At 60.2% G+C, this 54,199-nt stretch carries 51 protein-coding genes; 22 read left to right on the top strand and 29 right to left on the bottom strand.

Features of this window, described 5'->3' with window-relative positions; all coding sequences use genetic code 11:
• Positions 1 to 121 precede the first annotated feature (121 nt).
• The 4 genes from KGB29_RS19445 to KGB29_RS19430 form a co-directional block, all read right to left on the bottom strand.
• Positions 122 to 1,075 carry a D-2-hydroxyacid dehydrogenase family protein gene (locus KGB29_RS19445; RefSeq protein WP_150814037.1) on the bottom strand — a complete coding sequence of 318 codons (954 nt, stop codon included), beginning with the start codon at positions 1,073 to 1,075 and terminating at the stop codon, positions 122 to 124.
• Positions 1,076 to 1,088: 13 nt separating this feature from the next.
• Positions 1,089 to 2,114 (bottom strand): alpha/beta fold hydrolase, encoded by a 1,026-nt coding sequence (locus KGB29_RS19440; protein WP_150814036.1) that lies wholly within the window; start codon positions 2,112 to 2,114, stop codon positions 1,089 to 1,091.
• A gap of 84 nt (positions 2,115 to 2,198) precedes the next feature.
• Positions 2,199 to 2,633: a YqaA family protein gene (locus tag KGB29_RS19435; protein ID WP_057714700.1), complete on the bottom strand. Its 435-nt coding sequence runs from the start codon at positions 2,631 to 2,633 to the stop codon at positions 2,199 to 2,201.
• Positions 2,633 to 3,079 carry a DUF411 domain-containing protein gene (locus KGB29_RS19430; protein ID WP_150814035.1) on the bottom strand — a complete coding sequence of 149 codons (447 nt, stop codon included), beginning with the start codon at positions 3,077 to 3,079 and terminating at the stop codon, positions 2,633 to 2,635. The genes KGB29_RS19435 and KGB29_RS19430 overlap by 1 nt, the downstream gene beginning before the upstream one ends.
• Positions 3,080 to 3,897: 818 nt before the next feature.
• Here KGB29_RS19430 and KGB29_RS19425 point away from each other — a divergent pair.
• The gene (locus KGB29_RS19425) at positions 3,898 to 4,086 is read left to right on the top strand and encodes a hypothetical protein (protein ID WP_057714704.1); all 189 of its coding nucleotides are present in this window, start codon (positions 3,898 to 3,900) and stop codon (positions 4,084 to 4,086) included.
• 8 nt (positions 4,087 to 4,094) lie between these two features.
• Here the strand turns inward: KGB29_RS19425 and KGB29_RS19420 are convergent, their stop codons facing one another.
• Positions 4,095 to 4,466 (bottom strand): hypothetical protein, encoded by a 372-nt coding sequence (locus KGB29_RS19420; RefSeq protein WP_057714705.1) that lies wholly within the window; start codon positions 4,464 to 4,466, stop codon positions 4,095 to 4,097.
• A 248-nt stretch (positions 4,467 to 4,714) separates the two neighbouring features.
• Between KGB29_RS19420 and KGB29_RS19415 the strand changes: the two genes are divergently transcribed.
• The gene (locus KGB29_RS19415; RefSeq protein WP_223616473.1) at positions 4,715 to 7,063 is read left to right on the top strand and encodes an acylase; all 2,349 of its coding nucleotides are present in this window, start codon (positions 4,715 to 4,717) and stop codon (positions 7,061 to 7,063) included.
• Positions 7,064 to 7,119: 56 nt separating this feature from the next.
• Here KGB29_RS19415 and KGB29_RS19410 read toward each other — a convergent pair whose 3' ends face one another.
• Together KGB29_RS19410 and KGB29_RS19405 are read right to left on the bottom strand one after the other, a co-directional pair.
• Positions 7,120 to 8,121, bottom strand: a complete 1,002-nt coding sequence (locus KGB29_RS19410) for a FecR family protein (protein ID WP_150814032.1) — start codon at positions 8,119 to 8,121, stop codon at positions 7,120 to 7,122.
• 216 nt (positions 8,122 to 8,337) lie between these two features.
• Entirely contained in the window at positions 8,338 to 13,170 is a 4,833-nt protein-coding gene (locus KGB29_RS19405; RefSeq protein WP_150814031.1) for a dermonecrotic toxin domain-containing protein, read from the bottom strand.
• A gap of 234 nt (positions 13,171 to 13,404) precedes the next feature.
• On the opposite strand from KGB29_RS19405, the gene KGB29_RS19400 reads away from it, so the two are divergent.
• Positions 13,405 to 14,445, top strand: coding sequence for an Ldh family oxidoreductase (locus KGB29_RS19400; protein ID WP_150814030.1), 1,041 nt, complete (start codon positions 13,405 to 13,407; stop codon positions 14,443 to 14,445).
• 134 nt (positions 14,446 to 14,579) lie between these two features.
• Here KGB29_RS19400 and KGB29_RS19395 read toward each other — a convergent pair whose 3' ends face one another.
• A complete protein-coding gene (locus tag KGB29_RS19395; RefSeq protein WP_150814029.1) occupies positions 14,580 to 14,897 on the bottom strand; it encodes a YqjD family protein in 318 nt (105 codons plus the stop codon).
• A 164-nt stretch (positions 14,898 to 15,061) separates the two neighbouring features.
• Between KGB29_RS19395 and KGB29_RS19390 the strand changes: the two genes are divergently transcribed.
• On the top strand, positions 15,062 to 15,316 hold the full coding sequence (locus KGB29_RS19390) for a hypothetical protein (RefSeq protein ID WP_007970091.1): 255 nt from the start codon (positions 15,062 to 15,064) through the stop codon (positions 15,314 to 15,316).
• An 8-nt stretch (positions 15,317 to 15,324) separates the two neighbouring features.
• Here the strand turns inward: KGB29_RS19390 and KGB29_RS19385 are convergent, their stop codons facing one another.
• Positions 15,325 to 16,233, bottom strand: coding sequence for a LysR family transcriptional regulator (locus KGB29_RS19385; RefSeq protein ID WP_150814028.1), 909 nt, complete (start codon positions 16,231 to 16,233; stop codon positions 15,325 to 15,327).
• 84 nt (positions 16,234 to 16,317) lie between these two features.
• Between KGB29_RS19385 and KGB29_RS19380 the strand changes: the two genes are divergently transcribed.
• The 6 genes from KGB29_RS19380 (at position 16,318) to KGB29_RS19355 (ending at position 23,082) form a co-directional block, all read left to right on the top strand.
• The gene (locus KGB29_RS19380) at positions 16,318 to 17,241 is read left to right on the top strand and encodes a carbon-nitrogen hydrolase family protein (protein ID WP_150814027.1); all 924 of its coding nucleotides are present in this window, start codon (positions 16,318 to 16,320) and stop codon (positions 17,239 to 17,241) included.
• A 136-nt stretch (positions 17,242 to 17,377) separates the two neighbouring features.
• Positions 17,378 to 19,042, top strand: a complete 1,665-nt coding sequence (locus KGB29_RS19375) for an AMP-binding protein (RefSeq protein WP_150814026.1) — start codon at positions 17,378 to 17,380, stop codon at positions 19,040 to 19,042.
• A 16-nt stretch (positions 19,043 to 19,058) separates the two neighbouring features.
• Positions 19,059 to 19,820, top strand: a complete 762-nt coding sequence (locus KGB29_RS19370; RefSeq protein ID WP_150814025.1) for an SDR family NAD(P)-dependent oxidoreductase — start codon at positions 19,059 to 19,061, stop codon at positions 19,818 to 19,820.
• Positions 19,821 to 19,832: 12 nt separating this feature from the next.
• The gene (locus KGB29_RS19365) at positions 19,833 to 21,026 is read left to right on the top strand and encodes an acetyl-CoA C-acyltransferase (RefSeq protein WP_102670378.1); all 1,194 of its coding nucleotides are present in this window, start codon (positions 19,833 to 19,835) and stop codon (positions 21,024 to 21,026) included.
• Positions 21,027 to 21,167: 141 nt separating this feature from the next.
• Positions 21,168 to 22,295, top strand: a complete 1,128-nt coding sequence (locus tag KGB29_RS19360) for an acyl-CoA dehydrogenase (RefSeq protein ID WP_150814024.1) — start codon at positions 21,168 to 21,170, stop codon at positions 22,293 to 22,295.
• Between the two features lie 13 nt (positions 22,296 to 22,308).
• Positions 22,309 to 23,082, top strand: coding sequence for an enoyl-CoA hydratase (locus KGB29_RS19355; RefSeq protein WP_057714717.1), 774 nt, complete (start codon positions 22,309 to 22,311; stop codon positions 23,080 to 23,082).
• Positions 23,083 to 23,266: 184 nt separating this feature from the next.
• Here KGB29_RS19355 and KGB29_RS19345 read toward each other — a convergent pair whose 3' ends face one another.
• The 3 genes from KGB29_RS19345 to KGB29_RS19335 all read right to left on the bottom strand — a co-directional run bounded on the left by KGB29_RS19345 (position 23,267) and on the right by KGB29_RS19335 (position 26,586).
• Positions 23,267 to 24,418, bottom strand: coding sequence for an acyl-CoA dehydrogenase family protein (locus KGB29_RS19345; protein ID WP_090455384.1), 1,152 nt, complete (start codon positions 24,416 to 24,418; stop codon positions 23,267 to 23,269).
• A gap of 3 nt (positions 24,419 to 24,421) precedes the next feature.
• Entirely contained in the window at positions 24,422 to 25,528 is a 1,107-nt protein-coding gene (locus tag KGB29_RS19340) for an enoyl-CoA hydratase/isomerase family protein (RefSeq protein ID WP_150814023.1), read from the bottom strand.
• Between the two features lie 164 nt (positions 25,529 to 25,692).
• Positions 25,693 to 26,586: a LysR family transcriptional regulator gene (locus KGB29_RS19335; protein ID WP_090455380.1), complete on the bottom strand. Its 894-nt coding sequence runs from the start codon at positions 26,584 to 26,586 to the stop codon at positions 25,693 to 25,695.
• Positions 26,587 to 26,687: 101 nt separating this feature from the next.
• On the opposite strand from KGB29_RS19335, the gene KGB29_RS19330 reads away from it, so the two are divergent.
• Entirely contained in the window at positions 26,688 to 27,779 is a 1,092-nt protein-coding gene (locus tag KGB29_RS19330; protein WP_057714721.1) for a polyamine ABC transporter substrate-binding protein, read from the top strand.
• A gap of 21 nt (positions 27,780 to 27,800) precedes the next feature.
• Positions 27,801 to 28,760, top strand: coding sequence for an agmatinase (gene speB / locus KGB29_RS19325; protein WP_150814022.1), 960 nt, complete (start codon positions 27,801 to 27,803; stop codon positions 28,758 to 28,760).
• Between the two features lie 116 nt (positions 28,761 to 28,876).
• On the opposite strand, the gene KGB29_RS19315 is transcribed toward speB, so the two are convergent.
• Positions 28,877 to 29,929, bottom strand: coding sequence for an aldo/keto reductase (locus KGB29_RS19315; protein WP_223616472.1), 1,053 nt, complete (start codon positions 29,927 to 29,929; stop codon positions 28,877 to 28,879).
• A gap of 159 nt (positions 29,930 to 30,088) precedes the next feature.
• On the opposite strand from KGB29_RS19315, the gene zapE reads away from it, so the two are divergent.
• The 3 genes from zapE (at position 30,089) to KGB29_RS19300 (ending at position 32,422) form a co-directional block, all read left to right on the top strand.
• A complete protein-coding gene (zapE, locus tag KGB29_RS19310) occupies positions 30,089 to 31,207 on the top strand; it encodes a cell division protein ZapE (RefSeq protein ID WP_150814020.1) in 1,119 nt (372 codons plus the stop codon).
• 26 nt (positions 31,208 to 31,233) lie between these two features.
• Complete coding sequence (locus KGB29_RS19305; RefSeq protein ID WP_057714727.1) at positions 31,234 to 31,815, top strand: DinB family protein; 582 nt, start codon at positions 31,234 to 31,236, stop codon at positions 31,813 to 31,815.
• Between the two features lie 115 nt (positions 31,816 to 31,930).
• On the top strand, positions 31,931 to 32,422 hold the full coding sequence (locus tag KGB29_RS19300) for a GNAT family N-acetyltransferase (RefSeq protein WP_150814019.1): 492 nt from the start codon (positions 31,931 to 31,933) through the stop codon (positions 32,420 to 32,422).
• Positions 32,423 to 32,499: 77 nt separating this feature from the next.
• Here the strand turns inward: KGB29_RS19300 and KGB29_RS19295 are convergent, their stop codons facing one another.
• From KGB29_RS19295 to KGB29_RS19285, 3 genes are all read right to left on the bottom strand, one after another.
• On the bottom strand, positions 32,500 to 32,709 hold the full coding sequence (locus KGB29_RS19295; protein ID WP_057714728.1) for a hypothetical protein: 210 nt from the start codon (positions 32,707 to 32,709) through the stop codon (positions 32,500 to 32,502).
• A gap of 168 nt (positions 32,710 to 32,877) precedes the next feature.
• Positions 32,878 to 34,614, bottom strand: coding sequence for a phosphoethanolamine transferase CptA (locus KGB29_RS19290; protein WP_150814018.1), 1,737 nt, complete (start codon positions 34,612 to 34,614; stop codon positions 32,878 to 32,880).
• 199 nt (positions 34,615 to 34,813) lie between these two features.
• Positions 34,814 to 34,996 (bottom strand): DUF6026 family protein, encoded by a 183-nt coding sequence (locus KGB29_RS19285; RefSeq protein WP_090455368.1) that lies wholly within the window; start codon positions 34,994 to 34,996, stop codon positions 34,814 to 34,816.
• Positions 34,997 to 35,267: 271 nt separating this feature from the next.
• Here KGB29_RS19285 and gnd point away from each other — a divergent pair, with 271 nt between their 5' ends.
• A complete protein-coding gene (gene gnd / locus KGB29_RS19280; protein ID WP_150814017.1) occupies positions 35,268 to 36,248 on the top strand; it encodes a phosphogluconate dehydrogenase (NAD(+)-dependent, decarboxylating) in 981 nt (326 codons plus the stop codon).
• Positions 36,245 to 37,768, top strand: coding sequence for a glucose-6-phosphate dehydrogenase (gene zwf / locus KGB29_RS19275; RefSeq protein WP_150814016.1), 1,524 nt, complete (start codon positions 36,245 to 36,247; stop codon positions 37,766 to 37,768). The genes gnd and zwf overlap by 4 nt, the downstream gene beginning before the upstream one ends.
• A 170-nt stretch (positions 37,769 to 37,938) precedes the next feature.
• On the opposite strand, the gene nhaB is transcribed toward zwf, so the two are convergent.
• The 3 genes from nhaB to KGB29_RS19260 all read right to left on the bottom strand — a co-directional run bounded on the left by nhaB (position 37,939) and on the right by KGB29_RS19260 (position 41,363).
• On the bottom strand, positions 37,939 to 39,441 hold the full coding sequence (gene nhaB, locus KGB29_RS19270) for a sodium/proton antiporter NhaB (protein WP_150815210.1): 1,503 nt from the start codon (positions 39,439 to 39,441) through the stop codon (positions 37,939 to 37,941).
• Positions 39,442 to 39,519: 78 nt separating this feature from the next.
• The gene (locus KGB29_RS19265; protein WP_218544059.1) at positions 39,520 to 40,809 is read right to left on the bottom strand and encodes a hypothetical protein; all 1,290 of its coding nucleotides are present in this window, start codon (positions 40,807 to 40,809) and stop codon (positions 39,520 to 39,522) included.
• Between the two features lie 287 nt (positions 40,810 to 41,096).
• On the bottom strand, positions 41,097 to 41,363 hold the full coding sequence (locus tag KGB29_RS19260; RefSeq protein ID WP_150815212.1) for a hypothetical protein: 267 nt from the start codon (positions 41,361 to 41,363) through the stop codon (positions 41,097 to 41,099).
• Between the two features lie 342 nt (positions 41,364 to 41,705).
• On the opposite strand from KGB29_RS19260, the gene KGB29_RS19255 reads away from it, so the two are divergent.
• Positions 41,706 to 43,031 carry a sigma-54 dependent transcriptional regulator gene (locus tag KGB29_RS19255; protein ID WP_150815213.1) on the top strand — a complete coding sequence of 442 codons (1,326 nt, stop codon included), beginning with the start codon at positions 41,706 to 41,708 and terminating at the stop codon, positions 43,029 to 43,031.
• A gap of 60 nt (positions 43,032 to 43,091) precedes the next feature.
• On the opposite strand, the gene KGB29_RS19250 is transcribed toward KGB29_RS19255, so the two are convergent.
• The 8 genes from KGB29_RS19250 to pnuC form a co-directional block, all read right to left on the bottom strand.
• Entirely contained in the window at positions 43,092 to 44,381 is a 1,290-nt protein-coding gene (locus tag KGB29_RS19250; RefSeq protein WP_150815214.1) for a transporter, read from the bottom strand.
• Positions 44,382 to 44,427: 46 nt separating this feature from the next.
• Complete coding sequence (locus KGB29_RS19245) at positions 44,428 to 45,189, bottom strand: hypothetical protein (protein WP_150815215.1); 762 nt, start codon at positions 45,187 to 45,189, stop codon at positions 44,428 to 44,430.
• Between the two features lie 26 nt (positions 45,190 to 45,215).
• Positions 45,216 to 45,896: a C39 family peptidase gene (locus tag KGB29_RS19240; protein WP_150815216.1), complete on the bottom strand. Its 681-nt coding sequence runs from the start codon at positions 45,894 to 45,896 to the stop codon at positions 45,216 to 45,218.
• A 61-nt stretch (positions 45,897 to 45,957) separates the two neighbouring features.
• A complete protein-coding gene (locus KGB29_RS19235; protein WP_150815217.1) occupies positions 45,958 to 46,824 on the bottom strand; it encodes a heme utilization protein in 867 nt (288 codons plus the stop codon).
• A 63-nt stretch (positions 46,825 to 46,887) separates the two neighbouring features.
• A complete protein-coding gene (locus tag KGB29_RS19230) occupies positions 46,888 to 47,466 on the bottom strand; it encodes an adhesin (RefSeq protein ID WP_150815218.1) in 579 nt (192 codons plus the stop codon).
• Position 47,467: 1 nt separating this feature from the next.
• On the bottom strand, positions 47,468 to 47,905 hold the full coding sequence (locus KGB29_RS19225) for a hypothetical protein (protein WP_150815219.1): 438 nt from the start codon (positions 47,903 to 47,905) through the stop codon (positions 47,468 to 47,470).
• Positions 47,906 to 48,262: 357 nt separating this feature from the next.
• Positions 48,263 to 48,787 (bottom strand): AAA family ATPase, encoded by a 525-nt coding sequence (locus KGB29_RS19220; protein ID WP_150815220.1) that lies wholly within the window; start codon positions 48,785 to 48,787, stop codon positions 48,263 to 48,265.
• Positions 48,784 to 49,347: a nicotinamide riboside transporter PnuC gene (gene pnuC, locus KGB29_RS19215; protein ID WP_150815221.1), complete on the bottom strand. Its 564-nt coding sequence runs from the start codon at positions 49,345 to 49,347 to the stop codon at positions 48,784 to 48,786. The genes KGB29_RS19220 and pnuC overlap by 4 nt, the downstream gene beginning before the upstream one ends.
• 296 nt (positions 49,348 to 49,643) lie before the next feature.
• Between pnuC and KGB29_RS19210 the strand changes: the two genes are divergently transcribed.
• Positions 49,644 to 50,474: an undecaprenyl-diphosphate phosphatase gene (locus tag KGB29_RS19210; RefSeq protein WP_150815222.1), complete on the top strand. Its 831-nt coding sequence runs from the start codon at positions 49,644 to 49,646 to the stop codon at positions 50,472 to 50,474.
• On the top strand, positions 50,471 to 50,899 hold the full coding sequence (locus tag KGB29_RS19205; RefSeq protein WP_150815223.1) for a DUF1294 domain-containing protein: 429 nt from the start codon (positions 50,471 to 50,473) through the stop codon (positions 50,897 to 50,899). The genes KGB29_RS19210 and KGB29_RS19205 overlap by 4 nt, the downstream gene beginning before the upstream one ends.
• A gap of 11 nt (positions 50,900 to 50,910) precedes the next feature.
• Here KGB29_RS19205 and KGB29_RS19200 read toward each other — a convergent pair whose 3' ends face one another.
• Positions 50,911 to 51,270, bottom strand: a complete 360-nt coding sequence (locus KGB29_RS19200; protein WP_057714747.1) for an MmcQ/YjbR family DNA-binding protein — start codon at positions 51,268 to 51,270, stop codon at positions 50,911 to 50,913.
• Entirely contained in the window at positions 51,267 to 52,175 is a 909-nt protein-coding gene (locus tag KGB29_RS19195) for a LysR substrate-binding domain-containing protein (protein ID WP_090455344.1), read from the bottom strand. The genes KGB29_RS19200 and KGB29_RS19195 overlap by 4 nt, the downstream gene beginning before the upstream one ends.
• A 131-nt stretch (positions 52,176 to 52,306) precedes the next feature.
• On the opposite strand from KGB29_RS19195, the gene KGB29_RS19190 reads away from it, so the two are divergent.
• Both KGB29_RS19190 and KGB29_RS19185 read left to right on the top strand, forming a co-directional pair.
• Entirely contained in the window at positions 52,307 to 52,918 is a 612-nt protein-coding gene (locus KGB29_RS19190; protein ID WP_150815224.1) for an FMN-dependent NADH-azoreductase, read from the top strand.
• 167 nt (positions 52,919 to 53,085) lie between these two features.
• Positions 53,086 to 54,123 carry an alpha/beta hydrolase family protein gene (locus tag KGB29_RS19185; RefSeq protein WP_102671535.1) on the top strand — a complete coding sequence of 346 codons (1,038 nt, stop codon included), beginning with the start codon at positions 53,086 to 53,088 and terminating at the stop codon, positions 54,121 to 54,123.
• Positions 54,124 to 54,199: the final 76 nt, after the last annotated feature.

The raw sequence follows: 54,199 nt of genomic DNA, 5'->3' as shown, positions 1-54,199 counted from the left end.
AAGGCGGAGTGTCAGGCAGCATTAATGTTGATTGACCCACCGCCTTCGCGAGCAAGCCCGCTCCCACATGGGATTTTCGTCGAGCACAACATCCTGGCAGCATTCCGACGATGACGAGGTATCAACCCAGCAAACGAATGGCTGAGCCCGCCGCCCAGGCTTGAATATCCTCGATCATTTGCGAGAAAAACAGCCGGTAGTTCTGTTGGCTCACGTACCCGACATGGGGCGTCGCCAGTACATTGTCCAGGGTCCGGAACGGATGGTGGGCGGGCAGCGGTTCCTGCTCGAAGACGTCCAGGGCGACACCGGCCAGCCGTTGTTTCTGCAGCGCCTTGATCAGCGCCGCTTCATCGACAATGGGGCCACGAGCGGTGTTCACCAGCAGCGCCGAGGGCTTCATCCAGCCAAGGGCTTGTGCGTCCACCAGACCGCGACTGCGCTCGCTGAGCACCAGGTGCACCGACAGCACGTCGGCCTGTTCGAACAGTTCCTGTTTGCTGACACGGGTCACACCGACCTGCGCCGCGCGTTCGGCGGTGAGGTTTTCGCTCCAGGCGATGACGCGCATGCCGAACACCTGACCGAACTGCGCGACTCGCTGGCCGATGCTGCCCAGACCGAGGATGGCCAGTGTCTTGCCATGCAAGTCGCCACCCAGGCCTTGCTGCCATTGCCCGGCACGCAGGGCATTGGCCTCGACCACCAGGTTGCGGGTCGCGGCCATGATCAGCGCCCAGGTCAGTTCCGGCGCGGCGTGTTTGTAGCTGTCGGTACCGCTGACCTGAATGCCCAGCGCGGCAGCGGTTTTCAGGTCCAGGGCCGCGTTGCGCATACCGCCTGTCACCAGCAGCTTGAGTTTGGGCAGGCGCCTCAGCAGGTCTTCATCGAAGCGGGTGCGCTCGCGCATCACGCAGATCACCTCGAACCCGGCCAGGCGCTCGGCCAGGGATGAGGTATCGGTGGGGTAGTCATGGAGAAAACTTACCTCACCGACGCTGTCCAGTGCCGACCAGTCCACTGCATTGCGCGCCACATCCTGCCAATCATCGATCACTGCAATCTGCACAGGCATCAGCCTTTCCTCTTCAATGCACGGGGTTGGTCTTGTTCAGCCAGGCGAGCAGGGCCTGGTGGAATCGGGCCGGTTCTTCCATCTGTGGCGCGTGGCCCATGCCAGGGAATTCGACCAGCGTGGACTGGGGAATCATCCCGGCTACCTGTTTGCCGAGGTCGTCGTAGTGCCCGATCTTCGCCTTGACCTCGGGTGGGGCGATGTCACTGCCGATGGCGGTGGTATCGGACGTTCCGATCAACAGCAGGGTCGGCATCTTCAGGTTCTGGAATTCGTAATACACCGGTTGAGTGAAGATCATGTCGTAGATCAGTGCCGAGTTCCACGCGACTTGCGTATGTCCCGGGCCTTTGTTCAGGCCGGCAAGCATATCGACCCAACGATCGAACTCCGGCTTCCAGCGACCGCCGTAATAGGTGGTGCGTTCGTAGTTGCGGATACCCTCGGCACTGAGTTTGAGTTCGCGCTCGTACCATTGATCAACCGTGCGATAGGGCACACCGAGGGCTTTCCAGTCTTCCAGGCCGATGGGGTTGACCAGCGCCAGTTGCTCGACCTGTTCGGGGTATTGCAAGGCATAGCGAGTGGCGAGCATGCCGCCGGTGGAATGCCCCAGCAGGGTGGCTTTCTGGATGCCCAGTGCCTTGAGCAATTGCTGGGTGTTCGTCGCCAGTTGCTGGAAGCTGTACTGATAGTGCGCCGGTTTGCTGGAGGTGCAGAAGCCGATCTGGTCCGGGGCGATGACCCGATAGCCGGCGTCGCTGAGGGCTTTGATCGAACTGTCCCAGGTGGCGCCGCAGAAATTCTTGCCGTGCATCAGCACCACGCTGCGGCCATTGGCCTTGCCGTTGGCGGCGACGTCCATGTAACCCATTTGCAGGGATTGGCCCTGGGAATCAAAGGCGAAGTGCTTGAGCGTGTAGGGGTAGTCGAAACCTTGCAACTCGGGGCCGTATTGCGGCCCTTCGGCGTGGGCGATGACGGGCAGGATGGCAGTCAGCAACAGACTGGGTAACCAGCGGGAGAAGGGGCGCGACATCGGAGAGCTCCATGGAAATCCGCCTATGTTGGATCGACACGATTAGGGCGGCATTAATCACAGGCAATCGCCGCCCTTGATGGTTCAACCCATCCAGCCCAAAGTCGCCAACGCCAGCACGCTGTAGCGGGCACCTTTGGCCAGGGTGACGATCAGCAGGAAGCGCCCCAGCGGCTCGCGCATGACCCCGGCGACCAGCGTCAGCGGATCGCCGATCACCGGCAGCCAACTGAGCAGCAATGACCAATGGCCGTAGCGTTGATAATGAAGCCGGGCCTTTTCCAGATGCCGGGGGCTCACCGGAAACCAGCGCCGGTCGCGGAACCGCTCGATCCCGCGCCCCAGCCACCAGTTGATTAGCGAGCCCAGAACGTTGCCGAACGTTGCCACCGCCAGCAGTGCCCAGAGCCAATAGCGATCGCTGAGCAGCAGTCCGACCAGCACGGCTTCGGATTGCAACGGCAGCAGCGTGGCGGCACCGAATGCCGCGAAAAACAACCCGAAGTACGCACCGGACATCAATGGGCTGGGTAGTCCGCAACCACCACGTCGGTGCCGTCCTTTTTCAGGCCGATGACCTGATAGGCATCGCTCATGCCGTCCATTTCCATGCCGGGCGAACCCATGGGCATGCCGGGGGCCGCGACGCCCAGCAGATCGTCGCGTTTGCTCAAGGCCAGGACCTGGTCGGCCGGGACATGGCCTTCAACGAATTTGCCATTGATCAATGCGGTGTGGCACGACGCCAGCCGTGGCGGCACGCCGTGCTGTTGCTTGAATTCGCTCATGCTGGCCTCTACGTGGTCTTCGACCTTGAAGCCATTGGCCTCCAGGTGGGTGATCCATTTTTTGCAGCAACCACAATTGGCGTCGCGATGAACCTCGATCGGAATGAGGTCGGCGGCCTGGACCAGGGAAGACATGAACAGGGCGCTCAGGGCGATCAGGCGCAGAGGGTTTCGCATGGAGTTCGTCTCGGCTAACGGGCAAAAAAACGCATTCTGACCATTTTTTACGGTCAGGCGTTCAAGGAGTGTTTCGAAGTACTACAAAGATCCGCCGTTCGATGATGGTAGATCAACGCTGTCAGGCAGATGAGGGGCACATTACAAAATCGTCAGGTTGAAACGCCGAAGGTGCGTGTCTATGTGATCCCCGGGTCCAAAAAAGGTTCTTCACGCAATCCCGCGGAACACCGAAACCTGTAGGAGCGAGCTTGCTCGCGATGGACTGGAGAGCGCCGCGGGGTGCCTGCCAACCAGCGTTATCGTTGACGACCATCGCGAGCAAGCTCGCTCCTACAGGGTTACTTTGAAAAGCGCAAAGTAACCAAACGCTCTTGCCCCTGACGCTCGGCCTCGTTGTTTGGTGGTGCACGCGTTCCCCTGCAGGAGCTGCCAAAGGCTACGATCTTTTGATCTTGCTTTTGCGATCTGGAGTTGCCCGGCCCGCTCAATTCATCGAACGGGCCGGCGACCCTTACCGGTCGAGCAGTTTCATGACTGCTTCCGGATAACGCAGGCCAGCGGTGGCATTCGTCGCAAAGACCGCTTGCAGCGCCCGGCCGGGCAATGACTTTTACCGAAAGGATTCAGGCCGTTGAACCGCTGTTAACGATGTGGGTAGTAACCTGGTCCGCCATGGTTATCGCCGCAATGAAGCCAAAACTCTTCATCGGCTGTAACATGAGACCCCGCTTGTAGCCGCTTATCCCGAAACAGGGTAAGCGCTTGGCATGCGCGTCGATACAAACCGGATACATTTTCAGATTCAGGAACCCGCAATGACTCAGTCGCAACGTTTGAAATACTCGATTCTGATCTCTCTGGTGGTGCTGGGGATCATGTTTGGCCTTTCCTGGTTGCAGAACACCGGCGTCATCAGCGAAAAACTGTTCCAGTACATCGCCATTGGCGTGGCGGTGGTCGTGGTGGTCATCAATGGCGTGATGCGCCGCAAGGTCAAAGTCTGATCATTCGATCATCGGTTACGCAAAATGGCAGCAGCCTGGGGATGCAGGCTGTAGCTCTTGTCGGGGTTGAGGACAATCACCCCTTCGCTGCACAAACGCTTCAGCACTTCACGCACGCTGAGAAAGGACAGGGGAATATCCAGGTCCAGCAATTGGCTGTGCACGCCACGCACGCCAAGGCTGCGGTCGTTTTCGGCGGCCGTCAGCAGGGCATCGATGACTTTCAGGCGGATCAGACTGGTTCGAAGGCCAAAGCTTTTGAGCAGGACCCTGATCCGCTCGTTGCCGTGGCGATCGGTACGCGGCTCGAATACGCCGACTCCCATGGAAGTACCCTTTGGCGCGTTGCTACCGTCCGTTGGCAGTTGCGAGTTGTACATTGCAAAACTCCTTTCAGAGCCTGATCAGGAAAAAATGGGCGCTCTTACAGCATTAGACGTATGAGCAGCCCGAATCATGAAGGCTCGAATGTAGAAATTTTGTCGCCATCGCGTGATCAACCTGTCAGACCATGGGGCGTTGCGCAGTAATCTCCTAAATTTTTGTGGTGAGCTTCGTCCCTACAGGGAGGCCCGGTGCGCGTGGGTATGCGTAGCCGTGACCATCGTTTTTTCGATCAGGAGCGAGCGTGATTATTTCCAGCCAGTTAACCAGGTTGAGCCTGGCGGGTGTGACTCTGGGATTGAGCCTGGGGCTGAGCCTTGCGGCGAGCGCGAGCGATACGCCTGCGCAAACGAGCGCGGACATCCGCCGCACCGGTTTCGGCGTGCCGCACATCCGCGCCGACAACGAGCGCGGGCTCGGCTACGGTATCGGCTATGCCTACGCCCAGGACAACCTGTGCCTGTTGGCCAACGAAATCACTACGGTCAACGGTGAACGTTCGCGGTACTTCGGGCCGGATCAGTTCACCGTCGAAGAGCGCGAGAACCTGGCCAGCGATGTATTTTTCACCTGGCTGAACACTCCGCAAGCCGTCGCCGGTTTCTGGCAGGCCCAGACCCCGCCAGTACGTGAGTTGGTCGAAGGCTATGTGGCGGGGTACAACCGCTCCTTGAGCGAGCGTCGCGTCCAGGGATTGCCGCCGCAGTGCCAGGGAGATTGGGTGCGCGACATTACCACGTCGGATCTGGTCAAGCTGACCCGGCGCCTGTTGGTCGAAGGTGGCGTCGGCCAGTTTGCCGAAGCCCTGGCCGGTGCCACGCCACCCCAGGCCGTGGCCCGGGCGTCGAGCGCACAGGCGGCGTTCCAGGTGGTTGCTACGCGGATGCAGCGTTTTGCCCTGGACCGTGGCAGCAACGCCGTCGCGGTCGGCAGCGAGCGTTCCTTCAACGGACGCGGCATGTTGCTGGCCAATCCGCACTTTCCGTGGGTGGGCGGCATGCGTTTCTATCAGATGCACCTGACCATTCCCGGCAAACTGGACGTGATGGGCGCGGCGTTGCCCGGCCTGCCGGTGATCAACATCGGTTTCAATCAACATCTGGCCTGGACCCACACCGTGGATTCGTCCAGGCATTTCACGCTGTATCGCCTGCAGCTCGATCCCATGGATTCGACCCGTTACCTGCTCGACGGCCAGTCCTTGCCGATGGACAAGCAGACCGTGACCGTCAACGTCAGGCAGGCGGACGGGCAGGTCCGGGCAATTTCCCACGAGGTCTACAGCTCGAAATTCGGTCCGGTGGTGCAATGGCCGGGAAAACTGGACTGGGATCATCAATACGCCTACAGCCTGCGCGACGCCAATCTGGATAACGACCGGGTTCTGCAGCAGTGGTACGCGATGAACCGCGCTGAAAACCTCGAGGATTTCCAGGCTTCGGTGCACGAGATCCAGGGCATTCCGTGGGTCAATACGCTGGCAGCGGACGATCAGGGGCAGACGCTGTACATGAACCTCTCGGTGGTGCCCAACGTCAGTGTCGACAAGCTGGCGCAATGCAGTGATCCGCGCGTTGGCTTGCAGATGATCATTCTCGACGGCTCCAACAGCGCCTGTGCCTGGGACATCGACCCGCAGGCTGCACAGCAGGGTATCTATGCAGCGGACAAGTTGCCGCAATTGCTACGCAAGGACTTTGTCCAGCACTCCAACGACTCGGCATGGATGGCCAACCCGGCACAACCGCTGACCGGCTATTCGCCGTTGATCAGCCAGGACAGTCAGCCACTGGGGCTGCGCTCGCGCTTTGCCCTGGACCGTTTGAGCGCGCTGGCCCAGGCCGGCAAGGTCGAGGCAGCGGACTTGCAACACATGGTCATGGACGATCGGGTTTATCAAGCCAGTCTAGTGATGCCGGACCTGCTGCAATTCTGCGCGGCGGATCTCGGTACCGATGCCAAAACGCTCGCGCCACTGTGCGCCAGCCTCAAGGCCTGGGACCGCAACGCCAACCTGGGCAGCGGTCTGGGCTTTGTGCACTTCCAGAATGTCATGGAGGCGTTGGAGCCGGTGCCGGACGTATGGCGTGTGGCATTCGATCCGCGGGATCCGCAACATACCCCACGGGGTCTGGCAGTCGATCACCCGCAGGTGGCGAAGGCGCTACGGGCAGCGATGCTGGCTTCGGCTGAACAGGTCAAGGCGGCAGGACTCAAACCGGACAGTCGCTGGGGCGATATCCAGGTGGTCAGCAGCGGCGGACAACAGACACCGATCCACGGCGGGCCGGGAACGTTGGGGGTCTATAACGCGATCCAGAGCGTACCGCGCAGCGATGGCAAGCGCGAAGTGGTCAGCGGCACGAGCTACCTGCAAGTGGTGACCTTTGACCAAAACGGACCGCAGGCCAAAGGGCTGCTGGCATTCTCGTTGTCCAGCGACCCGGCCTCGAAGTATTCACGGGACCAGACGCAGGCCTTTTCCAGGAAGCAATGGAGCGTGCTGCCGTTCACCGAGCAACAGATCCTGTCCGATCCGGACTATCAGGTGCAGACGATCCGCCAGCAGGATGCAAAAGTGGCCGCGCAGTAAGGTAGTGGGGTTTTGCATGAACGCTGAAGGCCGCATCCGCAAGGGTGGCGGCCTTTTCAGCTTTTCGGGGAGATTTGCGGAATCGCGTTGACCACCAGATTGCCGTTCTGGTTACGGGTCAGGTAGACCGGCAGGACCCGCGGCAAGGACTTTACCAGGCCGTTGATCTCTTTGATGTTGTAGATGCCGCCGATATGGATCGAGCCGGTGCTGAGGTCAGCCACCATCAACGGTTTGTCCAGGTAGCGATTGATCAAGGGCAGCGCATCGCTCAAGGCCAGATCGTCGAGCACCAGCTTGCCCTGGCGCCAGGCCAGCGAGCTGTCATTGTCATAGGTCTGGCTGATGCGGGGAATGAAGTCGCCGCGGCGATAACTGGCCTGCATCGCCGGGCCAAGGCGCAAACCGTCGCCTTGCAGGTCGGCGTTGCTGCTGACCAGTACCGATCCTTCGATCAGGTTGACTTTGACCTGGTCTTCATACATCCAGACGTTGAATTGGGTGCCGGTCACACGAATCCGGCCTTCGGCGGCCTTGACCACGAAGGGGTGGCGGGTGTCATGGCTGACCCTGAAGAAGGCTTCGCCTTTATCCAGCGTGACTTGCCGCTGATCCTTGTAGTTGCTGTACGTCAGCTCGCTGCCCAGGTTCAGCTCAACCTGGCTGCCGTCTTTCAAGGTGACGGTACGAACATTGTCGGTCGCTTCGAAATGCTGGTACGCGTTCGGTACCCAGCCCAGGTGCCAGCCGCCATAACCGGCCAAAGGCAGTGCCAGGGCACATACCGCCGCGGCAATGGCCAGGCGGCGCCACGGGGTTTCGGGGTGGCGGCGAACCAGCGGCAGGACGGGTTCGGGACGAGGCAAGTCGCCGGCGACATCCCAGATCTCCAGCATCGCTTCGTACTCGAAGGCATGGAGCGGATGTGCATCACGCCATTGCTCGAACGCCTGGCGCTCTTGCTCGGTGCAGTCACTGGCGTGCAGACGCATGCACCAATGCGCGGCAGCATCGGTGATGGCGTCGAATTCGGCTTCCGAAAGTGTGTGGTCGGTCATTGGCCCTTCCTGATTTCCCGCATTCTAACCTTGGGGGAAGTCTGCGAGAACATCAGTCATGGCATTTAACCATCAATGTGTTGTTTTTTTTCAACGCATCGCCTTTGGAACATCGGTTGTCGAATAAACAGTATCCATAGGGTGCGTGAAAAAAACATCAAGTCAAACACCGTTGTGCTGCGCAGACCCGGGGATCTGCGCGTTGTTACGCCGCGGTCAGGTTCCAGCGGTCGGAGTGACCGGCACCGGGTCCAGTTGCCGGCCCATTTCGCAGATCAAAAAGGCGATCGAGTCGGCATTGTGCAAGATGACATCGGTTCGGAACTTCGATTCCTGCCTGTTTAAAAAAGCTTCCCGTGCCTTATCCATGGTCTGGCTGCCCGTCAGCGTCAGGATGGCCATGCCGATGTGGCGAGAACCCGGAATCGAATCCAGGTCGATCCACGATTGCAGCCCACTGTTCCAGCGCGCGAACAATTCCTCCTCTGGGGTATCCATCGACAAGGCATTTCGCTGGAAGTCCAACTGAGATTGTTTTCTTGCCGCGCCAAAGCCGGTGACCGACGCTACCAGATCGCTGAACGGCAGCCTGGCCTCAAGGTATGCAATGTCAACGGCCCCGGAAAACAAATGAGCGAATTCGTGTATCAGGGTCGCGGCCTGGCTGTGGCCGTCGACATCGAAGGGCTGTGTCAGGCCGGATTTGTACCAGTCGAGTTGTTGATTGAAGAATTTTTCCGTGAAATGCACATTGCGCTGTAGATCCTTGTCCACGACAAACGCGATGAGGTTGTCCCTCGGGTCCCGGCTTGAACCCACGATAAAACGTTGCGAGTTCATCCAGTCTTCATCGGGATCGACCAGCGCGTTGCAGACGGGGACGATGGCCTGTTTGATTTTTTCCAGTAGTGCTTTGTCGACCTGACCAACATCAAAGAACTGTTTGAGGAAGGTATCGAGCCGTGTGCCCGGGAGGAGTTTCCTGAGTTGCACCAGATTGTGCAGGCTGTTGAACGCATAATAACGAGCCATGTCGATGGCCTGCACGATCATGCGGGCTTTAGCGGGATGCTTTGCCCGGATTTCGTCCATCCCCCGGGCCTCGATATTCAGGACCGCCCGGGCAACATAGGCGTTGGCAAGCTGGTTGTGCATTTTCGAGACGACTTTGCCGAAGTGAACGGTGTGCAGATCCGGGTCGATGACCAATTGTTTGTCAGGAGTAATCGTTAACACGGGGCCTTCTTCCCCGCCTTTGATCGTTCTCCAGACCGCTCCGGTCTTGTTCACGCCGTACACCTTTCCGGCAATGGCGGCGAAGGTTTTCTTGCTGCCCGCGTCCAGATAGGTGCCGTCAGTGCTGTTTTTCGCCAGGTCCTTGAGTTCAACCGTGGTTTCGAACGGTTGCAGCCGGGTGCGCATTGCTGCTGTCGACCGAATCTTCGACCAGGGTTGCGCGATCACGGGGGTGACAAGCGGTGGAGCAACGGCTTCGCCGGTTTCCTGGGCGCTTTCGCCCCATCCTTCAAGTGACAGCCGGCCCAATGACAGGATTTGCGCCGCCCCGGCAATAAACTCGCGCAATGCGGTCATCCAATGATGGTCCTGCAAGGCTTCGGCCGAATTGAGGGCATCCTTGTAGGCCTTCCAAAGAAACTGCACGTACGCGAGTTTGCCCGGCAGCAGGCTTGAAATGCGCTCGATGCCGGCACCGAACAGGTGTTTAACGGCCTCCCAGTCCGACTGACCGCTAGCGTGTGACTGGCTGGCGAGCATCTTCACCAACAGTTGGGTGTTGTCATGGAACAAATGGGTGAGCAGGTTGCCGCCGATGGGGTTGGACGCAAGGGTGATTTCGCTCGACTGGCCGACGGTGGACTCCAACAGGTTGCGAAACACCGTTTGCTCACTGTCCGGCAGGCGACGTATCAACATGTCCTGCAATGGCCCCGGTGTGTTGAGTGCCGAAACAACGCTGGCCTCATTGTCGAACTCAACGAAGGGTGAACCACTCGGGTGGTAAGGGGCATAGAGGATTTGTTGGCCTGCCTTGCCCGCGCCTGGGCCAATCAGGTACAGGCCCAGCGCCTTGACGGCGGCGGCACCGGTTGTCTTGATCAGTTCCAATGGTCGGGCAATGGCGTGGGCACCTTCTACGGTCGCCCGGGCGATGGCGTCCGGCATGTCGAATACTTGCCGAAGCAAATCGAAAGCGCTGTCGGAAAGCCGTTGCTGCAGTTTCAGTTCGTGTGCGTGTTGCAGCAGTTGCCAGGGCAGTTGCTTGATGAAGCGCAACATCCTGCTTTCCACGTCGGTCGCTTGATTCGACAAACTGTCCGTGACCTGTTTGGCGTAGTTCTGCGCAATGTCCAGTGATCGCAATAGTTGGCGGACAGCCGCCTGATCCAGATTCCGGGGCAGCGTTTGAGTGGTTGCCGACCCGACCTTGAACCCTGTGCCTTGCGCAATGTCGACGTGCTGCAAGGCGAACTCGGTGAGGCTCCGGGCGGGGCCGACCAGGGCCAGGTCCGGGGTGATTTCGATATTGTCAGGGTCCAGCGCTGTTGCGGGGAAGCGGCTGGCGAGCAACGATTTCAGTGTTTCATGCACATACGACTTGAGGGGTTTGATCCCGTGTAAATAGTCTTTGTCCTCAACAACGCTGTGGCGGTATTGCTCCAGCAGTTCAAGGTGCAGTCGCTGCTCTTGCAGAGGAGCCATTCCCAGCCAGGCGGGCAGGGACTGCTGCTGGCTGATCGCCCGGGCAATCGACGTGGCTCTTCCCAGGTTGGTGTTGAGGACCGTTGTGGTCAGGTCTTCAAGGGCTTTTTTCTGCTTCGTGTCGCTCAGGTCGAAAGTACGTACGTGTGCGCAGCGAGCCAAAAAGTGCTCGATGGACGATTGCGCGACCCGTTCCAATACAGACCCTTCAATCAGCCGCAACGGTCCCAGTGAGTAGCGTTGGTGAAAGACGCGCTGGGCCGGGGTCAGGTTTTCCAGCAGCGCCAGGCGTTGCTGCGGCTCGAGCAGGCGGCGGTTCAGTTCCAGCCGTGCACGACTGATGGTGTCAAAGACTTCCAGGCCCTCGGCGGGCGTCCACAGGATCGTCCGGCCGGAATGCGAGGGATCGAGTCCGCCACGCTCGGTCACGAGCAGACAATGGGCCAGGGGCAGGACATCCTGCTGGCCGGAGCGCTCCAGAGTCAACGAGTAGGCATCGGGGCGGAAACCCTTGAGTGACAGGCGGTTTTGTCGGTCGGGCTGGTCCGGGTTGAAGACTGTTTCGACAATGGCCCGATCCGCATCCCGCAGTGTTGCGCCAAGCACCCGCAGGCTGGCCTCGCCACGCAGGCCAACGGCAAGTGCATGGGCCAGGCGGGGTTTCATGTTTTCCAGATAGACCCGTTGCAAGGCCAGAGACGCAACCGGTTGTGCTGCAAAATCCGCGTTGATCAGTGTTTCGATGTCGCGGAAGGTTTTGACGAAAGCTGCCGCCGTATCGGCCAGCACTGTGGAGGGATGCTGATTGCCGGATAACACGGGACGTGTGCTCCAGCGTCCGCCGGCATCCAGCGTCAGCAGTCGCTCGCTGATCATCGAGCGGATATCCAGCGCCTTGTCTAACAGAGCGTGGATGTCCACGCTGCCGTCACTGTGACGGAACACCTGCAGGGCATATTCCATGTTCTGCCGTTGCTTGCTGATGATCCGGTCGAAGAGCTTGGGGAAGATCGCGCCGCCAATCACTTCCCCGGTCACATTCGGCCGGTCAAAACCAATGAAACGCTGGCGTTCATCCAGGCTCAGCAGACCATAGAGTTCATCCTCATGACCGGCCGCACTGAGTTTGCTCAGCACCGTATCGCACAAGTCCTGATAGTTCTCGAGCACCTGCAGGCCTGCGGTGGGCGTGTAGAGAAACGCATTGCCGGCGCTGACCATCAGTGAGCCGGCCAACTCTGCATAGTTGGCCTGGTACTCCCACAGACGCACGGTTTCGACCGTCATAGCCTTGTTCGTCCGGCTGGCCGTCGAGATCAACGCGTGCAAGTCCTGGCTTTGCTCAGGGGTGATGATCCCGGCTTCGCGCTTGAGCAGCAGTTGTACCCGCGCCTGGTCGGCGATGGCCTGGCCGAAGAACTGGCGACGCGATGCGCCTTCGGTGCTCGCCGCAGCCCAGAAACCTTCGAGCTGCCCGATCAGCAGGCTAGTCAGTTGGCGCGAGATTGTCGTGACGGCTGCTTCCCAGAGTGGCTGGTCGGCTTTTGCCGGGGACTTTCCCGGATGGGAAAATTCATGGGACTGCCCGGATGGCCAACGCTGATGGCGATAGTGCAGGAGTACCGCGTCACTCAGGGAAAGGGAGTTGACCCAGCGTCGCGCCGGATGGCTTTCGCCCGCTTTTTCTGGCGTTGTAGCCAGGTAGAAGTTCACTTGGGTCCGGCTCTGATCCAGGTCGGGGAAAGACGCCGCCAGCCGTTGACTCAGCAATGTGTCGAGCAGCGAGGTCAGGGACGGCAGCGCTTTCAATTCGTCGAGCAGGGCCTGGTCGTTAAGTTGCTGCTGGCTGGAGAGGGTGTTGCGCTGGTCTTCGAACACGTCGCCGTCGATGGTTTGAAAGTCCAGCTCGATGTCGGCGGCGCCCACCACGACCTTGCGTTGAGACAGGGCCATGAAGGCCAGCAGGTCGTTGTCTTCACCGGCCGCTTTGAGTTGCGTCACCAGCTGTTCGGTCAGGGCCCTGCGGTCGGCGAACTTTTTTATTCCCGCGTACGGGGTGTAGAGAATCACGCCATTGTCATCGGGCGTCGCGGTCAGCAAAAAACTGCCGGCCAGCGGCACGGGTTCCAGTCCAGGGATTTTCAACAGGATTTTCTTCGCCAGCATGGGCGGCGTCTGCTCATCGCGCAGTGCCTGGGTGGCCAGTTCGATATGGCTGAACCATTCGAAGTCCCTTCGTGTCAGCCCGTGGGTTTGGCCAAGTTCTCTCCAGAGACCGCGCGACATCAGCGCCTCGGGGAAAAACAGCGGAGTTACTGATGTAGACATCGTCGAGTCTCGTTCTAGGTGCCACTCAAAGGCGCCTGTGGATTGAGCATCGAGACTAAAAGCCGGTGCGTTGACGCGGGTGGTAAATAGATAACGCACGGGTCGCGGGCGTTTGTGACAGGGATAGACCTCATCGACCCTGATCGAATGGTTGACAGTTCGCACGCCGCGCGTTGTTAATCGGCGGGTCTTTGTACGCTGTTGTTCCCTCCAATAATCAGTCTGGAGCTTCAGATGTCTGCGCCACACGATCACGCCTCTACCGCGGTCCCGTCACACCTGTCACTCGAAGCGCTGAGCGCTTTGCTGGAGAAGATTTTTCTGCGTCACGGCACGTCGGCCGAAGTTGCCCGGGTGCTGGCGCAAAACTGCGCCGGTGCCGAGCGCGACGGCGCGCACAGTCACGGGGTATTCCGCATTCCTGGTTATGTTTCGACGCTGCAAAGCGGCTGGGTCAATGGTCAGGCCGTTCCGCTGGTCGAAGATGTGGCTTCAGGGTTTGTGCGGGTCGACGCCAATAACGGTTTTGCGCAGCCGGCCCTGGCGGCGGCACGCGAGTTACTGGTGCAGAAGGCCCGAAGTGCCGGCATCGCGGTGCTGGCGATCCGTAATTCGCACCATTTCGCGGCCTTGTGGCCGGATGTCGAACCCTTCGCTGAAGAGGGCCTTGTGGCATTGAGCGTGGTCAACAGCATGACCTGCGTGGTGCCCCACGGTGCCGACCGGCCGCTGTTCGGCACCAACCCGATTGCCTTCGCTGCACCGCGGGCCGAGGGCGGGCCGATTGTCTTCGATCTGGCCACCAGCGCCATTGCCCATGGCGATGTGCAAATTGCCGCCCGCGAGGGTGAACGCTTGCCGGAAGGGATGGGCGTAGACAGCCTCGGCCAGCCGACCACGGACCCGAAGGCGATTCTCGAGGGCGGCGCGTTGCTGCCTTTCGGCGGGCACAAGGGCTCGGCGTTGTCGATGATGGTCGAGTTGCTCGCGGCGGCACTGACCGGTGGCAATTTTTCCTTCGAGTTCGACTGGAAGAACCACCCTGGCGCCAAGACCCCCTGGACTGGCCAGTTGCTTATCGTGATCGATCCGGACAAGGCGGCGGGGCAAAGCTTTGCCGAGCGCAGCCAGGAACTGGTGCGGCAAATGCACGGTGTCGGCCTGAAGCGTTTGCCGGGTGACCGGCGTCATCATCAACGCGCTAAGTCGCAGGTCAATGGCATTGAGCTGGATGCCAAGACACTGGCGAACTTGCGGGAGCTGGCGGGGGAGTGATCCGTTAGATACGCCGCAACCCCCTGTGGGAGCGGGCTTGCTCGCGAAGGCGGTGTGTCAGCCAATATCCAGGTTGCTGACACACCGCTTTCGCGAGCAAGCCCGCTCCCACAGGGTTCAGTGTTAGCCAGTGCTTAGCGACGACCCAGCAACAACCCCACCACCAGGCCAAACCCGGCGGAAATCGCCACGGTTTGCCATGGATGCCCGCCGATATAGGTTTCAGTGGCCTCGACCGCGGGCCGGGTGCGGTCGCGTACGCTGCTCACCGAATCCCCTGCCTGCCGGAGTTTCAGGGCGATTTGTCCACGAAGGGTCTCTGCTTCTTCCCCGACCATCGAGGCGCTGCTTTTCAGCAGTTTTTCCGATTCTTCGATCAGCGTTTGAAGTTCGCTGAAGGCTTGATCCTTGATTTGATCTTCGGCGGCTTGCGCGGCGGTTTTGCGGGCCATTGAAGTACTCCTTGCAGGTAAGTGGACAGTGAACAATGGAGTCTGCCGTCGTCGGAAAAGTTGCAGCTATTTTGCCCGTGGAGGCCATCTTGCTGAAAAACCGGCGCAGGACCTTTCGTCCTACAGTGTAAGATGTCGCCTATTTTACGCAGCAGGAAATTCCCATGAGCTTCAATCTGGCCGACAAACCCCTCGCCGAGCGCGCAGCGCTTGAAGACGAGAAATCCCGTCTGTTCGAACTCTGGCAAAACAACCTGGGCAAGGCCAAGGGTGAGGCTGCGCGGTTGTTCGGCGAACGGGCCAAGCGCAAAGGCAAATGGGCCGAATGGGTGCGCGCCGAACTGGACGGCATGTCGCCGCCGGAATACGCCAACATGGTGCGCAGTGAAGTCAATCGCCTGATGGCGGCCAACAAGTAACAACGCTGTCAGGCGAAACTCGCGACGATTGCCTCGCGCACTTTCAAGAGCACCGGGTCGAACTGGGTGCTGGTCCGCCAGCCCAGTTCGATCGGGTAGCGCGGCAACGCCAGGGGGCAGGGCAGCAGCGCCAGCCCGCTGAGTGTTGCGATGCTTTGGGCGGCATGGGCCGGAATGGTCGCCACCGCCCGACTGCCTTTTAGCAAGTGCGGCAACGCGGCAAAATGCGTGGTCGAAGCGCACACCCTCCGGCTCAGCCCCAGCGCCGCCAATCCCTCATCGGTAATCCCGATAAAACCGCCGGACGACACCAGAATGTGTTCGCGGGCCACAAACTCCTCGAGACCGATGCTCTGCTGGCCCTCGACCAGGCTCGACGGGTCCACCAGGCACAGATAGCCACCTTCCCCCAGCACCTGACGGCTGAGCAGCCGCTCGGCAAACCCGCCCGCGGCAATCGCCAGGTCGATACTGCGCTCCATCAACGCCTGGGCGACGATCTGGCTGTGGGTCTGGCGGAAAATCAGCCGCAGTTTCGGCGCGCAACGGGCGATCTCTTCGATCAGCCGCCGGCCGTAGGCAATCTCGAAATCATCCGACATGCCGACCGTGACTGAGCGACCTTCGTACTGTTGCGCAGCCGGATCGACCATCGCCAGGCTCTGCCGGCATTTGTTCAGGGCATCGCTGACCACCGGTTTGAGCTGATTGGCCTTGAGCGAGGGGGCCAGGCCGCGTCCGGTGCGCACGAACAGCTGATCGCCATACAGCTCGCGCAAGCGACGCAAGGCCGCGCTGACGGCCGATTGCGTCACGCCCAGACGCAGCGCGGCACGGCTGGCGCTGGACTCTTCGTGCAGCGCTTCGAAGACTTTGAGCAGGTTGAGGTCGACGTCGGTGATATTCATTTGGTTCATATCATTCAGCAGTGAATCGGTCTTTATTGATGATTGCCTGACGCCGGAGAATGAGCAACACCTGATGCGAATGGAGTTTCCAAGATGCCCAAATCAATTGTCGCGGCCCTGCAGATCGGCGCCTTGCCCGGCGGCAAGGCTGAAACCCTGGAACAGATCCTGTCCTATGAAAACGCAATCATCGAATCCGGCGCCGGGTTGGTGGTGATGCCGGAAGCGCTGCTGGGCGGTTATCCCAAAGGCGAAGGCTTTGGTACGCAATTGGGCTATCGCCTGCCGCAAGGGCGCGAAGCCTTTGCCCGCTATTTTGCCAATGCCATCGACGTACCCGGCGCGGAAACCGAGGCGCTGGCGGCACTCTGCGCTCGCACCGCAGCCAATCTGGTGATCGGCGTGATCGAGCGCGCCGGCAGCACCTTGTACTGCACCGCGCTGTACTTCGATCCGCAGGCCGGGCTGGTGGCCAAACATCGCAAACTGATGCCCACCGGCACCGAGCGGCTGATCTGGGGCAAGGGCGATGGCTCGACCTTGCCGGTGATCGACAGCCAGGTCGGGCGTGTCGGTGCGCTGGTGTGCTGGGAAAACATGATGCCGCTGCTGCGCACGGCGATGTACGCCAAAGGCGTGGAGGTATGGTGCGCACCGACCGTGGACGAACGGGAGATGTGGCAAGTCAGCATGCGCCACATTGCCCATGAGGGGCGCTGTTTCGTGGTCAGCGCCTGCCAGGTCCAGGCATCGCCCCAGGCCCTGGGCCTGGACATCGCCAACTGGCCGGCGGATCGACCGTTGATTGCTGGTGGCAGTGTGATCGTAGACCCCATGGGCGACATCCTCGCCGGGCCGTTGCGCGACAGTGCCGGGTTGCTCACTGCGCAAATCGACACCGACGACCTGGTGCGCGCCCGCTACGACTATGACGTGGTCGGCCACTACGCGCGGCCGGATGTGTTCGAACTGACCGTGGACGAACGCGCCAAGCCCGGGGTGCGCTTCACCTCCTGATGCCCAGCGGGCTTTGGCCAAAGCAGTCAGACAACTTGATAGCTTTGACCATTGCCCGGTAACCCGCGCAGAGCGAGTATTTCCCTGTTGATTACGGTTCCCCCCAACCTAATAAAAACACAGTGGGATTCTGGCAATGCGCGATTACTTGTCTGCTACTTCTCAGTTCAATTATCAGCACACCGTCGATGCCGCGCTCGCGGGCGATTTGGCGGCCCTCAACGCCTGTGTCGAATGCTGTGACCGGCATGCCTTGCCGGGTCGCATCGCGCTGTTCTGGGAAGGACGCGATGGCACTGGTGCTTCGTACACCTTCACCGACTTGCAGGACAAGGCCGCGCGTTTCGCCAACTACCTGCTGGCCCAGGGCGTGAAGAAAGGCGACAAGGTCGCCGGCCTGTTGCCCCGCAATATCGAACTGTTGATCACCGTGTTCGCCACCTGGCGCATCGGCGCGGTGTATCAACCGCTGTTTACCGCATTCGGCCCCAAGGCCATCGAGCACCGCCTGGGCTGCTCTGGCGCCAAAGTGGTGGTGACCGATGCAGTGAACCGGCCGAAACTCGCCGAAGTCGCCGATTGCCCGTCCATCGTGACCGTCACCGGTGCCAAAGGGCAGGGCCTGGTGCATGGCGATTTCAGTTTCTGGGCCGAACTGGCCAACTATTCCGCCGACTGTGAACCGGTGCTGCTGACCGGCGAAGATCCGTTCCTGCTGATGTTCACCTCGGGCACCACCGGCCCGTCGAAAGCGCTGTCGGTGCCACTCAAGGCCATCGTAGCGTTCCAGAGCTACACCCGCGATGCGGTGGATCTGCGCCCGGAAGACGCCTTCTGGAACGTCGCCGACCCGGGCTGGGCCTACGGCATTTATTTCGGTGTCACGGGGCCAATGTCCATGGGCCATCCGATTACCTTTTACGATGGCCCGTTCACCCTCGAAAGCACCTGCCGGGTGATCAACAAGTACGGGATCACCAACCTCACCGGTTCGCCCACGGCCTACCGCTTGCTGATTGCCGGCGGCGATGAATTCGCCAAGTCGATCAAGGGCAAGCTGCGTATCGTCAGCAGCGCCGGCGAGCCGCTGAACCCGGAAGTGATCCGCTGGTTCGCCGATAACCTCGACGTGGTCATCCACGACCACTACGGCCAGACCGAACTGGGCATGGTGCTGTGCAACCACCACGGCCTGGAGCACCCGATTCACATGGGCGCCGCCGGTTTTGCCTCGCCGGGCCACCGCATTGTGGTACTGGACGACGACTACAAGGAACTCGGCGTTGGGCAGCCGGGCATCCTGGCTATCGACCGCAGCCAGTCGCCGATGTGCTGGTTCGCCGGCTACGAAGGCGGGCCGACCAAGGCCTTTGTCGGCAACTACTACCTGAGTGGCGACACCGTTGAGTGGAACCCGGACGGCAGCATCAGCTTCGTCGGTCGCAGTGATGACGTGATCACCACCTCCGGCTACCGGGTAGGTCCCTTCGACGTGGAAAGTGCGCTGATCGAACACCCGGCCGTGGTCGAGGCCGCTGTGGTCGGCAAGCCCGATCCGGAGCGCACCGAACTGGTCAAGGCGTTCGTCGTGCTCAGCCCGCAATACCGCGCCGCCTCCGAGTTGGCCGAAGAGCTGCGCCAGCACGTGCGCAAGCGTCTGGCGGCGCACTCGTATCCCCGTGAAATCGAATTTGTCAGCGAATTGCCGAAAACCCCCAGCGGCAAATTGCAGCGCTTTATCTTGCGCAACCAGGAAATCGCCAAGGCTCAAGAGGCCGCGGCGAAGAACCTTCCAGCTTGAATCCAGGGAATTAATGATGCAGATCCAGAACAAGATTTTTATCGTCACCGGTGGCGCTTCCGGCCTCGGTGCCGCCACCGCCGAGGTGCTGGTCGCCGCCGGCGCCAAAGTGATGCTGGTGGACATGAACGCCGAAGCCGTTGCAGCCCAGGCCCAGCGCCTTGGTGCACAAAGCGTGGTGGCGGACATCAGCAACGAAGCGGCGGCCGAAGCTGCCGTGCAGGCGACGGTCAAGGCCTTTGGTGGCCTCAACGGCCTGGTCAATTGCGCCGGCATCGTGCGTGGCGAGAAGATTCTCGGCAAGACAGGTCCGCATGCACTGGCCAGTTTCAGCCAGGTGATCAACGTCAACCTGATCGGCAGCTTCAACATGCTGCGCCTTGCGGCCGCGGCGATTGCCGAGACCGAAGCGGATGCCGATGGCGAGCGCGGCGTGATCATCAACACCGCGTCTGCCGCGGCTTACGACGGCCAGATCGGTCAGGCGGCTTACTCGGCGTCCAAGGGCGCGATTGTCAGCCTGACCTTGCCGGCGGCCCGTGAGCTGGCGCGCTTCGGCATCCGTGTCATGACGATCGCCCCCGGCATCTTCGAGACGCCGATGATGGCCGGCATGACCCAGGAAGTCCGCGATTCCCTGGCCGCTGGCGTGCCATTCCCGCCGCGTTTGGGCAAACCGGGCGAGTATGCCGGGCTGGTCAAGCATATTATTGAAAACAGCATGCTCAATGGCGAGGTGATCCGTCTCGACGGTGCCTTGCGTATGGCCGCCAAGTAAGGAGGATTTGTCATGACAATGTCCAACGATCCAATTGTTATCGTCAGCGCCGTCCGCACCCCGATGGGCGGTTTCCAGGGCGAACTGAAAAGCCTGACCGCACCGCAACTCGGTGCGGCCGCCATCAAGGCCGCCGTCGAACGTGCCGGTGTTGCCAGTGATAGCGTCGACGAAGTGCTGTTCGGCTGCGTGCTGCCGGCAGGCCTTGGCCAGGCCCCTGCGCGTCAGGCGGCGCTGGGCGCGGGGCTGGATAAATCGACCCGCTGCACCACCCTGAACAAGATGTGTGGCTCCGGCATGGAAGCGGCGATTCTGGCCCATGACATGCTGGTGGCGGGCAGTGCCGACGTGGTGGTTGCCGGTGGCATGGAAAGCATGTCCAACGCGCCTTACCTGCTGGATCGCGCCCGTGCCGGATACCGCATGGGCCATGGTCGGGTGCAGGACTCGATGTTCCTGGACGGCCTCGAAGATGCCTACGACAAGGGCCGCCTGATGGGCACCTTCGCCGAAGACTGCGCCGAAACCAACGGCTTCAGCCGTGAAGCCCAGGACGCGTTTGCCATTGCCTCGACCACTCGTGCGCAACAGGCGATCAAGGACGGCAGCTTCAAGGCCGAAATTGTGCCGCTGACCGTAACTGTTGGCAAAGAACAGGTGGTGATCAGCAACGACGAGCAGCCGCCAAAAGCCAGGCTGGACAAGATTGCTTCGCTGAAGCCGGCATTCCGCGAAGGCGGTACGGTGACGGCGGCCAACTCCAGTTCGATCTCCGACGGTGCCGCCGCGCTGGTGCTGATGCGCCAGTCCCAGGCACAGAAACAAGGCCTGAAACCCTTGGCGGTGATTCATGGCCACGCTGCGTTCGCCGACACCCCGGGCCTGTTCCCGGTGGCACCGATTGGTGCAATCAAGAAGTTGATGAAGAAAACCGGCTGGTCGCTCAATGATGTGGATCTGGTGGAAGTCAACGAAGCCTTCGCCGTGGTCGGCATGGCCGCGATGACTCATCTGGAAATCCCTCACGAGAAACTCAACGTGCACGGCGGCGCGTGCGCCCTCGGGCACCCGATCGGAGCGTCCGGTGCGCGGATTCTGGTGACCCTGCTTTCGGCCCTGCGCCAGAAAGGCCTGAAGCGTGGTGTCGCGGCGATTTGTATCGGCGGCGGTGAAGCGACGGCGATGGCCGTGGAATGCCTCTACTGAAACTGACGCTATCCCATGTGGGAGCGGGCTTGCTCGCGAAAGCGGTGTGTCATCCGACGATGATGTCGACTGACACGGCCACTTCGCGAGCAAGCCCGCTCCCACAGGGTTCTGCGTCGTAACCAGATTTAAGGATTCACCATGATCCCCAATGACGACCAACAACAAATCCGCGACATGGCCCGGGACTTTGCCCAGGAACGGCTGAAGCCCTTCGCTGCCGAGTGGGACCGCGAGCACCGTTTTCCCAAGGAGGCCATCGGCGAAATGGCCGGGCTGGGCTTCTTCGGCATGCTGGTGCCGGAGCAGTGGGGCGGATGCGACACCGGTTACCTGGCCTACGCCATGGCGCTGGAAGAAATCGCCGCCGGCGATGGCGCCTGCTCGACCATCATGAGCGTGCACAACTCCGTGGGTTGCGTACCGATCCTCAACTACGGCACCGATGAGCAGAAAGAGCGCTTCCTCAAACCATTGGCCAGCGGTGCGATGCTCGGTGCCTTTGCGCTGACCGAGCCCCAGGCCGGTTCCGACGCCAGCGGCCTGAAAACCCGTGCACGCCTGGAAGGCGATCATTATGTGCTCAACGGCTGCAAGCAGTTCATCACCTCCGGGCAGAATGCCGGGGTGGTGATCGTGTTTGCGGTGACCGATCCGAGTGCCGGCAAACGTGGCATCAGCGCCTTTATAGTGCCGACCGATTCGCCGGGCTACAAAGTCGCGCGGGTCGAAGACAAGCTCGGCCAGCATGCGTCCGACACCTGCCAGATCCTTTTCGAAGGCGTGAAGGTGCCGCTGGCCAATCGTTTGGGCGAGGAGGGCGAAGGCTACAGGATTGCCCTGGCCAACCTTGAAGGCGGCCGCGTCGGCATCGCTTCGCAATCGGTGGGCATGGCCCGTGCCGCGTTCGAAGCGGCGCGCGATTACGCCCGTGAGCGCGAGAGCTTCGGCAAGCCGATCATCGAGCACCAGGCCGTGGCCTTCCGCCTGGCGGACATGGCGACCCAGATCGCCGTGGCGCGGCAAATGGTGCACTACGCCGCCGCTCTGCGTGACAGTGGCAAACCGGCCCTGGTCGAAGCGTCGATGGCCAAGTTGTTCGCCTCGGAAATGGCCGAGAAGGTATGCTCCTCGGCGCTGCAAACCCTGGGCGGTTACGGTTACCTCAACGATTTCCCGCTGGAGCGGATCTACCGCGACGTGCGGGTCTGCCAGATCTACGAAGGCACCAGCGATATTCAGCGCATGGTCATTTCGCGCAATTTATAAGAAGGAGTCCCCTGTGAGCTACGAAACGATTTTGCTGGAAACCCACGGCCGCGTTGGCCTGATCACCCTCAACCGTCCACAAGCGCTGAATGCGTTGAACGCGCAGATCGTCAGCGAACTGAACCAGGCCCTCGACGGCTTCGAGGCTGACTCGAACATCGGCTGCATCGTCCTGACCGGTTCGAAAAAAGCCTTTGCCGCCGGTGCCGACATCAAGGAAATGGCGGAGCTGACCTACCCGCAGATCTACATCGACGACCTGTTCAGCGACAGCGATCGTGTGGCCAACCGCCGCAAGCCGATCATCGCGGCGGTCAACGGTTTCGCCCTGGGTGGCGGCTGTGAGCTGGCGTTGATGTGCGATTTCATTCTGGCCGGTGACAACGCCAGATTCGGCCAGCCGGAAATCAATCTCGGCGTGTTGCCGGGCATGGGCGGCACCCAACGACTGACCCGCGCCGTGGGCAAGGCCAAGGCCATGGAAATGTGCCTGAGCGGCCGCTTGATCGATGCCGTGGAAGCCGAGCGTTGCGGCATCGTGGCGCGTATCGTGCCGAGCGATGAGCTGTTGGATGAAGCGCTGAAAGTCGCCGCGTTGATCGCTAAAAAGTCGTTGCCGATTGCGATGATGGTCAAGGAAAGCGTCAATCGTGCCTTTGAAGTGAGCCTGGCCGAAGGCGTGCGCTTTGAGCGTCGGGTGTTCCATGCGGCGTTTGCGACGCAGGATCAGAAGGAAGGGATGGCGGCGTTCATTGCCAAGCGTGAGGCTGAGTTCCAAGGCAAGTGATGTAGTCACCTTTCGGACGCTTTCGCGAGCAAGCCCGCTCCCACATTGGATCTCAGCGTTTATGAGATCCCCTTGTAGGAGCGAGCCTGCTCGCGAAAAACCTGAGGGCACCGGGTTGATTCAGGTACCCCGCGTTATCGTTGGCCACCATCGCGAGCGAGCTCGCTCCTACAGGTACAGGGCATCAAATCAGGTAGTTCTTCAGCTCGCGGGCAATCACCATCCGCTGAATTTCGCTCGACCCTTCGTAGATCTGCGTGATCCGCGCATCCCGGTAGTACTTCTCCACCGGATAGTCTTCCAGATACCCGTATCCGCCATGAATCTGAATCGCGGAGGAGCAGACCTTTTCCGCCATTTCCGACGCAAACAGCTTGGCTTGTGACGCCTCCGACAGACAGGGTTTGCCGGCCGTGCGCAGGCGTGCGGCATGCAGGATCATCAATCGCGCGGCGTTCAACTGCATGTGCATGTCGGCCAGCAGGTTGGCGATGCTCTGGTGTTCATTGATCGTTTTGCCAAACTGCACACGATCACGGGAATAAGCCAGTGCCGCCTCAAACGCTGCGCGGGCGATGCCCAGTGCCTGGGCGGCGATGCCGATGCGGCCGCCTTCGAGGTTGGACAAGGCGATGGCCAGGCCCTTGCCGCGTTCGCCCAGCAAATTGGCTTCGGGGATGGTGCAGTTGTTCAGGGTCACCGCGCAGGTGTCGGAAGCACGGATGCCCATCTTGTGTTCGGTGCGGTCGACGATAAAACCGGCGGTGTCGGTCGGTACCAGGAACGCCGAGATGCCACGTTTGCCCAGGTCCGGATCGGTCACGGCAAACACAATCGCCAGTTTGGCGCGCTTGCCGTTGCTGACAAATTGTTTGGCGCCATTGATCACCCACTGGCCGTCGCGCAGTTCGGCGCGGGTGCGCAGGTTGTGCGCCTCGGAACCGGCCTGGGGTTCGGTCAGGCAGAAACAGCCGATGACCTGGCCGCTGGCAAGGTCCGCCAGCCAGGTCTGCTTCTGTTCTTCGCTGCCGTAGTTGAGCACCGGCCCGCAGCCCACGGAGTTGTGGATGCTCATGAAGGCGCCGGTAGCACCGTCGCCGGCGGAAATTTCTTCTACCGCCAGTGCATAGGCCACATAGTCGACATAGGTGCCGCCCCATTCCTCTGGGACCACCATGCCCAGCAAGCCCAGTTCGCCCATTTTCGCCACCAGACCGTCATCGATCCAGCCGGCCTTTTCCCAGGCCTGGGCATGGGGCGCGATTTCGCCGCGGGCAAAATCCCGGGCCATGTCGCGGATCATGACTTGCTCTTCGCTCAATTCGATATCGTGCATGGCTCAGCTCTCGCTCCGGTCAAACTCGCTGAAGAAGCTCGCCACGTGTTCGGCGTCCAGTGCCTGGAGGGTGGGCGGGTTCCAGCGTGGTGTCTTGTCTTTGTCGATCAGCAAGGCGCGCACGCCTTCGATCAGGTCGCCGCGCTCGAACCACTGACGGTCCAGGTGCAGCTCAAGGGCGAAACATTGTTCAAGGGGCAGCTCGCGTCCGCGACGGAGCATTTCCAGGGTCACGGCCATGGCCAGCGGCGAGCGGGTTTCCAGCAGGTCGGCGGTGGTGACGGCCCACTCATGGCTGTCGGCGACCGTTACCTGGCGTAGTTGCTCCACAATACTCGGCACATCGGGCTGGGCGAAGAAGTGGTCGATGGCCGGGCGCAAAGTCGCCAGTGGCGCATCGGGCAGTTGCTGCACGGCGAGTTTCGCCAGCAGGCCTTGCAGATCCTTGAGCGGCGTATCGTGCCATTCGAGCTGGTCGAGTTTTTCGTCCAGGACGCCAAGCTTGTCGCTTTCCAGGTACCAGTCGGCCAGGCCGCAATACAGCGCATCGGCGGCGCGAATCTGCACGCCGCTGACGCCGAGGTAAATCCCCAGTTCACCGGGGATGCGCGGCAGGAAGTAACTGCCGCCGACGTCCGGGAAATAGCCGATGCCGACTTCCGGCATCGCCAGGCGGCTTTTCTCTGTGACCACGCGCAGGTCTGCGCCTTGCACCAGGCCCATGCCGCCGCCGAGGACAAAACCGTCCATCAGGGCCAGCACCGGTTTGCGGTAGTGGTGGATCGCGAGGTCGAGGGCGTATTCCTCGACAAAGAAATCTTCGTGCAGGGTGTCGCCGCTTTTGAAACTGTCATGCAGCGAGCGAATGTCGCCGCCGGCGCAGAAGGCTTTTTCCCCGGCACCGCGCAAGACCACGGCATGGACTTGCGAATCCTGGGCCCAGGCGTCGAGCTGGCGGTGCAGGTTGCGCACCATGTCCAGGGTGAGGGCATTGAGGCCGGCGGGGCGGTTGAGGGTCAGGTGACCAATGTGGTTGCGAACCTCGGCCAGCACTTCGTTTTGCATGGCATCCATGGACTGAGTCCCGGGAGAAAAAACCTGAGCAGTCATCACTAACTCCCTGCTTTTATTGTTCTTTATCAAGATGCTCGCGCGCGAGCGATGGCGGATCGTATCAGTGCAAATTTGCCTTGTACAACCCGGATAAGTGCAGGTTATCTGTGCATTTTTGCATGACAGTGTCCGGCATTGTTACAGCGTAGACCACGACGTAGTCAGGCAAACGCCGCGAGCAGATCCTCTTCGAATGCCTTTTGTGCATCGCCGGCCACTTGCGCCCGGTGCCGGGCCAGATGAAACGCGACATCGAAACTCATGTCGCCTCGACGCACGGCCCTGAGCAAACCCTTGTTTTCCCAGGCATGGGCGAAGTGGCTGGGCAAATAACCGACATGCTTGCCGGAAAGGATAAAGGCGAGGGTGCCTTCGACTTGTTCCGAGCGCGCCGAACACAGCTTGCCCTGGAAGGGTTCGTCACTGCGCAGAAAACGGTAGGGGTGATCGACCCGGTCGCTGGCCTGCAGATCCTGATCGCAGGGGGCCGGGTTGGTGAACAGCGGATGGCCGGGGGCGCAATACAGATGCTGGGTTTCAATGAACAATTGGCGGTAGTCAAACGCGCTTTGCACTTGCGAGAAATAGCCGATGGCCAGGTCCAGCCGCTGTTGCAGTAGCAAACGCTCCATTTCGCCGGGCATGGCGCTGATCAGTTCGATGCGCACGGACTCGTCCCGCTCACGGAAGCGCCGGATCGCCTCGGCCACCCGTTGCAGCACCGATTGATCCAGGGCTTCGGACAGACCCAGGCGCACTTCACCGATCAAGCGCCCGGCCACGCCGTTGGATTGATGACGGAAGGCTTCGATGGATTCGAACAGGGTGCGTGTGGCGCTGAGGAGTTGTTCGCCCTTGGCGGTGACCTTGAATCCGCCCTTGCCGCGGCTGCACAGGCGATAGCCAAGGCGGGTTTCCAGCTTGGCCATTTGCTGGCTGATGCTCGACTGGCTCAAGCCCAGCTCACCCTGGGCGGCACTGAAACCGCCGCACTCCACCACGCTGACAAACAGACGCAACAATTGCAGGTCCAGATCATGGAGTTGGCCGAGCATCAAACATTACTCCGTCATAAAGTCAGGTTAATTAACTTGATATTTCACCAATGTATCCGACGACGCATCCTGCAACCACTTCCTCTGGTCAGGTGTTCGTCATGGCTCCCATGTTCAAGCTGTGTTTACCCGCGCTGTTGCTCGCCGTGGCTGTTTCGGCCCAGGCCGAAGACAAGGTGGTCAATCTGTACAGTTGGGCCGATTACGTGGCCCCCGAAACCCTGCAGCGGTTCGAGCAGGAAACCGGCATCCATGTGCGCTACGACACCTTCGATTCTTCGGAAGTACTGGAGACCAAGCTGCTCACCGGCGGCAGCGGTTATGACGTGGTGGTACCGTCCTCCAGTGTGCTGGCCCGGGGGCTTGCAGCCGGGGCGTTGAAACCGATTCCCCACGAAGGACTCAAGGGTTACGCCAACCTAGATCCGGACTTGCTGGAAAAACTCGCCGCTGTCGATCCCGGCAACCGCTATGGCGTGCCTTATACCTGGGGCACGCTGGGATTGGGCATGAACGTCGAGGCGATCAAGCAGCGCTTGCCGGACGTGCCGCTCAATAGCCTGGACCTGCTGTTCAAACCCGAGTACGCAAGCAAGTTGAAAGACTGCGGCATCGCCATTCTCGACTCGCCCCAGGAGGTGATCGGACTGGCGCTGCATTACCTGGGTAAAGATCCCTACAGCACGGACAAGAATGATCTGTCAGCCGCCGAGGCGTTGCTGCATCAGCTACAGCCGAACGTGCTGTACGTCGCCACCGGGCGGCAGATCAGCGACCTGGCCAATGGCAGCGTGTGCCTGGCGTTGACCTACAACGGTGACGCCAGCATGGCCGCCGACCAGGCACGCAAGGCCAACAAACCCTATGAAATTGCCTACCGGATTCCCAGGGAAGGCACCCTCGTGTGGCAGGACAACCTGGCGATTCCCAAGGACGCGCCGCACCCAGAAGCCGCCCGCGCCTTTATCGAATTCATGTTGCGCCCCGAGTCCGTTGCGGCACTGACCAACACCTTGTTCTTCGCCACGGCGAACCAGGCCGCCACGCCGCTGGTGGATGAAGCGGTGCGCACCGATCCGGACATCTACCCGCTGGCCGACGTGCGCGAACGGCTGTACGCCGACCGCAGCATGAACCTCAAGGACATGCGCCAGCGCACGCGCTTGTGGACCACTTTCCGTAGCCGCCAATAACTATAAAAGAAGGAGCCTTCAATGGACGTCCCGATGCAGAACGATCAAGCCCTTACCCGTGACAGCCTTTATGGCACGGCCGCTGAAAGTACCTACGCCGGTATCACCAGTTTCATGCGTCGCCGTTACAGTCGTGACCTGCGCGGCGTTGATGTGGCCGTCAGTGGCGTGCCGTTCGACACGGCCACCAGCAACCGCCCCGGCGCACGCTTCGGGCCACGGGGCATTCGCGCCGCCTCGGCCGGGATCGCCTGGGAACGGCATTGGCCGTGGACGTTTGATCCGTTCGATCACCTGGCGGTCATCGACTACGGCGATTGCGATTTCGACTACGGTTCGCCGCAATCGACGCCCGAAATGATCGAAGCCCACGCCGAGCACATCCTCAATGCCGGCACGGCGATGCTGACGTTTGGCGGCGACCATTTCATTACCTATCCACTGCTCAAGGCCCATGCCCGCAAGCACGGGGCATTGTCGCTGATCCACTTCGACGCCCACAGCGATACCTGGCCGGACGAAGAGGGCAAGCGGATCGACCATGGCACCATGTTCTGGCACGCGGCCAGGGAAGGGCTGGTGGACCCGTCGCGTTCGGTACAAATCGGCTTGCGCACCACCAACGATGATCATCAGGGCTTTCAGGTGCTCGACGCACGGCAGGTGCACCGCCGTGGCTGCGAGGCGATCGTCGAGGCGATTCGCGCGCGGGTCGGCGACAACCCTGTGTACCTGACCTTCGACATCGACTGCCTCGATCCGGCATTCGCGCCGGGCACCGGAACACCTGTATGCGGCGGCTTGAGCACGGTGCAGGCGCTGGAGATTCTCGGCGGTTTGCGCGGGATCAACCTGGTGGGCATGGACGTGGTGGAAGTGGCTCCGGCCTATGACAGCGCGGAGATCACCTCACTGGCGGCGGCGACGCTGGCGATGGAGATGTTGTGCCTGTATGCGGCAAAACATAAGCTCGATAAGTAAAACGCAATCCCTCTGTGGGAGCGGGCTTGCTCGCGAAAGCGGTGTGTCATTCAATACCAATGTCGACTGACACGACGCCTTCGCGAGCAAGCCCGCTCCCACAGTTTTGATTTGTGTCAGGCCACTGGAACGATTGGCAGGTCGAGGATCTGACCACCGCTGGACCGCGCGAACGAACCGGAAATGGATTCGTGCGGCACGCCTTTGTCCACGTCACTGACGCCGTCCAGTCGTGCCAGTTGTTCGCTGCTCAACTGCACATTCAGCGCGCCCAACGTGGCATCCAGCTGCTCACGGGTCCGGGAACCGAGGATCGGAATCAGCGCCGTGGTCGAGCGCCTGGCTTTTTCCCGCAGCCAGGCTATGGCCACGTGGGTCGGGCTGGCGTCCAGTTCTGCGGCGACATCGATCAAGGTGTCGAGCAGGGCGGTTTCGCGGGCGCTTTTTTCGGCGTGGATCAGCACGCCGAGTTTGTTCGCGCGATTGTCGCCCTCACTGTTGCGATATTTGCCAGTCAGGAAGCCGCCACCCAGCGGCGACCACAAGGTCGCGGCCAGGCCCAGGGCTTCGGCCATCGGCAGTTGTTCACGCTCGGCGGTGCGTTCGGCGAGGCTGTACTCGACCTGGATCGCGGCAATCGGGGCAAAACCGCGTACCTCGGCCAGCAGGTCGGCGCGGGCGATGCGCCAGGCGGGGAAGTTCGAAAGCCCGGCGTAATGAATCTTGCCGGCACTGACCAGATCGTCGAAGCCGCGCAGGATCTCTTCCATGGGCGTGACGCCGTCGCTCATGTGCGCCCAGAACAGGTCGATATGCTCGGTCTTCAGCCGTTTCAGGCTTTCTTCGACGGCGCGCACCATGTTCTTGCGGCTGTTGCCAGTGTGGGAAATGCCGGCTGCCGGTGTAGTCCCGAGGGTGTATTTGGTGGCGATGACCAGGCGATCCCGTTCTGCGGCGATGAATTCGCTGAGCATGACCTCGGACTGCCCGCCCTGATAGCCATTGGCGGTATCGATGAAATTGCCACCGGCTTCCAGATAACCATCAAAAATCCGTCTGGCTTCGTCACGCTCGGCGCCATGGCCCCAACCGGTACCGAAATTACCCGCGCCCAGCGCCAGTTCGGAAACACGCAAGCCGGTTTTACGACCGAAAGCTTTGTAATGCATGGGATGACTCCAGAGGGATGGCGACAAGGTTTAATAGATTATCCAAAGCATCTATTTAATATGATGCTGGTAATCTAAAGCGTCAAGGTGCTTTTCCTGTCTGCACAAAACTGCCGATCACCGGTCGCGTTATCCATGGGCAATGGCATACTGCCGCCCATGACTATCGATTCCCCCTTAAGCGCCTGGCAGCATGCCATCGAACAAAAGGGCTTTGTCCAGGACGAGGCCCAGGAACATGCGGTGTGGGCGCTGCAAAAATGCCACGAAGCGTTGCACGCAGGCAGCGCGCCCATTTCCGGCGTGTACCTGTGGGGGCCGGTGGGGCGGGGCAAGACCTGGTTGATGGACCAGTTCTACCAAAGCCTGCGAGTACCGGCTCGGCGCCAGCACTTTCACCACTTCATGGGCTGGGTGCACCAACGCTCGTTTAAACTGACCGGCACTGCCGATCCGCTCAAGGCGTTGGCCCGTGAATTGGCTGAAGAGGTTCGTGTGCTGTGTTTCGACGAACTGTTCGTCAATGACATCGGCGACGCGATCATTCTCGGGCGCCTGTTCCAGGTGATGTTCGAACAGGGCGTGGTAGTGGTCTGCACGTCCAATCTGCCGCCGGAACAGTTGTACGCCGACGGCTTCAATCGCGACCGTTTCATGCCCGCCATCGCGGCGATCAAGCTGCACATGCAGGTGATTGCGGTGGATGGCGGGGAAGACCATCGCCTGCATCCGGGGGCCGGTTTGCAACGTTATTGGGTGGCCGAGCCCGGTAACCCCGGCGCTTTGGGTGAAGTATTCCAGTTGTTGAGCGTCGGCCAGTCAATATCGAGCGAGCCAGTCAAGGTCGGTCACCGTTCCCTTGAGGTGATCAAGACCAGCCCGACGGTGCTCTGGACCCGTTACGCCGCGCTGTGCGAGCAACCCTTCGCGGCCATGGATTTCATCGCCCTGTGCGATACCTACGGCGCTATCCTGTTGAGTGACGTGCCCAACCTCAGCGCACAGAAACGCGCAGGGCGCATTGCCCGCGGCACCGAGGACGGTGTCGAGCGGGTGGAGGCGGGAGATCGCGAGTTGCCGCAGTTATCGGTGCATGACGATGGTGTGCGACGGTTCATTGCCCTGGTGGACGAGTGCTACGACCGCAAGGTGCCGCTGTACCTTGAAGCGCAAGTGCCAATGGCATCGCTTTACACCGAGGGTTATCTGGAATTTCCGTTCCGCCGCACCCTCAGTCGATTGCAGGAAATGCAACTGCAGCGGTTTGCCGAAGTTTGATCGGGTTTTGATCGGGAGCAGCGAACATGAATCAGCCCCTGTCACACCATTTGCTGACCATGGCCTACCAGAACGCCTGGGCCAATCACCGACTGGCCAAGGCCTGGCGTCAGTTGAGCCCGCAGGAACTGAGCGCATCCCGGGTCAGCTTCTTCCCCTCGATCCGCGCCACCCTCAACCACATCCTCACCTGTGACTGGTTTTATGTGGACGCCCTGGAGCGCGAACTGCGCGGCGACGACCCGCATCCCGATTGCCGGGTGTTTTTCAAGGAGGACGAACCCTGCCTCGTGGCAACGGACCTGGTCGGCGAACAGGCCCACGTCGACCGCCGGCTGATCGCCTACTGCGAGCAGATGCGCGACGCCGACCTGGGCAAAATCGTGACCATCGCCCGCGACACCCCGCAACACGACAGTCGCTTGCGCCTGCTGTCCCATTTGTTTGAACACCAGATCCATCACCGCGGCCAGATTCACGCCATGCTCAGCGGCACCTCGGTCCAGCCACCGCAACTCGACGAGTTTTTCTGCGTCGGTGAGTCGCACTTGCGGGCTGAGGATTTTGCCGAACTGGGGTGGACGGAAGCCTTGATCTGGGGCGCTTGAGGCCAAAGATTTTCTCGGTTGCGATTGTCGTTGGCACGTTGCTCGCGCTATGGTCTGCGGGCACTTCAGCGTGAGTACATGCTGGGGGCTACTTCATGTGTGATCGAGGATGGAAATGGACTCCGCAGAAATTCTTGTGCTTCAGGCCAGTTACACCAATCCGGTGCATGCCGAGGCTATTTGCCTGGTGCTGAACCACTACGCCGAGGACCCGATGGGGGGCGGCCAGCCGTTGCCGGCCAATGTACTGGAGCAGCTCCCGGGCGAACTTGCCCGGCGCCCCCACGCCTTCAGTGTGCTGGCTTTTGTCGGTGGCGAGCCGGCCGGGCTGGTCAATTGCTTCGAGGGGTTCTCGACGTTTGCCTGCCGGCCGCTGGTCAATGTGCATGATGTGTCGGTGGTGAAAAAGTTTCGCGGCCTGGGCTTGAGCCAGAAGATGCTGCAAAAGGTCGAAGACATCGCCCGTCAGCGTGGCTGCTGCAAGCTCACCCTGGAGGTGCTGGAAGGCAATGCCGTGGCCCAGGGTTCCTATGAAAAAGCCGGTTTCGCCGCCGGTATGTTCGACCCGGCCCATGGACGGATGCTGTTCTGGACCAAGAACCTCTGATTCAGCAGGCAAAAAAAGGGCGTCCATCAGGACGCCCGACAGTCTTCTACCTAGAACTGCAATCAGACGTCCGTGGATCATTTCGGTCTGTAGGTTTCAGTCATTTGTGCGGTTTGATCGTCCGGAACCCGCAGTTCAATGCTTTGGATGGGGTGGCCCAGGGCTTCTTGCTGGGCCAGTCGCAGGCTTTCGTAGTAATAGCGCATGCGTTCGGCCCCACCTTCGGCAAAAGCACTGGTTGAGCCCAAGGCCATCAGGCCGGCGAGAATCATTGCGGTGCGTTTCATGGTTTGCCTCCCACTACAGATGTCGGATGCCTTTCGTCCATGAATCAATGAAGCAGTGTCGAAATGGCATTATCCGCCGATTCGGTCAATTGGGAATCAACTTCACCAACGACCTGCATGGCTGCAACGGGAGCATGAAAAAGGGGCCGGAACCGGCCCCTGAAAGGATTACTGCTGAACGACAGTCGGTGGCGTTTTGGGCTTCATCAGGCTGAAGTCGATCAGCGCACGCTGCTGACGCTCATACGGGTTGCCGATCATCAATGGCCGGGCCTTGAAGCTGTCGCTGACCAGGCTTTTGCTGCGATCGAGTTCGTCGAAGCTCAGGCCCGCCAGGTCGGCCCAGGTGTGAATCAGGTGCGAGCTGCTGTAAGGGCGCGAGAGATCACCCGCGAGGTTCCAGTCATGGGTTGCGCGCCATTTTGGCGATGCCCAGGCCATGAACGGAATGGTGTACATCGGTGCTGTCGGCTTGTTCTCGTTGCGCCCCAAGGTGCTGTGGCCCACGGAATCGAACACGTCTTCGCCATGGTCGGACAGGTACAGCAGGAAGCCGTTCGGATCGGTCCTGGCGTAGTCCTTGATCAGGCTGGACACCACGAAGTCGTTGTACAGCACGGCATTGTCGTAGCTGTTGTACGTCGGCAACTGGTCATCGCGAATGCCGGCAGGCACGCCCTCACGGTCCTGGAACTTGTCGAAGGTCGACGGGTAACGGTACTGGTAGCTCATGTGCGTGCCGAGCAAATGCACGACGATGAGTTTGCGTGGTGCCCCGTCGGCCAGGGCCTTGTTGAAGGGCTCGATCACGTCGCCATCGTACTGGGCGGCGTTCTGGTTGCGGTTGTTGTTCAGGTACACCTGTTCATCGGCCTGTTCGGAAAAGGTCGTGAGCATGGTGTTGCGCTTGGTCATGGTCTGCTGGTTGGTGATCCAGAAGGTCTTGTAACCTGCCTGTTTCATCATGCTGACCAGCGATGGCGTCGACAGGTACAGGTCGGGGTTTTCTTCGTCGGCGAAGGTCAGGACCTGCTGCAGCGCCTCAATGGTGTAGGGGCGCGGCGTAATGACGTTGTCGAAAACGTCCAGTTGATCCTTGAGCTTGTCCAGTTCCGGCGTGGTTGCCCGGGGGTAGCCGTACAGGCTCATGCGCTGACGGTTGGTGGACTCACCGATCACCAGCACCAGGGTCGCAGGCGTGTTGGCCATTGCGTCCTTCAGGTTGTGCAGCGGTGGAATCTTGCTGGCGTTATTGAGCATGTCCTGCATGCCGGCCAGGGTTTCCAGGTAGCGGTGATAGGCCACGGCCATTTGCCATGGCACCGCCGGCTCGATGCGGGTTTCGAACTTGTCGAAGCCTTCGGCGAAACTGCCGGTGCGTGAGGTTTGCTTGATCAGCGGATAACCGACGACCGCCACGACAATGGCCACCGCGGCCACGATTGCCTTGCCACGGGGCAGGTACACCGGGCGCAGGCGTGTCCACAGGAACCAGGAAAAAGCGGTGTGTGCCAGGAACGCCGGCACCATCCACCAGGCAAAGTACTGGGTCATGTACTCGCCGGCTTCAGCCACGTTCGACTCAAACATGATGAAGATGACGCTCTGGGAAAACTCCTGCTGATAAATGAAGAAGTAACCCAGGCTCGCCATGGAGCACGCCCACAGTACGACGCCGATCACGGCAGCCATGACGCGGGTTTGCCGGGGGAACAGCAACATCGGCGCCAGCCAGAAGGCGCTCATGACGAAGGCCTGGCGGAATCCGCTAAAGCCGGAGGTGCCAGTCAACTGGATGAGTAGTTGGGTGATGCCGGAAAAGTACCAGAAGAATACAAACAGCCAGACAAATCCGGCCCAATCAAAACCTGCCGCAGTCGTGTTGCTGCGTTTAAACAAAGACATTCAGCGCTCCAGCCGAGAGTTCACTACCACCGCCGGGACTTGGATATCACGGACGACGAACGAGGGCCGCGCGGAATCGGGCGACCTAAACGAGTAATTGTCGTGTAACAATTGTGAAAATTTTGTGAGTTGCCAGGGGCGGCAGGGCGTGAGCCGGTGCGGAAGCAGTGCAGACCGCTCCCGCTTCAAAGAGGGGGGGTCAGGCGAGTGGGGCGTGTTGCACCACAGCCAGGGGCTGCACTTGATTGGTTTGCAGCAGCAGCCGCAATTGTGCCAGTTCCTGCTTCAACTGATCGCGTTCGTCTTTCAACTGGCGCAATTCATCGCGACGGATTGTGACGTAAAGGGTTTGTGCTGGCAGTGCGGTATGTACTGTGCCCATTGCTCACCTCGCAAATGGCGTGTCTCAACTGTAGGTACGCCTCGAAATCCGGGGCTGACCTACTATCGGCGCCAATTTTGATTTCTTTTGCCCCAGAAGGGAACTTTTTTATTTTTCATGGTCGTTGTGTCTTCGGTTTGATTCCCGACGTTATCCATCAGGATCGGGCACAATGCCCGGAAACTTCGTGCCAACGCTCTGGACTAACCTCATGAGTCGCGTTGGGCTATAACCTTTGACACACTTAATTTGTAGTAGGGAGCATCAGCACATGCAACTCGGGATTATTGGACTGGGCCGCATGGGCGGCAATATTGCGCGGCGCCTGATGCTCAACGGGCACACCACCGTTGTTTACGATCGCAATACCGCCTTTGTCGAAGCCTTGGCTACAGAGGGCTCCACGGGCGTCACCGATCTGCCGGCGCTGGTCGCCGGCCTGGCCAGGCCGCGTGCGGTCTGGGTCATGCTGCCAGCTGGCGCGCCGACCGAAGAAACCATCGACACCCTGAGCACCTTGCTCGAAGCCGGCGATACCATCATCGACGGCGGCAACACCTTCTATAAAGACGATATCCGCCGGGCGAAGACCCTGTCGGAAAAAGGCCTGCACTACATCGACGTCGGTACCTCCGGCGGTGTCTGGGGCCTGGAGCGCGGTTACTGCATGATGATCGGCGGCGATGCCGAGACTGTTAAGCGCCTCGACCCGCTGTTCGCAACCCTGGCCCCTGGCCTGGGCGACATCCCGCGCACCAAGGACCGCAAGTCCGACGACGATCGTGCCGAGCGTGGTTACATTCATGCAGGTCCGGCCGGTTCCGGGCACTTCGTGAAGATGATCCACAACGGCATCGAATACGGAATGATGCAGGCGTTCGCAGAAGGCTTCGACATCCTCAAGACCAAAAACAGCGAGAACCTGCCGCAAGACCAGCGTTTCGACCTGAACGTCGCCGATATCGCCGAAGTGTGGCGTCGTGGCAGCGTGGTGTCCTCGTGGTTGCTGGACCTGACTGCCGACGCCCTGGCCAGCGATCCGAAACTCGACGGTTTCTCCGGGTCCGTGGCCGACAGCGGTGAAGGTCAATGGACCATCGAAGCCGCCATGGAACAAGCGGTGCCGGTGCCGGTGCTGTCGAACTCGCTGTTCTCGCGCTACCGTTCCCGTGGGCAAGGCACCTTTGGCGACAAGATTCTCTCGGCCCAGCGCTTCGGCTTCGGCGGCCATGTGGAGACCTCGAAAAAATGACCCACGCGATCCGCAGGAAATCCAAGGCTGAACCCGCGCCGCCGACCACGCTGTTCCTGTTCGGCGCCCACGGCGATCTGGTCAAGCGCCTGCTGATGCCGGCGCTGTACAATCTCAGCCGTGACGGTTTACTCGGGAATGGACTGCGGATCATCGGCGTTGACCACAACGCCATCAGCGATGAAGGCTTCGCGAAAAAACTTGAAGACTTCATCCGCAACGAGGTGGCCACCAGGACCGGCAAGGGCGATCAAGCCCTTGACCCGGCGCTGTGGGCCAAACTCGCCAAAGGCATCAGCTACGTCCAGGGCGATTTCCTGGACGACAGCACTTATCAAGCGCTGGCGGCAAAAATCGCCGACAGCGGTACTGGCAATGCGGTGTTCTATCTGGCCACCGCGCCGCGTTTCTTCAGTGAAGTGGTGCGCCGTCTTGGCTCGGCCGGCTTGCTGGAAGAAACCCCCGAGGCTTTCAGAAGGGTGGTGATCGAAAAACCCTTCGGTTCCGACCTGCATACGGCCGAAGCCTTGAACGCTTGCCTGCTCAAGGTGATGACGGAAAAGCAGATCTACCGCATCGACCATTACCTGGGCAAGGAGACCGTACAGAACATCCTGGTCAGCCGGTTCTCCAACAGCCTGTTCGAAGCGTTCTGGAACAATCACTACATCGACCACGTGCAGATCACCGCCGCCGAAACCGTGGGCGTGGAAACCCGTGGCAGTTTCTATGAGCACACCGGCGCGCTGCGGGACATGGTGCCCAATCACCTGTTCCAGTTGCTGGCGATGGTGGCGATGGAGCCGCCCGCCGCGTTCGGCGCCGATGCGGTGCGCGGCGAGAAAGCCAAGGTCGTTGGCGCGATCAGGCCCTGGACGGTGGAGGAAGCCCGCGCCAATTCGGTACGGGGCCAATACGCCGCGGGTGAGATCGACGGCAAGGCACTGCCGGGCTACCGCCAGGAAAACAACGTCGCACCCGACAGCAATACCGAAACCTATGTGGCCCTCAAGGTCATGATCGATAACTGGCGATGGGTCGGCGTGCCGTTCTATCTGCGAACCGGCAAGCGCATGAGTGTGCGTGACACCGAGATCGTGATCTGTTTCAAGCCGGCGCCCTATGCGCAGTTCCGCGATACCGAGGTCGATGAGCTGCAGCCGACCTATTTGCGCATTCAGATCCAGCCGAACGAAGGCATGTGGTTCGACCTGCTGGCCAAGCGTCCCGGCCAGGCCTTGAAAATGGACAACATCGAGCTGGGGTTCGCCTACAAGGACTTCTTCGAGATGCAGCCGTCCACCGGCTACGAAACCCTGATCTACGATTGCCTGACGGGTGACCAGACGCTGTTCCAGCGTGCCGATAACATCGAAAACGGCTGGCGCGCCGTGCAGCCGTTCCTGGATGCCTGGCAGCAGGATTCCAGCGTGCAGAGCTACGTTGCCGGGGAAAACGGCCCCAAGGCCGGCGAAGAACTGCTCACCCGTGACGGTCGCGTCTGGCACCGCCTCGGATAACACCTATCTTCTGTGGGAGCGAGCTTTTGTGGCGAGGGGGCTTGCCCCCGTTCGGCTGCGAAGCAGTCGCCATTTCATCACTCGGTGTACCTGCTACAGCGTAGTAGTAGGTTTGGGGCCGCTGCGCAGCCAACGGGGGCAAGCCCCCTCGCCACAAAGGCTCGGCGGTGTCAGAGCCAGTAACTCACCGCATACCAGCCCAATGTCCCCATCACCACGGTGTACGGCAGCGCCATCCAGACCATTCGCCCGTACGACAGACGCACCAGCGGTGCAATCGCCGAGGTCAGCAGGAACAGAAACGCCGCCTGACCGTTGGGCGTCGCCACGCTCGGCAGGTTGGTACCGGTATTGATCGCAATCGCCAGGGTTTCGAAGTGCTCACGGGTCATCTCACCCGCCATGAACGCGCGCTTCACTTCGGTGATGTAAATGGTTGCAACGAACACGTTGTCGCTGATGGCGGACAGCAGGCCGTTGGCAATGAACAGCATGCCCGGTTGTTGGTCTGCCGGGAGCGTCAGCACCCAGTGAATCAGTGGGGCGAACAGTTGCTGGTCGTGAATCACCGCGACCACGGCGAAAAACACCACCAACAATGAGGTGAACGGCATGGCGTCCTTGAACGCTGTGCCCAGGCGGTGTTCGTCGGTGATGCCGGTAAAGGCGGTAATCAACACGATCACCATCAAACCGATCAAACCCACTTCGGCGATGTGGAACGCCAGCCCGGCAATCAGAATCAATGCGGCAAAGCCTTGCACCAGTAGCGCTGCACCTTGGCGCGTGGTGCGCTCGGCATTGTCTTCGGCGGCGTAGTTGGCCAGCACCGCACGAACGTTATCCGGCAGCAGCGTGCCGTATCCGAACCAGCGCAGCTTTTCCAGCAGGACGCAGGTTACCAGCCCGGCAACCAGTACCGGCAGGGATACCGGCGCAACCTGGGTGAAGAACTCAGCGAAGTGCCAGCCCATTTCATGGCCGATCAGCAGGTTCTGCGGTTCACCGACCAGCGTACAGACACCGCCCAGCGCGGTGCCCACGGCGCCGTGCATCAGCAGGCTGCGCAGGAAGGCGCGGAACTGTTCCAGATCACGGTGATGCAGGGTGGGCAGATGTTGGTCGTCGCTGAACTCGCTGTCCTGGCGCGGATCGTTGCCCGAGGCGACGCGGTGATACACCGAGTAAAAACCTACGGCGGCACTGATGATCACGGCAGTCACAGTCAAGGCATCGAGGAACGCCGACAGAAAGGCCGACAGAAAGCAGAACATCAGGGACAGCAAGGCTTTGGAGCGGACCCCGAGCAGCAGGCGCGAGAACAGGTAAAGCAACAGGTCCTTCATGAAATAGATACCGGCCACCATGAACATCAGCAGCAGGATCACCGGGAAGTTGTGCAACAACTCGTCGTACAGCGCCTGGGGCGTGGTCATCTTCAGCAGCAGGGCTTCAATCAACAGCAGCCCGCCGGGCATCAGCGGATAGCATTTGAGTGCCATGGCCAGGGTGAAGATGAACTCCAGCACCAGTAGCCAGCCGGCAGCCACCGGGCCTGCGGTCCAAAGCACCAGGGCATTGAGGATGAGAAAGCCGACGATGCAGGCCTTGTACCAACGGGGCGAGTGCCCGAGAAAGTTGTGCGCGAACGCCTGGGCCATTGAACCGGACATCGGCTGCTCCTTGTCTTGAGAAGCGCGCAAGTTGCCGCAAGCGCGCGAGAAGATCAAGCGCAGGAAAAATGCCGGTGTTTATCCCTGGAAACGAGCGATGACCGCCTTGTAGTTTCCGTGTAGCGAATAGCCTCCCACTACAATGTTTCCATCGGCGTACGCGGCGACACAGGTGGCGGTATCCAGACTGGGGCCCAGGCGCGTACGTGTATAGCCGCTGCCTTTGCCAAAACGGCGATCGGGAAGGCCGTTGGGCAGGTATCGCCCGAGAATGAAGTCTGCTTCGACGCCGCCGATGGTGGCGCCCGCCGTGAGCACACTGCCATCAGGCTGTAACTGCGCGGCGGTCCACTGGCATCCGCTGTAACCGATTTCCCGCCGCTGCGGATGTCCTCCGTTGCAATGACTGTCGGGGCGGCCGTTGCTGTGCATTTTAAATGTCAGGCAGTGCATCGGCTCGCGACTGCTGCCAAAACACAGGATTTCGCCTTCGTTTTGCTGGACCACCCGACAGACCCGGGCGCCATGCCCTTGGGCCTTGAAGGTCATGAATCCATCCACGGCAAATCGGTCGTCGAGGCGCCCGTCCGGGTGATAGCGTGCCAGCAAGCCTTCCTCGGGAAAATTGATCGATCCACCGACCAGGATTCGGCCATCACGTTGTACCGTCAGGCTGCTGAGCCAGGTATTCATCAGCAGGTGCCTGACCATCACGAAGCCGCGGTCGTTGAACGAGCAGTCCAGCGAGCCTTCGACATCCAGGCGTATCAGCATGCCGACGTGATCGGCCAGTTCGTAGTGATGGTTGGCCAGGATCAGGATCCGGCCGTCTTGCTGTATGGCCACATCGCAGGCTTCTGCGCCCGGCACACCGAGAGGCAGCCGGATATCGCGCATGCCCAGGGACAGATCGCCAGGTAATCGCACGACACGGTGGCCATTATCGCCAAAACCTTGCACCAGGCGGCCATCCTGATCCAGCAATGCCAGGGCCGGGAGCGTGCGGTGCGCGTTTACGTATTGCAGGCCAGCCAACAGGATGTTGCCGTCGGGCAGGATCAGGACCTTGGTGCCCATGGCTTCGAACCCCGGTTCGAATTGCCCGATGACACTGCCTTGTTTGCCGAACGTCAGGTCTGCGCAACCATCCGCCAGCAAGCGGGCCAGGCCAAAGCGGATGCCATCGGCCATGCCGACTTTTGCGGCTACCAGCAAGCGACCTTGCGCATCGATCGCAACGTCATTGGCCAGACTGAAAAGGCTGTCGGCGAAATAGACCTGGGTTTTGCCGTTGGCGGCAAACGTCGTATCGAGGGCCCCGGCGTTGGTCCGGGTAGCGGAGTAGGCAAAAGCGGACTGGCTTGACATGCACCGCATCTCCTTGCGAGTCGTCCTGATCCAGAAGTTTGGGTGGCGACTTGATAGGGAGATTATTCAATCCCTGAATGAAGGGATGCACAACTGTAAGAACTAACAGACGGAGGGTCGCTGTGTGCCACAACAGTGTCTTTTCGAACCAATGGCGAGCCTGCAAAGTATCAGGCGTATGTGAAGTTCGAATTAAACAGTGTCACGTAGTGTGCGCGGCCAGAAAAAACCTGCGAACTAAAGACAGGAAAAGGGCGCGGATTACCCCGGAGTAATCCGCAAAACGATTAGTGCGGCATCGACCACGACTGCAGTGTGTAACCTTCCTCGCTCAGTTCGGCGCGAGCCTGTTCCAGCAGCCGTTCGAGTTGCGCTGGATCGGAATAGGCGCTGCTTGGGATCTGCTTGCGGCCAATGCTGGTGCTGGTGCGGTCGATAACGGTCAGGCTGAGTTCGCCATTGCCGTCTTGTGGGGCCCAGGCCACGCATTTGAATGGTTTAAATGCGCGGTCGGCAATCAGAAGTGCTTCGTTGATACGGAGCGGGGCGTTCATAGGGTCTTCTCTCTGTATGCCCAATCAAGTGATAGGCCGACGGTTGGGCTTACCGTTCAGCTGGTTACTTGTACTGATGCCCGCAACCGGGGTTCGGGTCACACACAATCAAAAGAAATTTCCACTTTATTTCACAGATTCAAGGAAGAGCCTGACATTGAAAGCTGAATGAAAGGAAAGAGTCGTTAGGTAACTAACATAATTGCAACTTATAACTGGTTTTGTGACATCCCTATAGTCAAACAGTACAAGGCCCTGTCAAATTCTTGCTAATGTTACAGCCAGGTCTGCCAAATGACTGTTTTTATTAAATTTTCATAAATTTGGCGCCAAGGATCAGTCATGAGTGATGCGCCTGCCTTACGACGTTTGTTAGTGGTGGACCCCTGTGACGATTGCTATCGCCTGCTCCCTGGATTGCGCGCCATCGGTTGGGACGTTGACAGCTGCACGCTGGAGAAAGCCGTTGACCGAACCTGTGACGTGGGCTTGCTGCGCTTGCAGCCTTTTCACCTTGAGCACCCGGAGGCCGTCAAAGAGCTGATCAGCCGCAGCGGCACCGAGTGGATAGCCGTACTCAACCAGGATGTACTGCGGCTGCAAAATGTCGGCGACTTCGTCTGTGAATGGTTTTTTGACTTTCATACCTTGCCGTTCGATGTGTCCCGGGTCCAGGTAACACTGGGGCGCGCGTTTGGCATGGCGCGCTTGCGCGGGCAGGGCACGGTCTATGTCGACCAGCCCGAGCACGAATTGCTGGGCGACAGCAAACCTATTCGTGAGCTGCGAAAGCTGTTGAGCAAACTGGCTCCGACCGAATCTCCGGTGTTGATTCGCGGTGAAAGCGGCACTGGCAAGGAACTGGTCGCACGAACCCTGCATCGTCAGTCCCAGCGTCACAGCAAACCCTTCATTGCGATCAATTGTGGTGCGATTCCCGAGCATTTGATCCAGTCCGAGTTGTTCGGCCATGAGAAAGGCGCATTTACCGGCGCGCACCAACGCAAGGTCGGACGGATAGAAGCCGCCAACGGTGGCACCCTGTTTCTCGACGAGATCGGTGACCTGCCACTGGAGTTGCAGGCCAACCTGTTGCGGTTCCTCCAGGAAAAACACATCGAGCGGGTCGGCGGCAGTCAGCTGATTCCGGTGGATGTGCGGGTTCTGGCGGCAACGCATACCGACCTTGAAGCCGCCATCGAGAAGAAGCGCTTTCGCGAAGACCTGTATTACCGCTTGAACGTACTGCAAGTGGCGACCGTTCCGCTGCGCGAGCGCCATGGCGACCTGGCGGTGTTGGCCAACCACTTCTCTCATTTCTATAGCCATGAAACCGGGCGCCGCCCACGCAGTTTCAGCGAAGACGCGTTGATTGCCATGGGCAAACACGACTGGCCAGGCAATGTTCGCGAACTGGCCAACCGCGTTCGTCGCGGGCTGGTGTTGGCCGAAGGCCGGCAGATCGAGGCCCGTGACCTGGGGTTGATCAGTCAGCATACGCTCGCATCGCCGATGGGCACCCTCGAAGAATACAAGTCCCGGGCCGAACGCCAGGCGTTGTGCGATGTATTGAGTCGCCACAGCGATAACCTGAGTGTCGCCGCCAAAGTATTGGGTGTGTCGCGACCGACCTTCTACCGGTTGTTGCACAAGCACCAGATTCGCTGAACCCCGGCCGCAAACCAAAACCCCGCTGCGATTGCAATTGCAGCGGGGTTTTTGTTCGGGTCAGAAGTAGTAGGGGAGTTTCAGGCTGAACTGGAAGTCCGGGGCATCGTCCGTCATGCCGATGGACAGGTTGGGCACGATGGTCAGGTTGTCGGTGGCCGCAATGGTCATGCCGATGTTGAAGTAACCGGCGTTGGCATCGCTGGAGACCACCGCTTGCCAATCCCCGCCATCTTCCTTGAGCTTGCTTTTGCGTTGCACCAGGTCAGAGACCGAGAACGACATACTCATCTTTTCGTTCAAGGCGAACGCAATGCCGGCGCCGATCTGGAAGCTGTCGCCAATGCGTACTTTGCCCGGTGTCTCGACCGCCGGGTTGGAGCTGATGTCGTCGAAAGACTCTTCCATGTTGTACGTGTAGGACAGGCTGCCGAACAGCACCGCCGGATCGAACGTCTTGACCAGGGAGATCCCCGGCGTAATCGACCAGACGCCGTTACCGGTAGGCAAGGATTCAGGCACGGCCAGGTTAGAGTTATCGGCCACCCGAACCAGCTTGATGCCGAACGGGTCTTTGCCGGTAGGCGCCTTGACGCGCAAGGTCACTACGGCATCCGGCGTGTTGGCCGATTCGTCGAGGAACTTGTAGGCGATACCGAAGTTGACGTCGCCTATGGTCGGGTCTTCCTTGACGGTGTCTTCGGTCGTGACGTTTGCGGCGCCGCTATTGCCGCCACCGGACTGGTACGTGGACTCACGGTAGACCACCGGCACGTTCAGGTCGAACTGCCAGCGATTGTTGAAGTTGTAGCGACCGGTGAGGTCAAGCGTCCAGGTGTCGGCCTTGATCCGGTCCAGGTTGATAGCGCCCAGGAAGATCGAGTCCAGGGCGAGAAAACCGTTGAGGACCAGTTGGCGGGAATCGTAGCGGGAGTAGGTTATCCCGGTTTCGACGCTGAACTTGCCACCGCCGAAAAAACCGCTGGCCTCGTCATACAGGTTCGAAACGCTTTGCGCCGGTTGCGAGTCATTGGCCAGCGATTGTCCATAAGAGCTGCCGCTACCCCCCGAGGCGGCTGCGGCGCCGGTGCCGACGCCTGGATTGCCCTTGAGATCCGCGGGCGACTTGGCCAGGCGTTTGGGAGGGGGCGAAGCGGGCTGCTCTTCGACCTGGCGGACCCGTTGTTCGAGAACCGCCAGGGCTTTTTGCTGTACTTCGTATCGTTGTTTCAACTCCAGAAGCTCTTGTTTGAGCGCCTCCAGTTCCGGGTCAGGTGCTGCCTGCAACATCGCCGCCGGGAGTAGAGCACTCAAGCATGCAACTGCACGCAGTGATACTGATCGGTACATGAAATAAGCCGTCCATTTGTGCCCAATGGTCCAGACTCAGCGTAGTTCAATAGCCCATGGTCCGTAATGCAGCGAGTTGGTTGAGGTTGCAGTCCAATGCACCCGCACTCGGGCCATTATTGTTGAGCACAACGTTGAGTTGAGTCATGTTGTCGACCACATTGCTGCTGCCCAGCAACCGGGTGTTTTGCAGCAACCCGCCTTGGGCGACTTGTTGCAGGCTGGTGCCCTGGTTGTTGTTGGCGGTAATGGCCATCTGAACGCCGCCGCTGGTCGCGGATACCGCGACACTGCCTGCGGCATTGCTGCCGGTGATGGTTTGACCGGCTATCAGCGCCTGGCCCTGGCCCGGCACCAGTGCAGGGGCCGTGCTGGCCTCTTTGACGTTGATAGCGATGTTGTTGTTTGCGCTGTTGCCATCACCTGCGGCCCGTGTGACCTGGGTTATGCCCCGGGGAGTGCTCAGGGCTGCGCCCCCCGACACGTGACCGCTGCCCGACCTGGACGTGCCGCCATGACCCGATTGCTTGATGGTCGAAACATAGAACTCGGGCTTGACCGTTGCGGCTTGAAGTTGCATCGAGGTGGACGCTCCGATCAGGTCACCACTGGCATTGCGCCAGGTACTGCTCATGACGACACCGAAGCTGATGACCCGCCCCGGCATCACATATCGGCCACGCAACTCGGCCAGTTCCTGGTCCTTGATTTCGATGGGTCTGAACTCATCAGCAAAACCTGAAGTGTTCGCTGCCAGACAGACAGCGACCACCCAATACGAGGTTTTCATTTGCTGCTCCCGGAGCATCCTGCCCCCTATCATCTTGTTGGCGATTAAAAGAAGTCGCTCTGTATGAAACCAAAATCCATCAATTCGGCATCTTTGACCGGGTTGAAGTTATCCATCTTGTTCTTGGCTGTCAGCGGTTCCGGTGGACTGCGTAACGCATTGGACTTGTCGTAACCGGGACCGACGATAGCGAAAATAATGCCATTCCAGCCTTTGACAAAGTCATCGTGGGAGTAGCGTTTGTGACCGAGTACCGGATCGCCGATATAGACCCAGTTCTTGTCCGCCCGCTGCAACACCACGAAGTGCTTGTAGCCGCGAATTTCCATCAATACCACCACCGGAATCGTCACGGCTTCGAGCCTTTCCGGCGGGATCCTGTAGCCCCGGGCGCGCATGCCGATGCGCTCTATGTAGCGCTTCATGTCCAGCATGGAAAAACCCTGGGTACGCACAAGGTCCTGGTCTGCGGTGACCAGCATGCCCTTGATGATGTGCTCCTCATCGACGTCGAGCCAATAAGCCTGGCGCAGTATCGTTGCCAGCGCGGCGGCGCCACAGCTGAAATCGGTTTTTTGTTCGACGATGTCGCTGAACTTGCGCTCGCGCAAACTCTGTACGTGCTTGTACACCAGCACGCCGCCCGGCAGGGCGGCAACCGGCATCTGTGCAGCCTGGGTCAGGCCAGACAGGCAGAGCAGGGCGAAAAGGACAGTCTTACGCATGATCGATACGCCTTGGGACTGTGGAAAAGCCCCGTCGCCGGGGCTTTCATTGCAATCGCGATTACAAACAGGACTTGCAGCCCGCGGCGATGGACAGCGAGTTGCTTTGCTGGTTGCCCACACCAGACGATACGTTGGCTCCGCCGTTGCCGGAGAAGTTGTTCATCGAGCCCGTTATCGACGCATTGTTGGTTACAGGGGCTTTCCAGCCCTCTGGCGTGATCACTTGTTGAGTGGTTACGCCCGCCAGACCGAGTACACCCACGGTAGCGAAATCAGTCTGGGTGCTGTCGTCATGGTTGGCGTTGTTGGTGACGTTCAGCCCGGTCGTGCTTTGGTTGGCCGCCGCCGCCGCTTGCGCTACGCGACCGCCCGAAACGGCGATCGCCAGGTTGTTTTTCTGTTGGTTGAAGTCGCCGGTGGTCACGTTGATGCCGATGTTGCCGGAACCGCTGTTGCCTGCGTTGTTGAGCGTTGTGTTGTTGGTGCTGGAGTGGTTCCTGGCGGTGTTGCCGTTGCTCTTCTGAGTCGCGCTGGAGACAGCGACCGCGGTGCCGAAGATGAAGCTTTCGTCAGCCGTGGCAAGGGCGGCGGCGTTGTCTTGCTGGTTGCCGTTACCGGCTGCAACGTTGGCGCCCATGTTGCCGTTGGAGTTGTTCAGGGAGTTATCGACTCTAGCGTCGTTCCTGGTGTCCCGGTTCAATGCGCTGCTGTCACTGCTTTCCTGCGAGTCCAGCACGGCGGCCCCGGCGCCTGCCGTAATCTGCAGAATTTGTTCCAGCGTCGGGCCTTTAGGCTGATGGTTGTTACTCTGGCCATCGCTCTGGCCGCTGCCTTGATCATCATCAAGGCTGCCTGCTTGTGCTGCAAATGCCATCACTGCTGCCAGAGCGAAAGCCAGAGGTTTGAGAGCAGTTGTCGGGTTCATGGTGTTTCTCCGTGCTCATTAGTTGGTCAGGTGTTGGTACTTCCCTAATCGCACTGTTTCGGGTCAGTCAGCGACCCGGATGCTCAAGGTGTTAGCCATTCGGTTCCCCACCCCGGCACTCTGGTTTACCTGGATCACTCCCCGGCTGCCGGTGAAGGCCTGGTCGCTTGTCACGACCTGGCGACTGCCATTTGGGGCGCCAGTTGCTCCCGAGTTCGGTAACAACGCCACGTTCTGTTGAGAAAGGGCACTATCGTCGATGGCTTGCGGTGCGGCGCTGATGCTGATGCGCATGGCGTTGGCCATCTGGTTGTTCGCCCCGGCGCTCTGGTTGACGCCCAGTACGCCGTTGCCATTACTGAAGGAGGAGCCGCCGATAGTGGCCGTCGCGTCCATCGACGGATTGGCAGGCGTAGTGATTTTCTGCCGGATGCTGGTGATCGCACCGGCCTGGGTGCCAATGGCGATCGCGCGGACGTTGGCCTGCTGTTGTTGATCGCCAGCCGCCTGGTTGACGTTGAAGTTGCCGCGGTATTGAGTACCGGAATCCTGGAGGGTGGCGTTGTTCACCGAACCGACGCCCGAATCGGCCATCACACTGGTGCAGCCGAGCAGGGCAAGTAACAGCAGGGATCGACTCATCTCATTGGCCTCCCGCCATTCTGCCCAGTGAACCGAGGCCGCTGCTCATGGCGCGGTTGATGGTTCCGGAAATGGCGCTGCCACTGCCACCACCGTGACCCACAGACATGCCGGGCATACCGTTGGGGTTGGTGACGACGTTGAGGCCTTGCAGGCCACCCAGGCTTTGCCCGTTGTTGTGGCGAAGGGCGGTTCCGGTGGTGACCCCGGCGATGTCGGCGTCACTGAGTTCGCCGGTGACGCGGGCCGATGGGTTGGCATTGAGGGTGTTGGGGTTTGGATCCCTGCCGCCGCTGCGACCGATGGGCGTCGGGTGAATGGTGCGATCAAGCACGATGACGCCGTTGCCTTCGGCTTGAACGTCAAAACTGAAAACCGTGCCTGCAGCGCTCGCGATCAGCAGCAGGCACGTCAAGGCATGTTTATCGAGTATCCCCACGACGGTCTTTCCTTCTCATGTGGGCTGGTTCTGGTCGGCTTTTTGAAGGAGAGAGCGAAAGCTGTGCCGGTTTTTGAATATCTCGTTGATTCAATGGCTTATGGATATTGCCCGGATAGCCTTTGCCGAGAATGTTTCAAAGGTGAGACGAAACCCTGCGCAGGCAGCCCTTATTTGCGGATAAATCGCTCTGGAACAAGGGTTTCGGCGGTGTTGTATCAATGACTTAACAAATCCGATGATCCAGCGGCGAAGGGCGCTGAAACAGGCGGTTTGAGGCGGGAAGGGTGTTTCAGGATCGGACACTTTTCCCCCGGGACAGGGGGGGGTAGTGGGGAAATTGCCCCAAAAGGCCGGTCAGACGCCGAGCAATCGGCTCACGGCGTTCAGTGCCTGGAATCGGCGTTCTGCCCAATCTCCGCGCAGTACTTGAACCGGTTGGGCGTGGCGCTCAAGCCAGGCCAGGGTCTGCTCGAAAAATGCCTGGCGCTCACTCAATCGGGGTTGGCAACGCTGGCCATCATCCGTCCATTCGACGTGTTCCGGCGACAGCAGCAAGTGCAAGTCGTAATGCCGGGCCAGTAGCGCTTGTTCGAGCCAGGCGGGGCAGTCGCCGAACAGGGTTTGGCTCCAGAGGATATTGCTCAGCAGGTGCGTGTCGAGGATGAGCAAAGACGGTTGTTGCGCACGGGCTTCGTCTTCCCATGCCAATTGTCCGCGGGCGATGTCCGGAATGTCGGCCAAGGTGGTGTCCCGGGAATTCTGCTCGATGAACCAGCGCACATACTCCTCGACCAGAACCCCGCCGAAACGCTGCTGCAACTCGGCCGCCAGCCAGCTTTTACCGCTGGATTCAGGGCCTGTGAGTACCAGGACTTTCATGCGCGCAACGCCGGATCGGCGCGCCATTGGCGCCAGCCCTGCACGGCGATAACGGCGAACAGCCCGTACAGGGTGGCGGTCAGGTACAGGTCCTTATAGATGAACAGCCCCACGAAAATCACATCCAGGGCGATCCATAGCGGCCAGCACTGGACACGTTTTTGCGCCATCCAGACCTGCGCCACCAGGCTGAATCCGGTCAGGGCCGCATCGAGCCAGGGTTGCGCGGCATCGGTCCAATGGGCCATGGCCGCCCCCAGCAACAGGCTGCCGAGTGCACCGATGGCCAGGCTCAACGCCACGGAACGGGAATCGAGCCAACTGACTTCGCGGCCATGGGGCGTTTCGCCAGCCCGTGTCCACTGCCACCAGCCGTATAGCTGCAAGGCGGCATAGACGACTTGCAGCAACATGTCCGAATACAGCTTCACCTCAAAAAAGATCCAGCTATAGAGCAGCACCATGACCAGACCGATGGGCCAGCACCAGGCGTTCTGTTTGACCGTCAGCCAGACGGCAATGACACCGAGGGCGGCGGCAAACAGTTCAAGCCCGGACATGGAGGTTCCTTGGTGAAATCGAAGAGGGGGCCGATTGTAACCGGATTGGCGTCGGGAATCCCGTGGAGCAGGGTGTGCTTCGTTGGTGCGCGAATAACGCGGCAGCGCCAATCGGACTTGTCTGATAGGATTTCGGCCCCGCGCGGGTAAACCCCGATCAGGATTGTTTTTTCACAGGATTTTGACGGTTCCGTGGAGATCCTTGATGTGCGGGGCTTCAGCTAGGCTGATCGCAATTCAAGCTTTGGAAAAATACTAACGGGGCATGCCGGCGCGCATAGCCTTTTGGGGGATTGATGGATCTTTGGACCGCCTTTCAGGCATTGATACTTGGGGTTGTAGAAGGGCTGACCGAGTTCCTGCCCATTTCCAGCACCGGCCACCAGATCATCGTGGCCGACATGCTCGGCTTCGGGGGCGAGCGGGCGATGGCGTTCAACATCATTATCCAGCTGGGTGCCATCCTGGCGGTGGTATGGGAATTTCGACGCAAGATCTTCGATGTGGTCATCGGCCTGCCGACTCAGCCGAGCGCTCGGCGGTTTACCGCGAACCTGTTGATTGCATTCTTGCCGGCCGTGGTGCTGGGCGTGATCTTCGCCGACATGATCCACGAGTACCTGTTCAATCCGATCACCGTGGCAGCGGCGCTGGTCGTGGGCGGGTTCGTCATGTTGTGGGCCGAGCGTCGGCAGCATGAAGTCCACGCCGAAACGGTGGATGACATGACCTGGAAAGATGCCCTGAAAGTCGGCTTCGCCCAATGCCTGGCCATGATTCCGGGCACTTCGCGTTCGGGCTCGACGATCATCGGCGGGTTACTGTTCGGCCTGTCGCGCAAGACCGCTACCGAGTTTTCGTTCTTCCTGGCGATGCCAACCATGGTCGGCGCAGCGGTGTACTCGGGCTATAAATACCGTGACCTGTTTGTCCCGTCCGATTTTCCGGTGTTCGCGATCGGCTTCGTCACGGCGTTCGTCTTCGCGATGATCGCGGTCCGCGGGCTGCTCAAGTTCATCGCCAACCACAGCTATGCGGCGTTTGCCTGGTATCGCATTGTGTTCGGCCTGATCATCCTGGCGACCTGGCAGTTCGGTTGGGTCGACTGGAGCGCGGTCAAGTCGTGAGTGACTCAAGCTCGCGCAATAACCCCGGGCACCAGCCCGGGGGACAGATCCGTAATCCACGGCTGAAGTGGCTGGTGTTTGCAATCCTGTGTGCGTTGCCGCTGTCGGGGGCGGTGTCTTCATGGCTGCACGGGGTGTCGCTGATTCCCCTGGCGGCCTACGGCATCGTCAGCGTCGTGACGTTTTTCCTGTACTGGAGCGACAAGCGCAAGGCCCGCGCCGAGCAATGGCGTACGCCGGAGAATGTCCTGCATGCGCTGGAGCTCGCCGGCGGCTGGCCCGGTGCCTTGCTGGCGCAGCAAGCGTTCCGGCACAAAACCCGCAAAATCTCCTACCAGTTGGTGTTCTGGATCATCGTGCTGATGCACCAGGTGTTCTGGATCGACCACCTGTTCCTCGGCGCACATATGTTCGCCTTGTTCTGATCAACAAGGTCCTAAAGCAACAAGCCGACTTGAGTGCGCTTGGGCAGTTTGCTCACCACCAACTGGTGGGAACGCTGCAACAAGCCTTGTAGTTCTTCGTTGCCGAGCGGGTAGGGCGTTTCCATGATGATCCACTGGGCGCGCGCCAGATAAGGCGCCGGATGAATCCCCGGGCGGTCGCAATGACCGAGAAACAGATCCTTGTCGACCTTGAAGGCCAGGGAATCACCCCGCAGGCCCTGCAAGGCGAACATCTTGTTCCCGGCAATCGAAAACACCCGCACGCCGCCCCATTTATAGTCTTCCCGCGCTCCGGGCAGGGTAAGGCAGAATTTCGCGACATCCTCTTCGCTCATCCGTCCGGCTTTCATAACAATCGTTCCCCACAGGCATTGAATGACTCGACCAGATGGTCAATCCAGGCGCGTACCGCCGGCATGACCCCGCGTCGATGAGGATAGACCGCTTGCAGCCAGCCACCGGGCAACGACCAGTCGGGCAACAACTGCACCAGTGCACCGTTTTCCAGTTCCTGCTCGCAATACATCATGGGCAGCATCGTAAAGCCCAGGCCAGAGAGGGTGCTGGCCTTGCGCACGATAAAGTCATCGATGCCCAGCCGGGCCTCGAGCGCCAGTTCGCAACTTTTGCCTTTTTGATCCAGCATGCGGATGTGCACCATGCGGTCGGCTTCGAGGGCGCCGAGCACCGGCAGGTTTTTCAGATCGTCGGGATGGTTGATCTCACGGCCAACGAGGAAGCCGGGACTGGCGACCATCAGCATCTGCGCCTGACGCAGGCGGCGGGTCACCAGCAGCGGGTCTTCGTCGCCCAGCTCGCGCACTCGCAGGGCCACGTCAATGCCTTCGTTCACCAGGTCGACCCGGCGGTTGAGCAGCATGACCTCCAGCTGGACTTGTGGAAACCTTTCCAGAAAGTCGCTGATCACCCCCGGCAATATTTCATGGGCCAGCCCAACCGGGCAGGACACCCGCAAACGCCCGCGGGGCTCGCTGGACATGCTGGCCACGGCCTCGTCGGCCATTTCCGCCTCCAGCAGCATCGCCTGACAGTGCCTGAGGTAACGCTCACCGACGGCAGTCAGTTTCAGTTGTCGGGTGGTGCGTTGCAGCAGTCTTGCGCCGAGGCGCTCTTCCAGTTCGGCGATGCGCCGTGACAATCGGGACTTGGGGATGCCCAGCAAACGCCCGGCCGCGGCGAACCCCCCGGCTTCCACGACTTTGGCGAAGTAATACAGGTCGTTGAGGTCTTGCATGATGTGAATCCAATTGTCCTATCTGTGGGACGAACTATCGCATTGTTACCGTCTAATCAACTATTGGTTTCGTGTGTAGGATTAGTCCCATCAGATCGCCCTTGTGGGCGATCCTCACTTGGAGATCCCACATGAAACTGCTGCATATCGATTCGAGCATCCTGGGCGACAACTCGGCTTCCCGTCAGTTGAGCGGTGAAGTCGTCAAAGCCTGGCAAGCCGCCGAGCCAACCGCCGTGGTGACTTACCGCGACCTGGCCGCCGACGCCATCAGCCATTTCTCCGCCACCACCCTGGTCGCCGCCGGCACCACCGCTGAACTGCGCAACGCCGCACAACAGCACGAAGCCCAACTGAGCGCCTCGACCCTGGCCGAATTCCTGGCTGCCGATGCCGTGGTGATTGCCGCACCGATGTACAACTTCACCATCCCGACTCAACTCAAAGCCTGGATCGACCGCATCGCGGTGGCCGGCCAGACCTTCCGTTACACCGAAGCCGGCCCTGAAGGCCTTTGCGGCGGCAAGAAAGTCGTGATCGTTTCGACCTCCGGCGGCATGCACGCCGGTCAGGCAACCGGTGTTGCCCACGAAGAGTATTTGAAGTTGCTGTTCGGTTTCATCGGTATCACCGACATCGAAATCGTCCGTGCCGAAGGCCTGGCTTACGGTGACGACGTGCGCAACAAGGCCATGAGCGCTGCCCACGCACAAATCAGCGAGCAGTTGTTCGCCGCTGCGTAAGGCTTGGGTAAAAGTAAGCAACCGTTCAGGTAAAGCCCAAAAAACTCTGTATTCTGGCTACGCAAGTACCAGTTACGGAGTTTTTTGTTTCTGGTCGTTTCAGATTGTGGCCCGACTCATGCAGTCCAGGGCGTACGTCTCAAGTCCGGTAACAAGGCGGGGCATCCATGATGCGTCTTTGTGCAACTTTACTGATTTGCCTGCTCAGCAGCTTGAATACAGTGCACGCCGCGCCTGCACCGCATCCTCACTGGAGCGTCGGCTTCCACGAGATGACTTTTCTCGACCCGCTGGACTTGCAGCCGATGCGCGCCATTGCCTTCTATCCTTCCAGTGATCGGGAGCACACCAGCAAGCTCGAGGGTTACACCGTCGAAGCCGGGGAGGACACCAAGGTCGCCATCGGCCGGTTCCCGATGCTGATGCTGTCCCACGGAAATACCGGTACCCCGCTGGCCCTGCACGACCTTGCCACGTCACTGGCGCGCAAAGGCTTTGTCGTGGTGGCGGTGATTCACCCCGGTGACAACTCCAGGGACCACAGCCGACTCGGTACTTTGAGTAACCTGTACGGCCGGCCGATCCAGATTTCCGAAGCCATTACCGAGACCTTGGGCGATCGTATGCTGTCGCCGTTCGTCAATGCCGATCAGGTGGGGGTCATTGGCTATTCGGCCGGTGGCGAGACCGCATTGATCCTGTCCGGCGCGACCCCGGACCTGGATCGCCTGCGCCGTTACTGCCAGGAGCGCCCGGATGACCGCGATGCCTGTAACACCCAGGGCGAATTGATTGTCGACCGCGACGACCTGCAACCGGTGGCAGATCCTCGCGTCCACGCCTTGATGCTGATGGCACCGTTGAGCCTGAAGTTCGGCCGCCACACCCTCGCCGATGTGCATGTGCCGGTGCTGCTTTACAGCGGCGATGGCGACAAGCTGGTGGCTGTCGACAAGAACGCCGCGGCGCTGGCGCGCAAACTGCCGACGGCGCCTGACTTCAAGTTGTTGGCGGGGGCAGGGCACTTCGTCTTCATGGCGCCGTGCAATGACGAGCAGATCGTAATCATGCCTGCGCTGTGCACCGATGCCGATGGTGTCGATCGGCAGGACATTCATCGCAATCTGATCTCCGAAGCCGGACGCTTCTTCACGCGTACCCTGGGCAGGCCGACCCGGGCGGGGATGCAGACCGCCGACCAGTAATGCGCCACATATTCTGTGGGAGCGGGCTTGCTCGCGAAGGCGGTGTGTCAGGCAGTACTTATGTCTACTGACACAC

Source organism: Pseudomonas sp. BF-B-30 (genome assembly GCF_019956305.1).
Taxonomy (GTDB): Bacteria; Pseudomonadota; Gammaproteobacteria; order Pseudomonadales; family Pseudomonadaceae; genus Aquipseudomonas; species Aquipseudomonas jessenii.
Note: the sequence above shows the minus strand (reverse complement) of the source record. Positions and strands in the feature narration are given on the sequence as shown.

What these genes read in the sequence shown, in the direction of transcription:
- KGB29_RS19420 (WP_057714705.1), bottom strand. Translation starts at nt 4,466, where the DNA reads ATGTACAACTCGCAACTGCCAACGGACGGTAGCAACGCGCCAAAGGGT.
- KGB29_RS19185 (WP_102671535.1), top strand. Translation starts at nt 53,086, where the DNA reads ATGATGCGTCTTTGTGCAACTTTACTGATTTGCCTGCTCAGCAGCTTG.
- KGB29_RS19260 (WP_150815212.1), bottom strand. Translation starts at nt 41,363, where the DNA reads ATGAACGCCCCGCTCCGTATCAACGAAGCACTTCTGATTGCCGACCGC.
- KGB29_RS19385 (WP_150814028.1), bottom strand. Translation starts at nt 16,233, where the DNA reads ATGAACCAAATGAATATCACCGACGTCGACCTCAACCTGCTCAAAGTC.
- KGB29_RS19295 (WP_057714728.1), bottom strand. Translation starts at nt 32,709, where the DNA reads ATGAAACGCACCGCAATGATTCTCGCCGGCCTGATGGCCTTGGGCTCA.
- KGB29_RS19255 (WP_150815213.1), top strand. Translation starts at nt 41,706, where the DNA reads ATGAGTGATGCGCCTGCCTTACGACGTTTGTTAGTGGTGGACCCCTGT.
- KGB29_RS19380 (WP_150814027.1), top strand. Translation starts at nt 16,318, where the DNA reads ATGCCCAAATCAATTGTCGCGGCCCTGCAGATCGGCGCCTTGCCCGGC.
- KGB29_RS19425 (WP_057714704.1), top strand. Translation starts at nt 3,898, where the DNA reads ATGACTCAGTCGCAACGTTTGAAATACTCGATTCTGATCTCTCTGGTG.
- KGB29_RS19250 (WP_150815214.1), bottom strand. Translation starts at nt 44,381, where the DNA reads ATGTACCGATCAGTATCACTGCGTGCAGTTGCATGCTTGAGTGCTCTA.
- speB (WP_150814022.1), top strand. Translation starts at nt 27,801, where the DNA reads ATGGACGTCCCGATGCAGAACGATCAAGCCCTTACCCGTGACAGCCTT.
- zapE (WP_150814020.1), top strand. Translation starts at nt 30,089, where the DNA reads ATGACTATCGATTCCCCCTTAAGCGCCTGGCAGCATGCCATCGAACAA.
- KGB29_RS19345 (WP_090455384.1), bottom strand. Translation starts at nt 24,418, where the DNA reads ATGCACGATATCGAATTGAGCGAAGAGCAAGTCATGATCCGCGACATG.
- KGB29_RS19340 (WP_150814023.1), bottom strand. Translation starts at nt 25,528, where the DNA reads ATGACTGCTCAGGTTTTTTCTCCCGGGACTCAGTCCATGGATGCCATG.
- KGB29_RS19400 (WP_150814030.1), top strand. Translation starts at nt 13,405, where the DNA reads ATGTCTGCGCCACACGATCACGCCTCTACCGCGGTCCCGTCACACCTG.
- KGB29_RS19330 (WP_057714721.1), top strand. Translation starts at nt 26,688, where the DNA reads ATGGCTCCCATGTTCAAGCTGTGTTTACCCGCGCTGTTGCTCGCCGTG.
- zwf (WP_150814016.1), top strand. Translation starts at nt 36,245, where the DNA reads ATGACCCACGCGATCCGCAGGAAATCCAAGGCTGAACCCGCGCCGCCG.
- KGB29_RS19240 (WP_150815216.1), bottom strand. Translation starts at nt 45,896, where the DNA reads ATGCGTAAGACTGTCCTTTTCGCCCTGCTCTGCCTGTCTGGCCTGACC.
- KGB29_RS19365 (WP_102670378.1), top strand. Translation starts at nt 19,833, where the DNA reads ATGACAATGTCCAACGATCCAATTGTTATCGTCAGCGCCGTCCGCACC.
- KGB29_RS19290 (WP_150814018.1), bottom strand. Translation starts at nt 34,614, where the DNA reads ATGTCTTTGTTTAAACGCAGCAACACGACTGCGGCAGGTTTTGATTGG.
- KGB29_RS19390 (WP_007970091.1), top strand. Translation starts at nt 15,062, where the DNA reads ATGAGCTTCAATCTGGCCGACAAACCCCTCGCCGAGCGCGCAGCGCTT.
- pnuC (WP_150815221.1), bottom strand. Translation starts at nt 49,347, where the DNA reads ATGTCCGGGCTTGAACTGTTTGCCGCCGCCCTCGGTGTCATTGCCGTC.
- KGB29_RS19410 (WP_150814032.1), bottom strand. Translation starts at nt 8,121, where the DNA reads ATGACCGACCACACACTTTCGGAAGCCGAATTCGACGCCATCACCGAT.
- KGB29_RS19190 (WP_150815224.1), top strand. Translation starts at nt 52,307, where the DNA reads ATGAAACTGCTGCATATCGATTCGAGCATCCTGGGCGACAACTCGGCT.
- KGB29_RS19430 (WP_150814035.1), bottom strand. Translation starts at nt 3,079, where the DNA reads ATGCGAAACCCTCTGCGCCTGATCGCCCTGAGCGCCCTGTTCATGTCT.
- KGB29_RS19360 (WP_150814024.1), top strand. Translation starts at nt 21,168, where the DNA reads ATGATCCCCAATGACGACCAACAACAAATCCGCGACATGGCCCGGGAC.
- KGB29_RS19210 (WP_150815222.1), top strand. Translation starts at nt 49,644, where the DNA reads ATGGATCTTTGGACCGCCTTTCAGGCATTGATACTTGGGGTTGTAGAA.
- nhaB (WP_150815210.1), bottom strand. Translation starts at nt 39,441, where the DNA reads ATGTCCGGTTCAATGGCCCAGGCGTTCGCGCACAACTTTCTCGGGCAC.
- KGB29_RS19195 (WP_090455344.1), bottom strand. Translation starts at nt 52,175, where the DNA reads ATGCAAGACCTCAACGACCTGTATTACTTCGCCAAAGTCGTGGAAGCC.
- KGB29_RS19370 (WP_150814025.1), top strand. Translation starts at nt 19,059, where the DNA reads ATGCAGATCCAGAACAAGATTTTTATCGTCACCGGTGGCGCTTCCGGC.
- KGB29_RS19435 (WP_057714700.1), bottom strand. Translation starts at nt 2,633, where the DNA reads ATGTCCGGTGCGTACTTCGGGTTGTTTTTCGCGGCATTCGGTGCCGCC.
- KGB29_RS19245 (WP_150815215.1), bottom strand. Translation starts at nt 45,189, where the DNA reads ATGCTCCGGGAGCAGCAAATGAAAACCTCGTATTGGGTGGTCGCTGTC.
- KGB29_RS19445 (WP_150814037.1), bottom strand. Translation starts at nt 1,075, where the DNA reads ATGCCTGTGCAGATTGCAGTGATCGATGATTGGCAGGATGTGGCGCGC.
- KGB29_RS19405 (WP_150814031.1), bottom strand. Translation starts at nt 13,170, where the DNA reads ATGTCTACATCAGTAACTCCGCTGTTTTTCCCCGAGGCGCTGATGTCG.
- KGB29_RS19220 (WP_150815220.1), bottom strand. Translation starts at nt 48,787, where the DNA reads ATGAAAGTCCTGGTACTCACAGGCCCTGAATCCAGCGGTAAAAGCTGG.
- KGB29_RS19375 (WP_150814026.1), top strand. Translation starts at nt 17,378, where the DNA reads ATGCGCGATTACTTGTCTGCTACTTCTCAGTTCAATTATCAGCACACC.
- KGB29_RS19300 (WP_150814019.1), top strand. Translation starts at nt 31,931, where the DNA reads ATGGACTCCGCAGAAATTCTTGTGCTTCAGGCCAGTTACACCAATCCG.
- KGB29_RS19305 (WP_057714727.1), top strand. Translation starts at nt 31,234, where the DNA reads ATGAATCAGCCCCTGTCACACCATTTGCTGACCATGGCCTACCAGAAC.
- KGB29_RS19315 (WP_223616472.1), bottom strand. Translation starts at nt 29,929, where the DNA reads ATGCATTACAAAGCTTTCGGTCGTAAAACCGGCTTGCGTGTTTCCGAA.
- KGB29_RS19440 (WP_150814036.1), bottom strand. Translation starts at nt 2,114, where the DNA reads ATGTCGCGCCCCTTCTCCCGCTGGTTACCCAGTCTGTTGCTGACTGCC.
- KGB29_RS19335 (WP_090455380.1), bottom strand. Translation starts at nt 26,586, where the DNA reads ATGCTCGGCCAACTCCATGATCTGGACCTGCAATTGTTGCGTCTGTTT.
- KGB29_RS19230 (WP_150815218.1), bottom strand. Translation starts at nt 47,466, where the DNA reads ATGAGTCGATCCCTGCTGTTACTTGCCCTGCTCGGCTGCACCAGTGTG.
- KGB29_RS19200 (WP_057714747.1), bottom strand. Translation starts at nt 51,270, where the DNA reads ATGAAAGCCGGACGGATGAGCGAAGAGGATGTCGCGAAATTCTGCCTT.
- KGB29_RS19395 (WP_150814029.1), bottom strand. Translation starts at nt 14,897, where the DNA reads ATGGCCCGCAAAACCGCCGCGCAAGCCGCCGAAGATCAAATCAAGGAT.
- KGB29_RS19265 (WP_218544059.1), bottom strand. Translation starts at nt 40,809, where the DNA reads ATGTCAAGCCAGTCCGCTTTTGCCTACTCCGCTACCCGGACCAACGCC.
- KGB29_RS19285 (WP_090455368.1), bottom strand. Translation starts at nt 34,996, where the DNA reads ATGGGCACAGTACATACCGCACTGCCAGCACAAACCCTTTACGTCACA.
- KGB29_RS19235 (WP_150815217.1), bottom strand. Translation starts at nt 46,824, where the DNA reads ATGAACCCGACAACTGCTCTCAAACCTCTGGCTTTCGCTCTGGCAGCA.
- gnd (WP_150814017.1), top strand. Translation starts at nt 35,268, where the DNA reads ATGCAACTCGGGATTATTGGACTGGGCCGCATGGGCGGCAATATTGCG.